General features: G+C 73.0%; 48 protein-coding genes (1 of these 48 running past the window's edge). 28 read left to right on the top strand and 20 right to left on the bottom strand.

The genetic code is table 11. From position 1 onward, the window contains the following. Positions 1-384: 384 nt before the first annotated feature. Genes NLX94_RS24555 through NLX94_RS24570 form a run of 4 tightly spaced genes read right to left on the bottom strand, consistent with a single transcriptional unit; the run spans position 385 to position 4,877 of the window. Positions 385-1,413: a LacI family DNA-binding transcriptional regulator gene (locus NLX94_RS24555; protein WP_254385203.1), complete on the bottom strand. Its 1,029-nt coding sequence runs from the start codon at positions 1,411-1,413 to the stop codon at positions 385-387. Further along, complete coding sequence (locus NLX94_RS24560) at positions 1,410-3,026, bottom strand: glycoside hydrolase family 13 protein (protein WP_254385204.1); 1,617 nt, start codon at positions 3,024-3,026, stop codon at positions 1,410-1,412. The genes NLX94_RS24555 and NLX94_RS24560 overlap by 4 nt, the downstream gene beginning before the upstream one ends. A gap of 52 nt (positions 3,027-3,078) precedes the next feature. Beyond that, positions 3,079-3,948 (bottom strand): carbohydrate ABC transporter permease, encoded by an 870-nt coding sequence (locus NLX94_RS24565; protein ID WP_254385205.1) that lies wholly within the window; start codon positions 3,946-3,948, stop codon positions 3,079-3,081. Further along, entirely contained in the window at positions 3,945-4,877 is a 933-nt protein-coding gene (locus NLX94_RS24570) for a carbohydrate ABC transporter permease (RefSeq protein ID WP_254385206.1), read from the bottom strand. Before NLX94_RS24570 ends, NLX94_RS24565 begins: the two co-directional genes overlap by 4 nt. Here NLX94_RS24570 and NLX94_RS39055 point away from each other — a divergent pair. Beyond that, positions 4,876-4,998: a hypothetical protein gene (locus NLX94_RS39055; RefSeq protein ID WP_302170432.1), complete on the top strand. Its 123-nt coding sequence runs from the start codon at positions 4,876-4,878 to the stop codon at positions 4,996-4,998. The genes NLX94_RS24570 and NLX94_RS39055 overlap by 2 nt on opposite strands. 15 nt (positions 4,999-5,013) lie before the next feature. Here NLX94_RS39055 and NLX94_RS24575 read toward each other — a convergent pair whose 3' ends face one another. Then, a complete protein-coding gene (locus NLX94_RS24575; protein ID WP_254385207.1) occupies positions 5,014-6,294 on the bottom strand; it encodes an extracellular solute-binding protein in 1,281 nt (426 codons plus the stop codon). A 220-nt stretch (positions 6,295-6,514) separates the two neighbouring features. On the opposite strand from NLX94_RS24575, the gene NLX94_RS24580 reads away from it, so the two are divergent. The 4 genes from NLX94_RS24580 (at position 6,515) to NLX94_RS24595 (ending at position 11,391) form a co-directional block, all read left to right on the top strand. Next, a complete protein-coding gene (locus NLX94_RS24580; protein ID WP_254385208.1) occupies positions 6,515-8,152 on the top strand; it encodes a glycoside hydrolase family 13 protein in 1,638 nt (545 codons plus the stop codon). 26 nt (positions 8,153-8,178) lie between these two features. Then, entirely contained in the window at positions 8,179-9,219 is a 1,041-nt protein-coding gene (locus NLX94_RS24585; protein ID WP_254385209.1) for a LacI family DNA-binding transcriptional regulator, read from the top strand. A gap of 412 nt (positions 9,220-9,631) precedes the next feature. After that, positions 9,632-10,333 carry a hypothetical protein gene (locus NLX94_RS24590; RefSeq protein ID WP_254385210.1) on the top strand — a complete coding sequence of 234 codons (702 nt, stop codon included), beginning with the start codon at positions 9,632-9,634 and terminating at the stop codon, positions 10,331-10,333. A gap of 155 nt (positions 10,334-10,488) precedes the next feature. Further along, positions 10,489-11,391, top strand: a complete 903-nt coding sequence (locus tag NLX94_RS24595; RefSeq protein WP_254385211.1) for a phosphatase PAP2 family protein — start codon at positions 10,489-10,491, stop codon at positions 11,389-11,391. Between the two features lie 23 nt (positions 11,392-11,414). Here the strand turns inward: NLX94_RS24595 and NLX94_RS24600 are convergent, their stop codons facing one another. Continuing rightward, positions 11,415-13,016, bottom strand: a complete 1,602-nt coding sequence (locus NLX94_RS24600; RefSeq protein ID WP_254385212.1) for an amidohydrolase — start codon at positions 13,014-13,016, stop codon at positions 11,415-11,417. After that, positions 12,938-14,611 (bottom strand): APC family permease, encoded by a 1,674-nt coding sequence (locus tag NLX94_RS24605; RefSeq protein WP_254385213.1) that lies wholly within the window; start codon positions 14,609-14,611, stop codon positions 12,938-12,940. Before NLX94_RS24605 ends, NLX94_RS24600 begins: the two co-directional genes overlap by 79 nt. 121 nt (positions 14,612-14,732) lie before the next feature. Here NLX94_RS24605 and NLX94_RS24610 point away from each other — a divergent pair, with 121 nt between their 5' ends. Together NLX94_RS24610 and NLX94_RS24615 are read left to right on the top strand one after the other, a co-directional pair. Continuing rightward, positions 14,733-15,371, top strand: a complete 639-nt coding sequence (locus NLX94_RS24610; protein ID WP_254385214.1) for a TetR/AcrR family transcriptional regulator C-terminal domain-containing protein — start codon at positions 14,733-14,735, stop codon at positions 15,369-15,371. Between the two features lie 27 nt (positions 15,372-15,398). Next, positions 15,399-16,139, top strand: coding sequence for a PP2C family serine/threonine-protein phosphatase (locus NLX94_RS24615; RefSeq protein ID WP_254385466.1), 741 nt, complete (start codon positions 15,399-15,401; stop codon positions 16,137-16,139). Positions 16,140-16,162: 23 nt separating this feature from the next. Here the strand turns inward: NLX94_RS24615 and NLX94_RS24620 are convergent, their stop codons facing one another. Beyond that, complete coding sequence (locus NLX94_RS24620) at positions 16,163-16,567, bottom strand: helix-turn-helix domain-containing protein (RefSeq protein WP_254385215.1); 405 nt, start codon at positions 16,565-16,567, stop codon at positions 16,163-16,165. A gap of 109 nt (positions 16,568-16,676) precedes the next feature. Between NLX94_RS24620 and NLX94_RS24625 the strand changes: the two genes are divergently transcribed. Further along, on the top strand, positions 16,677-17,558 hold the full coding sequence (locus NLX94_RS24625) for an SDR family oxidoreductase (RefSeq protein WP_254385216.1): 882 nt from the start codon (positions 16,677-16,679) through the stop codon (positions 17,556-17,558). 57 nt (positions 17,559-17,615) lie between these two features. On the opposite strand, the gene NLX94_RS24630 is transcribed toward NLX94_RS24625, so the two are convergent. Together NLX94_RS24630 and NLX94_RS24635 are read right to left on the bottom strand one after the other, a co-directional pair. Beyond that, positions 17,616-19,718: a VCBS repeat-containing protein gene (locus NLX94_RS24630; RefSeq protein ID WP_254385217.1), complete on the bottom strand. Its 2,103-nt coding sequence runs from the start codon at positions 19,716-19,718 to the stop codon at positions 17,616-17,618. Between the two features lie 110 nt (positions 19,719-19,828). Continuing rightward, the gene (locus tag NLX94_RS24635; RefSeq protein WP_254385218.1) at positions 19,829-22,816 is read right to left on the bottom strand and encodes a bifunctional [glutamine synthetase] adenylyltransferase/[glutamine synthetase]-adenylyl-L-tyrosine phosphorylase; all 2,988 of its coding nucleotides are present in this window, start codon (positions 22,814-22,816) and stop codon (positions 19,829-19,831) included. A 227-nt stretch (positions 22,817-23,043) separates the two neighbouring features. On the opposite strand from NLX94_RS24635, the gene NLX94_RS24640 reads away from it, so the two are divergent. The 4 genes from NLX94_RS24640 (at position 23,044) to NLX94_RS24655 (ending at position 28,497) form a co-directional block, all read left to right on the top strand. Beyond that, complete coding sequence (locus NLX94_RS24640; protein WP_254385219.1) at positions 23,044-25,278, top strand: PIG-L family deacetylase; 2,235 nt, start codon at positions 23,044-23,046, stop codon at positions 25,276-25,278. A gap of 250 nt (positions 25,279-25,528) precedes the next feature. Next, positions 25,529-27,628 (top strand): PIG-L family deacetylase, encoded by a 2,100-nt coding sequence (locus NLX94_RS24645; RefSeq protein WP_254385220.1) that lies wholly within the window; start codon positions 25,529-25,531, stop codon positions 27,626-27,628. Positions 27,629-27,726: 98 nt separating this feature from the next. Further along, complete coding sequence (locus NLX94_RS24650; RefSeq protein WP_254385221.1) at positions 27,727-28,128, top strand: DUF2752 domain-containing protein; 402 nt, start codon at positions 27,727-27,729, stop codon at positions 28,126-28,128. A 126-nt stretch (positions 28,129-28,254) separates the two neighbouring features. Further along, a complete protein-coding gene (locus NLX94_RS24655; protein ID WP_254385222.1) occupies positions 28,255-28,497 on the top strand; it encodes a TM2 domain-containing protein in 243 nt (80 codons plus the stop codon). A gap of 121 nt (positions 28,498-28,618) precedes the next feature. Here the strand turns inward: NLX94_RS24655 and glnA are convergent, their stop codons facing one another. Beyond that, positions 28,619-29,980: a type I glutamate--ammonia ligase gene (glnA, locus tag NLX94_RS24660; protein ID WP_254385223.1), complete on the bottom strand. Its 1,362-nt coding sequence runs from the start codon at positions 29,978-29,980 to the stop codon at positions 28,619-28,621. 172 nt (positions 29,981-30,152) lie between these two features. On the opposite strand from glnA, the gene NLX94_RS24665 reads away from it, so the two are divergent. The 4 genes from NLX94_RS24665 (at position 30,153) to NLX94_RS24680 (ending at position 32,723) form a co-directional block, all read left to right on the top strand. Further along, positions 30,153-30,554, top strand: a complete 402-nt coding sequence (locus NLX94_RS24665) for a hypothetical protein (protein WP_254385224.1) — start codon at positions 30,153-30,155, stop codon at positions 30,552-30,554. A 72-nt stretch (positions 30,555-30,626) separates the two neighbouring features. Continuing rightward, a complete protein-coding gene (locus NLX94_RS24670) occupies positions 30,627-31,280 on the top strand; it encodes a DUF3105 domain-containing protein (protein WP_254385225.1) in 654 nt (217 codons plus the stop codon). 23 nt (positions 31,281-31,303) lie between these two features. Then, positions 31,304-31,981 (top strand): DUF305 domain-containing protein, encoded by a 678-nt coding sequence (locus NLX94_RS24675; protein ID WP_254385467.1) that lies wholly within the window; start codon positions 31,304-31,306, stop codon positions 31,979-31,981. A 322-nt stretch (positions 31,982-32,303) separates the two neighbouring features. Beyond that, on the top strand, positions 32,304-32,723 hold the full coding sequence (locus tag NLX94_RS24680; RefSeq protein ID WP_254385226.1) for a CBS domain-containing protein: 420 nt from the start codon (positions 32,304-32,306) through the stop codon (positions 32,721-32,723). Here NLX94_RS24680 and NLX94_RS24685 read toward each other — a convergent pair. Both NLX94_RS24685 and NLX94_RS24690 read right to left on the bottom strand, forming a co-directional pair. Beyond that, positions 32,720-33,667 (bottom strand): alpha/beta fold hydrolase, encoded by a 948-nt coding sequence (locus NLX94_RS24685; protein ID WP_374684020.1) that lies wholly within the window; start codon positions 33,665-33,667, stop codon positions 32,720-32,722. The two genes, NLX94_RS24680 and NLX94_RS24685, sit on opposite strands and share 4 nt — an antisense overlap. Continuing rightward, on the bottom strand, positions 33,664-34,326 hold the full coding sequence (locus tag NLX94_RS24690; protein WP_254385227.1) for a DUF998 domain-containing protein: 663 nt from the start codon (positions 34,324-34,326) through the stop codon (positions 33,664-33,666). Before NLX94_RS24690 ends, NLX94_RS24685 begins: the two co-directional genes overlap by 4 nt. Before the next feature lie 150 nt (positions 34,327-34,476). On the opposite strand from NLX94_RS24690, the gene NLX94_RS24695 reads away from it, so the two are divergent. From NLX94_RS24695 to NLX94_RS24710, 4 genes are all read left to right on the top strand, one after another. Beyond that, positions 34,477-34,980: a hypothetical protein gene (locus NLX94_RS24695; RefSeq protein ID WP_254385228.1), complete on the top strand. Its 504-nt coding sequence runs from the start codon at positions 34,477-34,479 to the stop codon at positions 34,978-34,980. 90 nt (positions 34,981-35,070) lie between these two features. Further along, a complete protein-coding gene (locus tag NLX94_RS24700; RefSeq protein WP_254385229.1) occupies positions 35,071-36,702 on the top strand; it encodes a multicopper oxidase family protein in 1,632 nt (543 codons plus the stop codon). Between the two features lie 212 nt (positions 36,703-36,914). Continuing rightward, complete coding sequence (locus tag NLX94_RS24705) at positions 36,915-38,183, top strand: DUF4352 domain-containing protein (protein WP_254385230.1); 1,269 nt, start codon at positions 36,915-36,917, stop codon at positions 38,181-38,183. Positions 38,184-38,254: 71 nt separating this feature from the next. Further along, positions 38,255-40,009, top strand: coding sequence for an NAD+ synthase (locus NLX94_RS24710; RefSeq protein ID WP_254385231.1), 1,755 nt, complete (start codon positions 38,255-38,257; stop codon positions 40,007-40,009). Between the two features lie 119 nt (positions 40,010-40,128). On the opposite strand, the gene NLX94_RS24715 is transcribed toward NLX94_RS24710, so the two are convergent. Together NLX94_RS24715 and NLX94_RS24720 are read right to left on the bottom strand one after the other, a co-directional pair. Next, positions 40,129-40,989, bottom strand: coding sequence for a hypothetical protein (locus NLX94_RS24715; RefSeq protein WP_254385232.1), 861 nt, complete (start codon positions 40,987-40,989; stop codon positions 40,129-40,131). Between the two features lie 102 nt (positions 40,990-41,091). Next, a complete protein-coding gene (locus NLX94_RS24720; RefSeq protein WP_254385233.1) occupies positions 41,092-42,120 on the bottom strand; it encodes an endonuclease/exonuclease/phosphatase family protein in 1,029 nt (342 codons plus the stop codon). A 284-nt stretch (positions 42,121-42,404) separates the two neighbouring features. Here NLX94_RS24720 and panB point away from each other — a divergent pair, with 284 nt between their 5' ends. From panB to NLX94_RS24735, 3 genes are all read left to right on the top strand, one after another. After that, on the top strand, positions 42,405-43,265 hold the full coding sequence (gene panB, locus NLX94_RS24725; protein WP_254385234.1) for a 3-methyl-2-oxobutanoate hydroxymethyltransferase: 861 nt from the start codon (positions 42,405-42,407) through the stop codon (positions 43,263-43,265). Positions 43,266-43,409: 144 nt separating this feature from the next. After that, on the top strand, positions 43,410-44,441 hold the full coding sequence (locus NLX94_RS24730) for an ATP-binding cassette domain-containing protein (protein ID WP_254385469.1): 1,032 nt from the start codon (positions 43,410-43,412) through the stop codon (positions 44,439-44,441). Further along, entirely contained in the window at positions 44,438-45,289 is an 852-nt protein-coding gene (locus NLX94_RS24735; protein ID WP_254385235.1) for an ABC transporter permease, read from the top strand. Before NLX94_RS24730 ends, NLX94_RS24735 begins: the two co-directional genes overlap by 4 nt. 53 nt (positions 45,290-45,342) lie before the next feature. Here the strand turns inward: NLX94_RS24735 and NLX94_RS24740 are convergent, their stop codons facing one another. Continuing rightward, the gene (locus NLX94_RS24740) at positions 45,343-48,969 is read right to left on the bottom strand and encodes a BTAD domain-containing putative transcriptional regulator (RefSeq protein WP_302170448.1); all 3,627 of its coding nucleotides are present in this window, start codon (positions 48,967-48,969) and stop codon (positions 45,343-45,345) included. Positions 48,970-49,040: 71 nt separating this feature from the next. On the opposite strand from NLX94_RS24740, the gene NLX94_RS24745 reads away from it, so the two are divergent. Then, on the top strand, positions 49,041-49,865 hold the full coding sequence (locus NLX94_RS24745) for a site-2 protease family protein (protein ID WP_254385237.1): 825 nt from the start codon (positions 49,041-49,043) through the stop codon (positions 49,863-49,865). A 33-nt stretch (positions 49,866-49,898) separates the two neighbouring features. Here NLX94_RS24745 and NLX94_RS24750 read toward each other — a convergent pair whose 3' ends face one another. Then, positions 49,899-50,093: a hypothetical protein gene (locus NLX94_RS24750; RefSeq protein ID WP_254385238.1), complete on the bottom strand. Its 195-nt coding sequence runs from the start codon at positions 50,091-50,093 to the stop codon at positions 49,899-49,901. Positions 50,094-50,266: 173 nt separating this feature from the next. Between NLX94_RS24750 and NLX94_RS24755 the strand changes: the two genes are divergently transcribed. Then, positions 50,267-52,345, top strand: a complete 2,079-nt coding sequence (locus tag NLX94_RS24755) for a TerD family protein (RefSeq protein WP_254385239.1) — start codon at positions 50,267-50,269, stop codon at positions 52,343-52,345. 68 nt (positions 52,346-52,413) lie between these two features. On the opposite strand, the gene npdG is transcribed toward NLX94_RS24755, so the two are convergent. After that, on the bottom strand, positions 52,414-53,127 hold the full coding sequence (npdG, locus tag NLX94_RS24760; RefSeq protein WP_254385240.1) for an NADPH-dependent F420 reductase: 714 nt from the start codon (positions 53,125-53,127) through the stop codon (positions 52,414-52,416). 164 nt (positions 53,128-53,291) lie between these two features. On the opposite strand from npdG, the gene NLX94_RS24765 reads away from it, so the two are divergent. Next, complete coding sequence (locus NLX94_RS24765; RefSeq protein ID WP_254385241.1) at positions 53,292-53,897, top strand: hypothetical protein; 606 nt, start codon at positions 53,292-53,294, stop codon at positions 53,895-53,897. Between the two features lie 14 nt (positions 53,898-53,911). On the opposite strand, the gene NLX94_RS24770 is transcribed toward NLX94_RS24765, so the two are convergent. Beyond that, positions 53,912-54,154 (bottom strand): hypothetical protein, encoded by a 243-nt coding sequence (locus NLX94_RS24770; protein WP_254385242.1) that lies wholly within the window; start codon positions 54,152-54,154, stop codon positions 53,912-53,914. A gap of 59 nt (positions 54,155-54,213) precedes the next feature. On the opposite strand from NLX94_RS24770, the gene map reads away from it, so the two are divergent. Continuing rightward, a complete protein-coding gene (gene map / locus NLX94_RS24775; RefSeq protein WP_254385243.1) occupies positions 54,214-55,071 on the top strand; it encodes a type I methionyl aminopeptidase in 858 nt (285 codons plus the stop codon). Positions 55,072-55,262: 191 nt separating this feature from the next. After that, positions 55,263-55,910, top strand: a complete 648-nt coding sequence (locus NLX94_RS24780) for a heme oxygenase (biliverdin-producing) (protein ID WP_254385244.1) — start codon at positions 55,263-55,265, stop codon at positions 55,908-55,910. 103 nt (positions 55,911-56,013) lie between these two features. Here NLX94_RS24780 and NLX94_RS24785 read toward each other — a convergent pair whose 3' ends face one another. Then, a protein-coding gene (locus NLX94_RS24785; protein WP_254385245.1) for a PhzF family phenazine biosynthesis protein crosses the window boundary here: on the bottom strand, positions 56,014-56,162 show its 3' end. It continues 520 nt past the right edge of the window; only the last 149 of its 669 coding nucleotides appear in the window; the start codon falls outside the window, past its right edge; the stop codon is at positions 56,014-56,016.

Genomic DNA, 56,162 nt, shown 5'->3' on the forward strand with positions numbered 1-56,162 from the left:
GTGGGTCGGTCGGTCAAGGGTGGCCGAAGGCCATCGCGTAGCGACGCGACGAAGGAGCGCCCTTGAGGGACCGGCCCACCCCGAAAGGACACTGGACTGCCGGGACGCCCCCCGGACCATGACGCAGCCAAAGCCCCACCCGCAGCACAAGCGAACGCCCGACCCCACCAGCAGTGATCCGTGCCCGCGCCCCGGCTCCGAGGGGGGCGGGTGGGCAACCACCGTCTGAGGGTGGTGGTGAGAGGGGGGCTGAAGCCCCGCCCCCGCAGGGCCCCGTAGAACCCCCTACCCCACCAGCAGTGATCCGTGCCCGCGCCTCAGCTCCGAGGGGGACGGGTGGGCAACCACCGAAGGAGGGTGGTGGGTGGGTGGGGGATGAACCCCCTACCCCACCCCCACCCCCACCCCCACCCCCGGCCCCTGCCCCGTAGAGCCCCGGACCACCAGTTCCGGCTGGAAGACGTACTCCGTGCGCTGGACCGGCGTGCCGGCTATCGCCTCCAGGAGGGCGCCCACCGCTGCCGTGGCCATCGCGCGGACCGGCTGGCGGACCGTGGTCAGCGGGGGGTCCGTGAAGGCGATCAGCGGGGAGTCGTCGAAGCCGACCACCGAGATGTCCTCCGGGACGCGCAGGCCCCGCTCCCTCGCCGCCCGTATGACGCCGAGGGCCATCGGGTCGCTGCCGCAGACGATGCCCGTGCAGCCCCGGTCCAGGAGGGCGCCGCCCGCCGCGTGGCCGCCCTCGACCGTGAACAGGGTGCGCTGCACCAGGCCTTCGGCCGCCGCCGACGGAAGGGCGGCGGCGAAACCCGCCTCCTTCCTGGCCGACGGCACGTAGCGCGTAGGCCCGATGGCCAGCCCGATCCTGCGGTGGCCCAGGTCCTCCAGGTGGCGGACCGCCATCTCCGCGGCCGCGCGGTCGTCCGGGGAGATGAAGGGGGCCTGGACCTGCTCGTTGAAGCCGTTGATCAGCACGAACGGAACCCCCCGCGCCGCCAGCCGCTGGTAGCGCGAAGGGTCGGCCGAGGAGTCCGCGTGCAGGCCGGACAGGAACACGATCCCCGTCACCCCGCGTTCCTCCAGCTGCTCCACCAGTTCGTCCTCGGTGGCCCCGCCCGGACTCTGCGTGCACAGCACCGGCGTGTACCCGTGTCCCGCCAGCGTCTGTTCGATGACCTGCGCGAACGCCGGGAAGATCGGATTGGTGAGCTCCGGCGTCAACAGCCCCACCAGCCCGTTGCTGCGCCGCCGCAGCCGGACCGGGCGCTCGTAGCCCAGCAGGTCCATGGCGGCCAGCACCTTGTGCCGGGTGCCGGACGCCACGCCCGCCTTGCCGTTGAGCACGTGGCTGACGGTCGCCTCGCTGACCGCGGCCTGCGCGGCGATGTCCGTCAGCCGCAGCGGGGAGGTCATCCCCGCCACCACACCGCCGTGTCGGCCGGCAGCTCCGACGGGTCGGGCAGCGGCCCGCTCGCCAGCAGTACGGTGCCCGGCGCGGGCATCCGTACCGCCCCGTCCGTGGTGTTGACCGTGCAGGTGAAGTCCCCCCGGCGGAAGGCCAGGACGCCCGCCGGAGCCTCCAGCCACTGCACGCCGTCGCCGGCGCCCAGCTCCGGCTGCGAGCGCCGCAGGCGCAGCGCGGCCCGGTACAGCTCCAGCGTCGAGCCCGGGTCCCCGGTCTGCGCGGCCACGCTCAGCCCGGCCCACTCGGCCGGCTGCGGCAGCCAGCTCCCGCCGCCACCGAAGCCGTACGGGGCCTCCGTACCCGACCACGGGATCGGTACCCGGCAGCCGTCGCGCAGCCCGTCCTGCCCGTCGCCGCGCGCGAAGGCCGGGTCCTGGCGGACCGCGTCCGGGAGGTCGGTCACCTCCGGCAGTCCGAGCTCCTCGCCCTGGTAGACGTACGCCGATCCGGGCAGCGCCAGCATCAGCAGCGCGGCCGCCCGCGCCCGGGCCAGTCCCTCCTCCCCGCCCCCGTACCGCGTCACGTGGCGCACCACGTCGTGGTTGGACAGCACCCACGTCGTCGGGGCCCCCACGGGGCGCATCGCGTCGAGCGACTCGTCGATGGTGGCGCGCAGCGCGGCGGCGTCCCAGCCGGTGTTCAGGTAGTGGAAGTTGAAGGCCTGGTGCAGTTCGTCGGGCCGCAGGTACAGGGCCGTCCGGTCGGCGCTCGGCGTCCAGGCCTCGGCCACGCCGATCCGGTCGCCGGCGTACTCGTCCAGCACCTTCCGCCAGGAGCGGTAGATCTCGTGGACGCCGTCCTGGTCGAAGAAGGGCAGCACCTGGTTGCCCAGCAGCTTCAGCTGCTCTCCCCGCCCGAGGTCGGGCAGGCCGGGCGCCTTGACCAGGCCATGGGCGACATCGATGCGGAAGCCGTCGGCGCCGAGGTCGAGCCAGAACCGCAGGATCGAGCGGAACTCGTCCTGGACGGCCGGGTGTTCCCAGTTGAAGTCGGGCTGCTCGGGCGCGAAGAGGTGCAGGTACCACTCCCCGTCGGCGACCCGCGTCCACGCGGGTCCGCCGAAGATGGACTCCCAGTCGTTCGGGGGCTCGGCCCCGTCGGTGCCCCGCCCCGCCCGGAAGTGGAACCGCTCGCGCAGCGGCGTACCGGGCCCCTCGCGCAGCGCCTGCTTGAACCATTCGTGCTGGTCGGAGCAGTGATTCGGCACGAGGTCCACGATGATCCGCAGGCCCAGGTCGTGCGCTTCGCGGATCACGGCGTCGGCGTCGTGGAGGCTGCCGAACATCGGGTCGATGGCCCGGTAGTCGGCGACGTCGTAGCCCGCGTCGGCCTGCGGGGAGGCGTAGAAGGGGCTGAGCCACACGGCGTCGACGCCGAGGTCCTTGAGGTAGGGCAGTCGGCTGCGGATGCCTTCGAGGTCCCCCATGCCGTCCCCGTCGGAGTCGGCGAAACTGCGCGGATAGACCTGGTAGATCACCGCTTCTCTCCACCAGCCGGGCAGGGTGCCGGTGGAGGTGGGGAGGCCGTCCCATGAGGTTTCGGCGGCGAGGTGCTGGGTCATGTCGTCCTTGAAGAGGTCGGGCCGGGTGGTACGAGGGCGGGGCGCGGGGTGGTCAGCCCTTGGTCGCGCCCGCCGTCATGCCGGCGACGAGGTGACGCTGGGCGAAGAGGAAGAAGAACGCCGCGGGGATGGCGATGAGGATGGAAGCAGCGCTCATCGCACCCCAGTTGGAGGTGTACTGGGTGACGAAGGTCTGCAGGCCGCCGGCGAGCGTGAGGTTCTCCTCGCCGACCATGAAGGCGGAGGCGTAGGCGACCTCGCCCCAGGCGGTGATGAAGGCGTAGAAGCCGGTGACGGCGAGGCCGGGCTTGGCGAGCGGCAGGATGAGGCGCCAGAAGGTGCCGAAGGGGTTGAGCCCGTCGACGCGGCCGGATTCGTCGATCTCGACCGGGATGGTGTCGAAGAAGCCCTTCATCATCCAGGCGCAGAACGGCACGGCGATGGTGAGGTAGGTGATGACCAGGCCGATCGGCTGGTTCAGCAGCCCCAGGTCCCCCATGAGGTTGTAGAGCGGGACGATGAGGATGGCCATCGGGAACATCTGCGTGATGAGCAGGGTCCACATCAGCGGCTTCATTCCGGGGAACTTGAAGCGGCTGACGGCGTAGCCGGTGGTGGCGGCGATGAACACCCCGAGGACGGTGGTGATGCCGGCGACCAGGACGGAGTTGCCGAACCAGGTGAGGAAGGAGGTCGATTCCACCAGGTAGCGGTAGTTGTCGAGGGTGGGTTCCTTGACGAAGTCCGTGGAGATGGCGTGCTTCGCGGGCTTGAGGGAGGTCAGCAGGACCCACAGCACCGGGAAGACCGCGATCACGGCGGCGACGACGAGGGTGCCGTGCAGGCCGGCGGAGGCGAGCGGGGAGCGCTTGCCCCGGGGGCGGACGGCGGATCCCGTCGCGGAGGTGGTCGTCACGGTCACCACACCTCTCCTTGCTTCCGCAGCGAGCGCCGGTAGACCAGCGCGAAGATCATGAGCAGCAGGAGGATCAGTACGCCCCAGGTCGCCGAGACGGCGAAGTCGCGCGGGCTGGTCACGAACGCCTCGCGGAAGGCCTGGGTCACCAGGATCTCGGTGGAGTCGCCCGGGCCGCCCCGGGTGAGCAGGAAGATCACCGGGAACATGTTGAAGGTCCAGATGGTGGAGAGCAGGATCACGGTCATGCTGACCGAGCGCAGTCCCGGCAGGGTGATGTGGCGGAACCGCTGCCAGGGGCGGGCCCCGTCCATCTCGGCCGCCTCGTAGAGCTCGCCGGGGATCGACTGCATGCCGCCGAGCAGGGCGACCATCATGAAGGGGACGCCGAGCCAGACGTTGACGGCGATGACCGCGATCTTGGCCCAGGTCGGGTCGTCGAGCCACGGGACGGCGGAGATGCCGCCGCCTTCGAGGATCTTGTTGAGGATGCCGTTGTCGCGGTTGAAGAGGAACCGCCAGGCGAAGACGGAGACGAATCCGGGGACGGCCCAGGGCAGGATGAGCGCCATCCGGTAGGCGGCGCGCCCCTTGAACTCGCGGTTGAGCACGGTGGCGAGGCCGAGGCCGAGCGCGAAGGTGATCGACACGCAGGCGACGGTCCACAGGACCGTCCACACCAGCCGCTGCAGGAACACCGGGTCGGCGAGGACCTCGGCGTAGTTGTCGAGTCCGATGAACTCGTACGTCGCCTCGATGTGGTTGGCGCCGATGGTCCGGCTGACGTTGCGCTCGGTGGCGTCGGTCAGCGACAGGTAGATGCCGCGGACGAGCGGCCAGCCGATGATCACGCCGAGCACGAGCACCACGGGGGTGATCATGGCCCAGGCGTACCAGTGCGTGGCCAGGGCCCGCTTCAGCCCGGGACGGCTCATGCCGCCCCTGCCGTCCCTGTCGTTCCTGCTGTCAGTCCTGCGGCTCCGGCCGCGGGCGGCGGGACCGGCGTCAGGACCGGTCTCGCTGCCCGCGGCCTTCGCCACCGACTGGCTGGTGTGAGCAGCCATCTTTTCGTTACTTCCAGCCCTTGAGGATCTTGCGGAATTCGACGCCGGCCGCCTTGGCCGCGTCCTCCGGGCTCGAGGCCCCGGTGATCGCCTTGGTGTATTCGACCTGGAGCGGCGCGAAGAGCGAGCCGTTCTCCGGGATCCAGGCGCGCTCGACGGCCTTGTCCACGGCCGGCTTGAAGAACTGGACCATCTCGCTGGACTTGACCTCGGGCTGCTCGTAGGCGGCGGTCCGGGTCGGGAGCAGGCTCAGCTCCTTGGCGGACTGGACCTGCACCTCCTGCGAGGTCATGTAGTCGACGAAGGCGTTCGCGGCGGCGATGTTCTTGGAGCCCGCGTAGACGGCGAGGTCGTGGCCGCCCTGCGGGGCGCCCGCCTTGACGGAGCCAGCCGGGACCGGGGCGATGCCGAGGTTGGCCTTGTCCTTGAACTGGTCGCCCGCGTAGCTGTCGGCCACGGCCCAGGGGCCGTTGATCATCATCGCGGCCTCGCCCGACTTGAAGGCGGTCTGCATGTTGGTCCAGCCGTCGGTGGCGTTGGTGATCGCCGCACCCGAGGTGACCAGGTCGCGGGCGGCCTTGAATGCCTTGACGCCCGCCGCGTTGTCGACGGTGACCGTCTTGTTCTTCGCGTCGACGAGGTCGCCGCCCTCTCCGTAGATGAGGGGGAGGAACCAGTAGGAGTCGTCGCCGCGCAGGTAGAGGCCGGCCTTGCCGGTCTTGGCCTTGATGGCCGCGGCGGCGGTCTTCACCTCTTCCAGCGTCTTCGGGGGCTCGACGCCGGCGTCGGCGAGCATCTTCTTGTTGTAGAAGAGGCCCATGGTGTCGATGACCTGCGGGACCGCGTAGGTCTTGCCCTCGTACTTGCCGCTGGCCGCGGCCTGGGGCAGGAACTCGGCGTCGACCTTCTTGGCCGTGTCGGCCGGGACCTCGGCGAGGTAGCCGAGGGAGGCGAAGTCGGCGACCCAGCCCACGTCGGCGCGGATCACGTCGGGGGCCTCGGAGCCGCTGCTGAAGGCGTTCTTGACCTTGTTCTGGGCGTCGCCGTAGGGAACGTTGACGTACTTGACGGTCACCTTGGGGTGCTTGGCGGTGAACGCCTCGGCGATCTTCTGGAAGGACGCCTTCTCGGCGTCGTTCGAGGTGTCCCACCACGTGACCGTGCCGGAGAGCTCCCCGTCGGCCTTGGCGCCGCCGCTGTCGCCGCCGTCCTTGGTGTCACCGCCGCAAGCCGTCGCCGCGAGCGCCAGAGCCGCGACCAGCGCGGTGGCCGCTATGCCACGCCGCATATGAACTCCTTCGATGATCCCGGCCGCGCCTCGCGGTCCCGAGTTGCCGAGAACGTAACAAGCCTGAAAGCCGACCGAAAGACCTTGCGGGAACTTTCTGCAAGAAGGGGTGATCGTTACATCCGCGTGTCCGGACGGTTGCCGCAGCTTGCTGTTAGTTCGAATCCCCTTCGACGGTCCGGGCCCGCAACCAGGGGGTGCGTACGCGCGTTGACCCGGTATGACCCACGAGTTGACGGCCTCCCGGCTTGCAAGCGCTTCCAGCAATGCCACCGCGAACGGCGGCTGGTGGCGCGATGCCGTCATCTACCAGGTGTACGTGCGCTCCTTCGCGGACAGCGACGGCGACGGGATCGGGGACCTGCGCGGGGTCCGCGAGCACCTGCCCCACCTGGCCCGGCTCGGGGTCGACGCGGTGTGGCTGACCCCCTTCTACGTCTCCCCGCAGGCGGACGGCGGCTACGACGTCGCCGACTACCGGGCCGTCGACCCGCTCTTCGGGGACCTCTCCGACGCCGACGAGCTCATCCGCTCCGCACACGCACTGGGGCTGCGGGTGATCGTGGACGTGGTCCCGAACCACACCTCCGAGCAGCACGCCTGGTTCCGGGCGGCGCTGGCCGGGGAGCCCGGGGCCCGCGAGCGCTACCACTTCCGCCCGGGCCGGGGGCCCTGCGGGGAGCTCCCGCCCAACGACTGGGAATCGGTCTTCGGCGGTCCCGCCTGGAGCCGGACCCCGGACGGCGCCTGGTACCTGCACCTCTTCGCCCCCGAGCAGCCCGACCTGAACTGGGAGAACCCCGAGGTGGCGGAGGAGTTCTCCGCCGTCCTGCGGTTCTGGCTCGACCTCGGCGTCGACGGCTTCCGGGTGGACGTGGCCCACGGGATGGTCAAGGCCCCGGGGATGCCGGACATCGGCCGCGGCGCCCAGGCCACCCTGATCGGCACCGAGCCGCTCCCCTTCTTCGACCAGGACGGCGTCCACGAGATCCACCGCTCCTGGCGGCGGCTGCTCGATTCCTACGAGGTCCCCCGCATCGGGGTCGCCGAGGCCTGGGCGCCCAGCTCCGAGCGGCTGGCGCTGTACGTCCGCCCCGACGAGCTGCACCAGGCCTTCAACTTCCGCTTCCTGGAATGCCCCTGGGAGACCGGTGCGCTGCGGACCGTCATCGACGAGTCCCTGGCCGCCACCGGCTCGGTGGGCGCGCCGACCACCTGGGTGCTGTCCAACCACGACGTCGTGCGGCACCGCACCCGCTACGGCAGCCTGGACCGGGCGCGGGCGGCCGCGCTGCTGATGCTGGCGCTGCCCGGATCGGCGTACGTCTACCAGGGCGAGGAGCTCGGCCTGCCGGAGGTGACCGACCTCCCGGACGCGGTCCGCCAGGACCCGGCCTTCGCGCGCGGCGACGGGCAGGACGGGCTGCGCGACGGCTGCCGCGTACCGATCCCGTGGTCGGGCACCGAAGCCCCGTACGACTTCGGGCCGGGCGGGAGCTGGCTGCCGCAGCCGGCCGACTGGGCCGGGCTGAGCGTCGCCGCGCAGACCGGCGACCCCCACTCCACCCTGGAGCTCTACCGCGCCGCCCTGGAACTGCGCCGTGCGATGCCGGGGCTCGGGGCGCCGGAGGCGGGGCAGCCCGGGCCGGCTGCCGGAGCCGCCGGGATGCAGTGGCTGCCCGCGCCCGAGGGGGTGCTGCTCTTCACCCGCCCCGGCTTCGCGTGCACGCTCAACACCCGCCCGATCCCGGTCGAACTGCCCTCCCCCGGACGTCCCGTCCTGTCCAGCGCCCCGGTGGAGACGGACGGCCGCACTGTCCGGCTTCCCCCGGATTCGTGCACGTGGTGGTCATGGTGAACGTCCGACCGGTACAGTCCAATCCCGTGACCGCACGGCTAGCCGACATCGCAGCCCAGGCGGGGGTCAGCGAAGCCACAGTCAGCCGCGTGCTCAACGGCAAGCCCGGTGTGGCCGCAGGCACCCGTGAATCCGTGCTGGCCGCACTCGACGTGCTCGGCTACGAACGCCCCGTACGCCTGCGCCAGCGCAGCGCGGGACTCGTCGGCCTGATAACCCCCGAGCTCGACAACCCCATCTTCCCGGCGCTCGCCCAGGTCATCGGCCAGGCGCTGACCCGGCAGGGCTACACCCCGGTGCTGGCCACGCAGACGCCCGGCGGGTCCACCGAGGACGAGCTCGTGGAGATGCTCGTCGAACGCGGGGTCTCCGGGATCATCTTCGTCTCCGGGCTGCACGCGGACACCACGGCCGACATGGGCCGCTACGACCAACTCCGCGGACAGGGCGTCCCGTACGTCCTCATCAACGGCTTCTCCGACAAGGTGCAGGCCCCCTTCGTCTCCCCCGACGACCGGGCCGCGATGCAGCTCGCGGTGACCCATCTGACCGCGCTCGGGCACACCCGGATCGGGCTGGCCGTCGGGCCCAAGCGGTTCGTGCCGGTGCTCCGCAAGATCGAGGGCTTCCGGCTCGGCATGAAGGAGCGGCTCGGCCTCGGCGAGGAGGAGGTCGAGGAGCTGATCCAGCACTCCCTCTACACGCTGGAGGGCGGGCAGGCCGCCGCGGCCGCGCTGATCGCGCGCGGCTGCACGGCGGTGGTGTGCGCGAGCGACATGATGGCGCTCGGCGCGATCCGGGCGGCCCGGCAGCAGGGGCTGAAGGTCCCGCAGGACGTGTCGGTGGTCGGCTTCGACGATTCCCCGCTCATAGCGTTCACGGATCCGCCGCTGACCACCATCCGCCAGCCCGTGCAGGCCATGGGCCAGGCCGCGGTGCGGACCCTGCTGGAGGAGATCGGCGGCACGCCGGCACCGCACAGCGAGTTCGTCTTCCTCCCCGAGCTGGTCGTCCGCGGCTCCACCGCCTCGGGCCCCCAGCAGGGCCGCGGAACCGCCCGCGCCTGAGGGCGGGGTCCGCGGGGGCCGTACGCACAACCGGGCCATGGGGCCCGTACGCCCGTCGACTCCGGCAGGGCCGCGGGACCAAGGACCCGGTACGCCGCCTGAGCCCGCGCGCCCCATCCCGCCCCGGTCCGCCACCCCCTGACAGGCCATCCGCCCTTCCGGGCGCGACCGGCTCGCGCCCCGGCGGGGGCTTTGGTCCGCACGACCGGGACTTTCGGTGCGATTAGGCCCTAAAAGGTCATGAAACAGTGAGGCAGCGCACGGCGGGAGCGCCGCTCACATCCCCCTCCGGACAGCCGGCCATCGCTCCCGGACGGGTTCGACGCGCACCCTCCCCCTTTCCGTGCCTCCATCGCGACCGGCCGACACTCCGGCGCCCGTGCCCGCCCCCACTCCGACACGGGAGAACCACGTGCAGTACCAGCAGCAGTACCCTCCGCAACCGCCGCCGCCCCCGGCGCAGCCTCAGCCTCAGAAGAAGACCGGCCACACCCTCCACCTCATCCTCACCGTCCTGACCTGCGGGGCCTGGGGCGTGGTGTGGCTGTGCATCACCATCTGGCACAAGCTCGGCGCCGACGCGGTGGTCACGTACACCAGTGACGGTCACGCCAGGTCCCGGCGCCCCGTCACGAAGGCGCAGAAGATCTTCCTCGGGGTACTCGCCGCCCTGGTGCTCCTCGGCATGATCAGCTCCGCTCTGGGCGCCGGCAAGCAGGCGAAGGACTCGGCGTCCTCGGACGCCAAGCCGGCCGCGGCGCCGTCGGCCCCGTCGAAGGCCCCGGCGGCACAGTCTGCGACGCCCGAGGCTCCCAAGGCTCCCCCGTCGAAGGCCGACGCGCTGGCCGCGTTCGTGGACGGCGTGAACAGTCACGGCACCGTGCAGGAGAAGGACGCCGTGCAGCACGTGACCAAGATCCAGGGCGTCGAGAAGTTCAACGACATCCTGGACGCCCCCTCGGTCTACACCGATCTGAAGGGCGGGATCACGGGAGGCTCCCACGGCACGTGCAAGCTGATCGTCTCCGCCTTCGCCGACGCCTTCACCTCGAAGAACGGCCTCGTGACCGTCTACGGCGCCGACGGCGACCTGATCTGCAACGGCAAGTTCTAGCCGGTCCGTGCGCCCCCCGAGAGCCCCCGAGGGCGTCCCCCGGAGACCCTTGGGGGACGCCCGGCCCCCGCTCCTCCGAGAGGCGGAGGGACTGCGGTCAAGACCGTCCCAGGGGATGATCGGAGGGGAGTCCGCATCTGGCAGACTCTTTTCCTATGGGTGAAGCGAGCGTGAAGACACTGGATACCCGGACGGACGTCTCGTCATCCCCTGTGAACGAGAGCGACCGCCCGGAGCCGTCCGGGCGCGCCCTGCTCTCCCGGCTGCGCGCCCCGCGCCGGCCCAGGATCTGGTTCGAGGTCCTGCTGATCGCGGTCAGCTACTGGACGTACTCGCTGATCCGCAACGCCGTCCCCGAGCAGAAGGCGGCCGCGCTCGCGAACGCCGACTGGATCTGGCGGGTGGAGCAGGCGCTCGGCATCGCCGTCGAGGAGCGGATCAACCACGCCGTCGATTCGGTGACCTGGCTCGTGGTGGGCATGAACTACTACTACGCCACGCTCCACTTCGTCATGACCATCGGCGTGCTCGTCTGGATCTACCGCTTTCATCCCGGCCGCTACGCGGCGACCCGGCTCGTCCTCTTCGCCACCACCGGCGTGGCCCTGGTCGGCTACTACTTCTACCCGCTCGCGCCGCCCCGGCTGATGAACGGGCAGAACTTCATCGATACCGTGCTGGTCCACCACACCTGGGGCTCGATGGCCTCGGGCAACCTCAAGCACATGTCGAACCAGTACGCGGCCATGCCGTCCATGCACATAGGGTGGTCGCTCTGGTGCGGGCTGACGATCTTCGCGGTCGCCTCCGCCCCCTGGGCCCGGATCCTGGGCCTGCTCTACCCGGCGGCGACCCTGGTCGTGATCGTGTCCACCGCCAACCACTTCTGGCTCGACGCCGTCGGCGGCATGCTCTGCCTGGCCTTCGGCTACGCCGTCTCCCGCGCCTGGTACGGGTCCCTCCCGCACCGGCTGCCGCGCCGGCCCGAGGAGACCGGCCGCCACCCGGTGGCGGCAGCCGTCCTGAACCATCCGGCGCTGGCCCGCTTCCAGCGCTGAGCCCCGGCCCGCTCCTTCCCCCCTCACCCCTCCCTGTGGGTGATGCGGCCTCCCGACATGGTGAGCCGTACGGGCGCCCCGGCCAGCTCGTCCGCCGGGACCTCCACCGGGTCCAGGCCGAAGGCGGTCAGGTCCGCCCGGAAACCGGCCGCGATCCGCCCCGCCACCGCTTCCTCCCCCGCCGCCAGCGCGGCGTGCGAGGTCATGCCCTCCAGCGCCATCAGCCCGGTCAGGGCCGCACCCGTCCAGGCCCCCGTACCGGCCGAGGCCGCGCCCCGCGGGGAGCGGGCGGTGGCCAGCACCTGGCGGGCGTCGTAGTGGGCGATCGGCCAGTCCGAGCCCAGGGCGAGCACCGCTCCGGCCTCGCGCAGGTCGCGGCAGCGCCAGGCGCGGCCGGCCCGCTCCTCCCCCAGCCGCCTGGACCACTCGTCGCTGTGGTCGGCCCGGGTGTACGCGGTGTGCGGCGGCTGCATCGAGGCGATCACCCCCAGCTCCGCGAACCGCTTCAGCTGGCCGTCGGGGACCGTCTCGATGTGCTCGATCCGGTGCCGCAGCCGGGCCCGCGGGCCCAGTGCCTCCACGGTGTCCAGCACGTGCCGGACCGCTGCGTCGCCGATGGCGTGGGTCGCGGTGCGCACCTCGGCGGCGTCGAGGACCCGTACCGCCTCCGCGTAGGCGTGCGGGTCGGGCCAGAAGGCGTCGGTGCCCCTGCCGTGGCAGTCGGCGTGCTCCAGCCAGGCGGTGCCGCCCTCGACGGTGCCGTCCATGAAGAACTTCACCCCGCCGACCTTCCAGTGGCGGCCCGCGAGCCGCTGGAGTTCGATCAGCTCCTCCAGGTCCTCCCCAGTGGCTCCGGGCATGCACCAGGGGGCGAGGTTCAGCCGCAGCGGCAGGTCGCCCTCGTACTCGACGGTCGCGAGCAGGGCGGGTACGTCCCCGTCGCCGAGGTCCATGACGTGCGCGCCGGTCAGGCCGGTGGCGGCCATGTCGCCGAGCAGGGCGGTGAGGCGCGCCCGGCGCTCGGTGTACGTGGGCTTCGGCGCGAGCGAGCCGACCAGGGCCATGGCGGCGTGCTCGACGAGGTGGCCGGTGGGCCGCCCGTCGGGGTCGCAGACGATCTCGGAGCGCTGGGCGAAGGTGCGCGGGCCGGTGATCCCGGCGGCGGCCAGGGCCGCGCCGGAGGCGAGGGCGGAGTGGCCGTCGTAGAGGCGCAGGAAGGCGGGGGCGCCGGCGAGGGCCTCCTCGATCAGCTCCTTGTCGACGGGGCGGCCGCCGAAGGCGTTGTGGTCGAGGCCGAAGCCGGTGATCCAGCCGCCGGGGCCGCGGTCGGCGGTGCGCAGGGCGGCGCGGAGCTGGTCGAGGTCGGTGACGGCGGAGAGGTCCGTACCGGTGGCCATCTCGATGCCCCAGACGGGGTGGCTGTGCGCGTCGGTGAGGCCGGGGGTGAGGGTGGCGCCGGCGAGGTCGACGGTCTCGGTGCCGGGGCCGCGCCAGTCGCGGACGTCGGCCTCGTCGCCGACGGCGACGATCTCGCCGCCGAGGACGGCTACCGCACGGGCCTCGGGGCGGTTGGGGTCGAGGGTGCGGACGCGGGCTCCGGTGAGGACGGTGTCGGCAGCGGGCACGGCTCTGCTCCTTGGGGGGTTTCGGGCTGGTCGGGCTGTACGGGCACTGCGGGCCATGGGGACGCTACGGGCGCCGCGGACTCCCCCTGCGCCGCAGGCGCCGGGGGTCCTACGGGCGCTGGGGGCGCTGCGGGTTCTGCGGCCCCGGACGGGTCCTCCGCGAAGCGGGCGTAGACCTCGGGCCGGCGGGTCTTCAGGCGCTGGGCGAGGGCGAGCCCGGCGAGGAAGACGGCGGGGACGAGGGCCACGAGGAGGGTGTTGACGGTGGTGGAGGCCATGGTGAAGAGGGCCACCTTGGAGACGACCAGGCAGATCGCGACGGCCAGCAGCAGGGCGGCGGTGACGGGCGCGATCAGGGTCCGCCAGGGCCCCTCGTCGTGCCGGACGCGGCGGAAGTAGACGGGTACGGCGATGGCGGCGAGCAGCATCAGGGCCATGAGGCCGATCATGCCCGGGGTGTTCACCCAGAGCAGGAGCTGCTGGTACGGGTCGGCTCCGGCGAGGGCGAAGCCGAGGACGACGACGGCGCCGAGGGCGGTCTGCGCGGCGCCCGCGACGTACGGGGAGCCGTGGCGCGGGTGGATCCGGCCGAGGGCGGCGGGCAGGACGCCCTCCTCGGCGAGGGCGAGCGCGTACCGGTTGATGGCGTTGTGGAAGGCGAGGAGGGAGGCGATGACGCTGGTGACGATGAAGACATGCATCAGGTCGGCCGCCCAGGGGCCCACGTAGGTGGTGATGGCGGTGAAGAAGAGCCCGGCGGGGTCCTCGGCGGCGGCCGCGAGCACTTCGGCCGAGCCGAAGGCCTGGATGACGGTCCAGACGATGAAGGCGTAGAAGAGGCCGAGGAAGGCGACGGCGATGTAGGTGGCGCGCGGGATGGTGCGGTCGGGGTCGCGGGCCTCGCGGCGGTAGATGACGGTGGACTCGAAGCCGGTGAACGCGGCGAAGGCGAAGGCCAGGACGGCGGCGGTGCCGGGGACGAGCACCGCGCCGGGGGCGAAGGAGCCGGCCGACAGTCCGTGGGCGCCGCCCTCGGCGAGGACCCCGCCGGCGAGCAGGACGAGTATCCCGGTCTCGGCGACGAGCAGGACGCCGAGCAGCTTCGCGCCGAAGTCGATGGAGCGGAAGCCGCCGTACCAGATGAGGAGGAGGCCGGCGAGGGAGACCGGCAGCCAGGGGATGTCCAGGCCGGCGAGGGCCCGCCCGGTGTCGGCGGTGGTGGTGCCGAGAAGCCCGTAGACGCCGATCTCCATGCCGTTGTAGCCGATGAGGGCGAGCAGGGCGGCGCCGATGCCGACGCGCTTGCCGAGGCCGCGGGAGATGTACGCGTAGAAGGCGCCGCCGCTGCGGACGTGGCGGCTCATGGTGGTGAAGCCGACGGCGAAGACGGCGAGGGTGAGGCCGGCGAGGAGGTAGCCGGCGGGGGCGCCGACGCCGCCGAGGAGGATCGCGACGGGGGCGACGCCGGCCATGACGGTGAGCGGGGCGGCGGCGGAGACGACGAAGAAGGAGATGTCGGCGGTGCCGAGCGCGCCGCGGCGCAGGTCGGCACTCGTACGTGGTCTCGTTCTCGGCGGCTCGGGCGTTTCGGGCATGCGGGGGCACCCTTCTGCGAACGGCAGGCGGTGGGGAACCAAAAACCTAAAGGCTTTCGGTTTGCGGCAATGTAGCCTCCGGTTTTGGCGTACGGGAAGACCTGACGGCGGGAGAAATACGATGGCGCGGCCGCGCACCCCACTGCTCGACCGGGAGCGGATCGGCGCTGCCGCCCTGCAACTGCTGGCCGAGCAGGGAGAGTTCAGCGTTCCGCAGATCGCCCGCGCGCTCGGGGTGCAGACCGGGTCGCTGTATCACCACGTGGACGGCCGGGCCGGGGTGATCGAGCTGGTCCGCGAACGGGTCTGCGCCGCCATCGACGGCGGCACGCTGGCCGCGCCGGAGCCCTGGGACCGGGCCCTGGAGGCCTGGGCCCGCTCGTACCGGGCTGCCTTCGCCGCCTATCCGCGGGCCATCCCGCTGCTGATGACCACCCCGGTACGGGCACCCGCGGTGCTCGCGCAGTACGAACGGGCGGTGGCCCTGCTGCTGCGGGCCGGCTTCGCCGCGGAGCAGGTGATGCCGCTGCTCACCGGCCTGGAGAACCTGGTCCTGGGCTCGGCGCTGGACCTCGCGGCCCCCGACGCCATGTGGGAGCCCACCCCGGGCACCCCGCTGCTCGCCCGGGCCCTGGCCGCGCAGGGCCCGGGCCGGGCGGAGGCCGCCTTCGAGGTGGGCCTGGCGGCGTTCCTGGCGTACGCGCGGGACCTGCTCGGCGGCGGGACAATGGGGGCGGGAGACGCGTCGGCCGGCGGGTAGGGCAGGTCGGAAAGGCGGGACTTCGTGGTGGCGTACATAGCCGTGACCGCACTGAGCCATGTCGGGCTGGTCCGCGAGCACAACGAGGACAGCCTGGTCATCGGGCCGTGGACGTTGTGCGGGACCACGACGCGCAGCCCCCAGACGCTGATGTTCCCCCTCGGCAGGCCGCTCGTCGTCGCGGTCGCCGACGGGCTCGGCGGGCAGCCGGCCGGTGAGGTCGCCAGTGAGCTGGTCGTCCGGGAACTCGCCCTGCTCGGCCCCACGCTGGACGGCGCCGAGGCCGTCGAGGACGCGCTGAACCTCTGCAACCGCGCGGTGCACTCCGCCACCGACGGCCGTCCGGAGCTGACCTCGATGGGGACCACGGTCGCCGGCACCCTGGTGATGGCGGAGTCGCTGCTGTCGTTCAACGTCGGCGACAGCAAGGTGTTCCGGGTGGCCGCGGACGGGTTGCACCAGGTCAGCGTGGACGACAGCCCGCCGCCGCTGCCCGGGCACCGTACGACGTCCGCCGTCACGCAGACCCTCGGCGGAAGCCGTGCCGAGCACGTCCTCACCCCGCACGTGGCGGCCTTCCCGCTGTCCGCGGGCGACCGCTACCTGGTGTGCACCGACGGGCTGACCGACCCGGTGCCCGACGAGGCCATCGACGAGGTGCTGCGCGTGCACGACGACGGCAAGGCCGCCTTCGAGCTGTGGAGGGCCGCCATCGAGGCCGGGGGCCCCGACAACATCACGCTCGCGCTGGTGCGCATCGGCGCCTGAGGCCCGCTAGTTCGCGGCTGCTGCTAGTTCGCGGCTGCCGCCGCCTGCCGCCGCTTCGTCTCGTCGTAGGCCGCGCGGGCCTTCTCCACATCGTCCATGCGCAGGCCCGTCCAGTGGGCGAGGGCACGGACCCGTTCGGCCGCCTCGCGGCCCAGCGGGGTGAGCGAGTAGTCCACGCGGGGCGGGATGACGGGCTTGGCGTCGCGGTGCACGAAGCCGTCGCGCTCCAGTGTCTGGAGGGTCTGCGTCAGCATCTTCTCGCTGACCCTGGCCAGCGTCCCGACGTGGCGGCGCAGTTCGCTGAACCGGTACGAGCGGTCGAGCAGGGCGTCCAGTACGAGGACGCCCCAGCGGCTGGTGACGTGCTCCAGGACGAGGCGGTGCGGGCACATGGCCTCGGCCTGGATCAGCTTCTCACTTACTCCCATGTCAGTACCTTACTTCAAAGTGGGTACTGCCGTTTAGTTAGTGTCCGCCGTACGGTGAGTGCACAGCCCGGGAACGGGAAGCAAGGCACAGAGCAGGAGTGAACCCGCCATGAGCATCGTCGTCACCGGAGCCACCGGAGCCCTCGGCCGTCTCGTCATCGACGAGCTGCTCGCCCGGGGCGTCCCCGCCGGGGAGATCGCCGCCGTCGTCCGCGACGAGGAGAAGGCCGCCCCGCTCGCCGCCCGGGGCATCGAGCTGCGCATCGCCGACTACAACGCCCCCGGGACCCTCGCCGGAGCCTTCCGGTCCGGTGACCGCGTCCTGATGATCTCCGGCAGCGAGGTCGGCCGCCGGGTCCCCCAGCACTCCGCCGTGATCGACGCGGCGAAGGCGGCCGGGGTGGCGCAGTTCGCGTACACCGGCATCCTGGGCGGCCCCGACGCGGACTTCGCGCTGGCCGCCGAGCACCGGGCGACCGAGGAGCTGATCCTCGCCTCGGGCCTGCCGTACACCTTCCTGCGCAACGGCTGGTACACCGAGAACCACACCGGCAACCTGGCGCCGGTGCTCGCGCACGGGGCGGTCCTCTCCAACGCGGGCGAGGGCCGGGTGGCCTCGGCGGCGCGGGCCGACTACGCGGCGGCGGCCGCGGCCGTGGTGACCGGGGAGGGGCACCTCGACCGGGCGTACGAGCTGAGCGGCGACGCGGCCTGGTCCTTCGCGGAGTACGCGGCGGCGGTGGCCGGGGCGGCCGGGCGGGAGATCACGTACAACGCCGTGACCCCGGAGGCCCACCACGCCGTCCTGACGGGCGCGGGCGTCCCGGAGGAGTTCGCCGGGATCCTGGTCGACGTGGACCTCGCCATCGAGCGCGGCCGGCTGGCCGGCACCTCCGGCGACCTGTCCCGCCTGATCGGCCGCCCCACGACCCCGATGGCGGTGACGGTCGCGGAGGCCGTGGCGGAGGCCACCGCACGCAGCGCGGGCTGAGCCCGTCGCAGGGCGGGAGGCAAGCCGTACCGGCTCGCCTCCGGCCCCTCGCGGGCGCTAGGAGATCTTCGTGTAGTCCCAGATCTGCTCGGTGCCGAGGGCGGTCCGGTTGCCGAAGCCGCCGGTGCCGTTGCCCGCGTTCAGCCACGGCCGGCCCAGGGTGTCGCGGGAGAGGAGGTCGGCCTTGCCGTCGCCGTTCAGGTCCCCGGCGCCGACGATGTCCTTGTAGGAGCCGCCCCAGTCCTTGAAGACCAGGACGCGGCTCTTGAAGGTACCCGCGCCGGTCCCGGTCCCGGTGCCGTTGAAGCGCCACAGCTCGCCGGAGGTGTCGAGGGCGAGCAGGTCGGCCTTGCCGTCACCGGTGAGGTCACCCGCGCCGATGATCTTCTTGTACCCGTTCCAGCCCGTGCCGATCTTGACCCGGGCCGCGAAGCCGCCCGCGCCGTTGTCGGCGTAGAGGTAGAGGGTGCCGGTGGCGACGTCGCGGGCCAGCAGGTCGGTGCGGCCGTCGCCGGTGAGGTCCCCGGGAGCGGTGAAGGCGTCGTAGCCCTTCCAGTCCGAGGCGATCTTCTTGTACGCCGATCCGGGCGAGGGCAGTCCTCCGCACACCGGGGTGTACATGCGGGCCTCGCCGCCGGGCAGGCGGACGAACACGTCGTTGCAGCGGTCGCCGTTCAGGTCCCCGAAGGGCAGGACCTCGGTGGCGGGGTCCCAGCCGGGCACCGTGAACGGGGCCTTGGTGAGACCCGCTCCCGAGATGAGCTTGAGGTTGCCCGCGGTCGAGAGCCCGAGGACGTCGGCCTTGCCGTCGCCCGTGAGATCGCGCCGTACGGGAAGCTTGCGCGGGGTGGTGGTCGCGAGGTACCCCACCTCGTGGCTGGAACCGTCGGCGCGGGTCTCCCACTGAGTGAACTGCACGAGCGGCCGGCCCTGACCGTCGATGATCACGTCGCCGGAGTTACTGTTCGCCTCGGGGGGCCGGCCCACGAGCGTGGTGGGCGCCGACCAGGTACCACCGACGAACGTGGACACCTGGGGGACGCGACCCACGCTGCTCGACCGGGTCCAGGTGACGACAACGGTGCCGTCGGGGGCGAGCGCGCTGCGCAGGTGGATGAGGGCGCCTTGGGCCGTGTACGGGAAGCGCTGGCCGGTCGCCCATGTGCCCTTGGCCGCCGACCGCACGCTGTACCAGGGCCCGCGGTTCGAACTCATCAGGAGGACATCGCCGTTCGGCAGAACCATCGGTGCGTTGATGCCGGTGGCGGTCCCGGTGCCGACGAGCTCGGCGCGGCTCCAGGACGTGGTGCCGGCCGGCCGCCGCGCGTAGGACAGTGCGACGTCCGGGGACTGCGCGGTGTCCGCCCGGGCGTTCCACACCATGTGGAACCCGCCCTTGGGGTGTGCGAAGACCTGCAGGTCGTAGGGCGAGCCGGCCAGGCCGAGATCACGCGGCGCGCTCCATTGCGCCGCGCCGGCGGCCTTCTCCACGGTCTGGAACTGGCGCGCTTCCCCCACGGGCGTGTCGCCCCAGGACACCAGCGCCGTACCGTCGTTGGCGACCGCGAGGGACACGAACCTGAAGTAACGGGGCTGGGCGACGGTGGCCAGGGTGGCCGGAGCCGACCAGGCTCCCTGGGCCGTCCGCTCGGAGGCATAGACCTTGCCGTCCGTGTACCAGGCGGCGACGACGTGTCCCGAGGCACTGCCCGCGAAGCGGGCTTCGTAGTGCCCTGCGAAGGGCTGCGCTGCCGAGAACTCGGTGGCACCCGGGGCGAGCACCGCGGTCCAGGTCTGCACGCCGGTGGTCGGGCTCTCGTCCTGCCCCACCAACTGGACGGAGCCGTCGGGCAGTGCCATGAGGCCTCTGGCGCCGGGCGCCGCCTTGGTGATCCAGCCCGTCGCCCCGGCGGGACGCCGCAGCACCTTGCCGTCCGCCAGCGCCACCACGGTGCCGTTCTTGGCCATCACCATGTTGGTGATCGGCTGGTCCAGCCGAGTGGGCTTGGTCCACGGACCGAGCTGCGGGGCCGCGGCCGCGGCGGTGGACGCGTCCTGGGCGGGGCTCGGCGGCGCCGCGGAGGCGGCCGGTGCGGCGAGCCCGAGCGCGAGGACGGGAGTGAGCGCGACGCCGAGCATCGTGCGGGATCGCATGGTCATGAGAAGGAGCCCCCCCGGGCCTTGAAACGCATGAAATGCATGAGATGCATGAAAGTACGCGGAGCGTATCTCAGGCCGTGATCACGGCCGGTGGGGGTGACAGCCCGGGCCTACCCGCCGTAGAACAGCTCGTCCACCACGCCCCGCGCCCGGCGGGTGATACGGCGGTAGTCCTCCAGCATGTCCCCGACCGTGCCCTCCGCGTAGCCGAGGTAGCGGCCGACCGCCGCCAGTTCGCGGGCCTCCGAGGGGAAGGTGTCGCCGGCCCGGCCGCGGACCAGCATCACGGCGTTGCGGACCCGGGTGGCCAGCACCCAGGCCTCGTCCAGGATCTGCGCCTCCTCGGTCGGGATCAGGCCGGCCGCGTGCGCGGCGGCCAGGGCCTCGCGGGTCCGGGTCGTGCGCAGGCCCGGTTCCGCCCAGGCGTGCCGCATCTGGATCAGCTGGACGGTCCACTCGACGTCGCTGAGGCCGCCGCGGCCGAGCTTGGTGTGCAGGGTCGGGTCGGCGCCCCGGGGCAGCCGTTCGGACTCCATCCGGGCCTTCAGGCGCCGGATCTCGCGGACGGCGTCTTCGCCGAGGCCCTCCACCGGGTAGCGCAGCGGATCGATCAGCTCGATGAAGCGGCGGCCCAGGTCGGGGTCGCCGGCCACCGGTTCGGCGCGCAGCAGGGCCTGGGACTCCCAGGTAAGGGACCAGCGGCGGTAGTAGGCGGCGTAGGAGGGCAGGGTGCGCACCAGGGGGCCGGAGCGGCCTTCGGGGCGCAGGTCGGCGTCGATGAGCAGCGGCGGGTCGGCGGTGGGGATCTGCAGGAGCCTGCGCATCTCGGAGACGACCTGCTGGGCGGCCCGGGCCGCCTCCTGTTCGTCGACGCCCTCGCGCGGCTCGTGGACGAAGAGGACATCGGCGTCGGAGCCGTAGCCGAGCTCGTGACCGCCGAAGCGGCCCACGCCGATGATCGCGAAGCGGGTGGGCAGGGTGTCGCCCCAGTGGCCCTGCACGGCGGCGCGCAGGGCTCCGGCGACGGTGGCGGCGGTGAGTTCGGAGACGGCGCGGCCGACCCGGTCGACCAGGGCTCCGTGGTCCTCCTCGGCCGGGCTGTCCTCCGTACCGTAGGAGCCGATGATGTCGGCGGCGGTGGTGCGGAACAGCTCGCGGCGGCGGACCCCGCGGGCGGCGGCCACCGCGGCCTCCGGGTTCTCGGCGCGGCCGACGGCGGCGAGCACCTCCTGCTCCAGCGCCTCGTGCGTACGGGGAACCAGGCCCTCGGGGTCGCCCAGCAGGGCCACCGCTTCGGGGGCGCGCATGAGGAGGTCGGGGGCGAGCCGTCCGGCGGAGAGCACGCGGGCGAGGTTCTCCGCGGCGGCGCCCTCGTCGCGCAGGAGGCGCAGGTACCAGGGGGTCTTGCCGAGGGCGTCGGAGACCTTGCGGAAGTTCAGCAGGCCCGCGTCCGGGTCGGCGGAGTCGGCGAACCAGCCGAGGAGCACGGGCAGCAGGGTGCGCTGGATGGCGGCGGCGCGGGTGACTCCGGAGGCGAGGGCCTCCAGGTGGCGCAGGGCGGCGGCCGGATCGGCGTACCCGAGGGCTTCGAGGCGCTGGCCGGCGGCGCGCGGGGAGAGCCGGGTCTCGCCGGGGGCGAGCTGGGCGACGGCGTCGAGCAGCGGCCGGTAGAAGATCTTCTCGTGCAGGCGGCGGACCACGGAGGCGTGCCGGCGCCAGGCCTTGTTGAGCTCGGCGACGGGTTCGGTGCGCAGGCCCAGGGAGCGGCCCAGGCGCCGCAGGTCGGCCTCGTCCTCGGGGACGAGGTGGGTGCGGCGCAGCCGGTAGAGCTGGATGCGGTGCTCCATGGCCCGCAGGAAGCGGTACGCGTCGTGCAGTTGGGCCGCGTCGGCGCGCCCGACGTAGCCGCCGGCGGCGAGGGCGGTGAGCGCGTCGAGGGTGGTGCCGGAGTGCAGGGTGGCGTCGGAGCGGCCGTGCACGAGCTGGAGGAGCTGGACGGCGAACTCGACGTCGCGCAGGCCGCCGGGGCCGAGCTTCAGCTCGCGGTCCACCTGGGCGGCGGGGATGTTGTCGACGACCCGGCGGCGCATCTTCTGGACGTCGGCGACGAAGTTCTCGCGCTCGGCGGCCTGCCAGACGAGGGGAGTTATGGCGGCGATGTACTCGGCGCCGAGCGCCTCGTCGCCCGCGACGGCGCGGGCCTTCAGGAGGGCCTGGAACTCCCAGGTCTTGGCCCAGCGCTGGTAGTAGGCGAGGTGGGAGGAGAGGGTGCGGACGAGCGGACCGTTCCTGCCCTCGGGGCGGAGGTTGGCGTCGACGGGCCAGATGGTGCCTTCGACGGTGGTCTCGGAGCAGATCCGCATGAGGTGCGAGGCGAGCCGGGTGGCGGCCTGGACGGCCTTGCCCTCGTCCGCGCCGGGGGCCGCGTCGCCGACGAAGATGACGTCCACGTCGGAGACGTAGTTCAGCTCGTTGCCGCCGCACTTGCCCATGGCGATGACGGCGAGCCGGCAGACGGCCGCGTCCTCGGGGGCGGCGGCGGTCGCGATGCGCAGGGCCGCGCGGAGGGTGGCGGTGGCCAGGTCGGCGAGTTCGGCGGCGGTCTGGGCTACGTCTATGGTCCCGCACACGTCGCGGGCGGCGATGGACAGCAGGCAGCGGCGGTAGGCGACGCGCAGGTCGACGGGGTCGTGGGCGCCGGCCAGGCCCTGCTCGAACTCGGGCAGCCCGGGGTGCAGATCGGCGGCCTCGTAGGTGACCAGGGCCTGCCAGTCCCGGGGGTGGCGGGCGAGGTGGTCGCCGAGGGCCTCGGAGGCGCCGAGCACGCCGAGGAGGCGGTCGCGCAGGGGTTTGGCGCTGACCAGGGTGTCGAGGAGGACGGGCAGCTCCTCGGGTGACTGCGCCTCGGCGATCCGGACCAGCCCGAGGAGCGCGAGGTCGGGATCGGCGGTGGCCCCGAGGGCGTCGAGGAGCACCGGATCGGCGCGTACGGCGGCCAGCGCGTCGGTGTCGAGCAGCCGGGCCGCGGCCGAGGGGTCGGTGAACCCGCTGCGCAGCAGCCGGCTGAAGGTACTGCTCCTGCGTCCCGGGACTGTCATCCCGCCGCCTCCCGCGTACGTGGGGCCCTTGCCCTGGCCGGGCGGTTGCCGGGGGTGTCGCCTACGGCGGATGCCGCCGGTGGCAGCGCCCGTGCTTCCGCCCGGGGAGAGCCTAGCCGGAGCAGGCGTTCGACTCACCGAATGCCCGATGCGACGGATTGTCAGATGATGGGGAGAATTGTCGCCCTACGGGGCCCGCCCCCGCCCGACCGGCCAGGAGGAGCCAGATGCCCGACCGCGAACCCCCGGCCGAAGCCCCTCCCGGCGCCGCGACCGACGGCCCGGCCGGTGGCCCGACGGACGGCCCGGCCGGTGGCCCCGCGGGCGCGTCGCCAGGCGCCCGCGCGCGGCGGCGGGCCGTCAAGCGGCGGCGGGCCACCAGGGTGGCCGGGGTCTGTGCGGTGGCCGCCGCCGGGGGGCTGCTCCTGCTGCGGGGCAGCGAGGTGGGCGAGGCCCTCACCCGTCCCGGCACCGCCGACGGCCGGGCGGTGGCCCCCCTGTCCGCGGCCGCCGACCGGACGGCCCCCGCGGATCCCGGCCGGGTGCTGCAGATCGTGGCGCACCCCGACGACGACCTCTACTTCATGAACCCGGACCTGCGGTACTCGATAGCGGCGGGCCATCCCGTCACCTCGGTGTACCTCACCTCCGGCGAGGCCGACGGCATCAACGCCGGCGAGGCCCAGGTGGCCTCCACCCCGGCCGACAAACCCGCCTACGCCGAGGCCCGCCAGAACGGCATCCGCGCCGCCTACGCGCAGATGGCCACCGGCGACCGGGACAGCCCCTGGCACCGCACCGTGGTGCCGACCGCGGGCGGCGGCCACGCCGAGGTGGACGTCCTCACGGCGAAGCCGCAGGTCCACCTCGTCTGGCTGCAGCTGCGCGAGGCCGGCAACGTCTGGGCGGACCGGCCCGACAGCCTGCACGGCCTCTGGGACGGCCGGGTCCCCCGCCTGGAGTCGATGCTCGCCTCCGGCTCCCCGGTCGGGCAGGAGTTCACGTACACGAAGGAGCAGGTCGTCCGGACCCTCGTCGGGGTCCTGGAGCGCTACAAGCCGACCACCGTCCGCTCCCAGGACCCGACGCCGGGCCGGTTCCCCGGCAACAAGCACTACACGGACCATCAGGACCACTTCTACGGAGCCCGCTTCGTCCAGCTCGCCCTGGCCTCCTACGCGAAGGAGGTCCGGGACCGCCCGCACTTCTCCGTGCAGAACTACCTCGGCTACCTCAACGGTTCGCTCCCCGGCGCCCTCGCCCCCGACGAGGCCCGCGCCAAACTGGACGTCCTGGACACCTACGCGTGGACCGACCGGCAGAACCACTGCGGCAGCGCCGCCGGCTGCGGGGACCTGAAGGTCGCCGACCACCCGGCCGGCAACCACTGGTCCTCCACCATCAACTACGCCCGCGGCACCGCCACCTCCTGGCTGGCCTCCGACGCGAAGCGCGGCCTGTGGGCGTTCAGGGTGCTCGACGGGCAGCTCGCCGTCTGGCACCGCGACGGCCTGCTCGGCGCCTGGAGCGGCCCCCGGCTGCTCCCCGGCGCCGCCGGCACCGTGATGGACCAGGGCATCTCCACCGTGACGCTGCCCGACGGCCGGATCGCCGCCTTCGGCACCCGTACCTCCTTCGGGGCCGAGCCCGCCGGCTACACCCGCGAGGTCGTCCAGAGCGTGCAGAAGGCGCCCGGCTCCCCCGATTTCGGGGACTGGACCTCGCTCGGCACTCCGGAGACCTCCGACGAGAACTGGACCTCCGACATCAGCGCGCCCGCGGTGGCCGTCGACGGCTCCGGGCAGCTCGCGGTCTACGTGCGCGACGGCGCGTACACGCTGCGCGGGCGGGTGCAGTCCCCGACCGGCACCTGGGGCCCCTGGGAGCAGTACGGCGGCTCCGACCTGCACGGCAGCCCGGCCGTCGCGACCGACCCCGCCGGGCGCCGCATCGTCCTCGCCGCGACCACCAAGACCGTGCTGGGCTGGGCCCAGCCGAAGGCCGGCGCCCCGCTCGGCCCCGCCACCGCGACCGGGCTGCCGGCTCCGGCGCTGCCGATCACGGCGCAGGGCCGGGAGGACGGCGTACGGCTGTGGTTCCGCAAGCCGGATTCGGGCGGGGTCGGTACCGCCCTGGTCACGGGTGACGGCGGGCTGAAGGTGACCGGAGTCACGGACGTGGGAGGCCCGTCGGGCTTCGGCCCGGTGACGGTGAGCGGCCGTCTGCTGGCCGGCCGGGCCGCGGGCGGCCAACTGGGCTCGGAGCTCGGCCGCGGCGGGTCGTGGGAGCGGTCGCCGCTGGTGTTCGTCGGGGCGCCCTCCTCGACGATGAACGGCAAGGACACGGTGAACCTGGCGGTCATGGGGCTCGACGGGCGGCTGTACGTGACCTCCTCGGCGGACGGTCCGAACGCGCACCTGGCCCCCTGGCAGCCGGTGGGACCGCCGAACGGCTCGCCCTGACCACGCCGTAGGAGCTCTGAGCGGACCAATCGACGCCCCTCCGAGGGGGCGTTTTCCGGTGCGCCCGCACCCGGCCCGCAGTGACTGCGGACACGTAGGAAACACCGACGCTGCGCCCACCCGGGCCGCCCTTTCCACGAATCGGAATTGATGGGCGATCCGGGTGAACCAACTCGGCAGGAATCGGCTCTCATTGACTGACCCGTAGCTCTACCGGTTCTTCCTGCCGGAACGATCCCGAGGCCAGCCCATGCCCGTGTCCCGCCGACGTTTCCTCCTCGCCACCGTGGTCCCGATGCTGACGATCGGGGTCACCGGTGCGCTCGCCGTTGCCTCCGGCCAGCAGACCGCGGCCGAGGGCGTCCCGGGAACCGGTTCCCCCGGCGCCGTACCGGCGAGCGCCACCGCCGGATCGGTCGTCCAGATCGTCGCCCACCCGGACGACGACCTGTTCTTCATGAACCCGGACGTCAGCCGTTCCCTGATGTCCGGCACCCCGCTCACCACCCTCTACCTCACCTCCGGCGAGGCCGACGGCCGCAACCAGGCCAACGGCGGCGCGGCCAAGGACCCGGCGCAGCCCGCCGACCGCGGCCACTACGCGGAGGCCCGGCAGAACGGCATACGCTCCGCCTACGCGCAGATGGCCACCGGCGACCGCACCAGCCCGTGGCGCCGTACGGTCATCCCCACTTTGGGCGGCGGCACCGCCGAGCTCGACATCCTGGAGGCGAAGCCCCAGGTCAACCTGGTCTGGCTGCAGATGCGCGAGGCCCGCGCCCCCGGCGCGGACGCCCCGGAGAGCCTGCGCGGCCTGTGGAACGGGCGGATACCGGCGCTCACCCCGCAGCTCGCCGCCGGCACCCCGGTCACGGAGCCGCCCACCTACACCAAGGACCAGGTGATAGCGGCGATATCGGGGGTCCTGGAGCGGTACAGGCCGACGACGATACGGATGCAGGACCCGACGCCGGGCCGGTACCTCGACTCCGGCAAGCTCACCGACCATCAGGACCACATGTACGCGGCGCGGTTCGCGCAGGCCGGGGCCGCCTCGTACGCCGCGCGGGTCCCGGTCGGGCAGCGTCCCCGGTTCACCGTGCAGAGCTACCTCGGCTACCACAACGGCACCCTGCCGCACGCGCTGGACCCGCAGACGGCCGCGGCGAAGGTCGGCTTCCTGAAGACGTACGGGTGGCACGACAAGGAGAACTACTGCGGCTCGCCCTCCGGCTGCGGCGACCGCAAGGTGGCGGGCAGCCCCACCGGCCACAACTGGGCCCAGTCGCTGCGGTACGCGCGCGGCGACCACTCCTCCTGGCTGGCGCACGGCGCGGCCGGCCGGCTGTACGCCTTCGGCGTCCTCGACGGCCAGATGGCCGTCTGGACCCGCGGGGCCGGCACCGGCAGCGGCCCCGGCGCCGCCTGGCAGGGACCGGTGCTGCTGCCGGGCACCGGCATCGACCCGGGCGCGAGCACCGCCCGCCTCCCCGACGGACGCGTCGCCGTCCTCGCCACCCGCACGGTCTTCGGCGACCGGCCGCACGAGTACCGGCGCGAGATCGTCTACGCCGTCCAGTCCGTGCCCGGCGGCCCGTTCGGCGCGTGGGTCGCGCTCGGCACCCCGGAGCCCGGCGACGACCACGGCACCTCCTCGATCAGCGCGCCCTCGGCCGTCTCCGACCCGGACGGGCGGCTGACGGTGTACGTCCGCGACTCCCGGCGCTCCCTGCGCGCCCGCATCCAGGAGCCCTCGGGCGCCTTCGGTGACTGGCAGCAGCTGGGGGGCGCCGACCTCCAGTCCGACCCGGTCACGGCCACCGACTCCGCCGGGCGCCGCCACGTCTACGCCGCCACCACCCAGTCGGTGCTGGCCTGGATCCAGCCCGCCCCGGGCGCCCCGCTGGCCGGCCCCTTCCCGACCGGGCTCCCGGCCACCACCGTCCCCCTCACCGCCGCCCCGGAGGCGGCGGGGGTCCGCCTCTACTTCCGGCGCCCCGATTCCGGGGTCGTGCGCACCGCCCTGGTCACGGCGGCGGGCGGCGCCGCACAGCCGGCGGTCTCCAGCGTCACGGAGGCCGGCGGCCGGGCGGGCTACGGAGCCGTGGGCGTGGCGGGCCGCCTCATATCGGGCCGCGCCGACTCGGGCACCATCGGCACGACGGGCCTCGGCGGCCCGCCGGCGTGGTCGGAGTCCAAGATGCTCTACGCGGGCGCCCCGGCGGGCATCCAGGAACCGGGCGGCGCGACGACCCTCGCGGTCCTCGGCCTCGACGCCGAACTCCACGTCACCACGGCCACCCCCACCCCGACCCGCACCACCTGGCACCGCGCGGTCCCGCCGGCGTAGCCCGCGCGGGGCCGGGGAACGCCTCCGGGACGCCGGTGCGAGGATGGCTCCGTGGCTCGCACCCGACCGGGTGCGGGCACGTCGAGGAGGGAGCATCCATGCCGGCCGGCCTGTCGCTGCTCCGTCGCCCGGCGGTGGCGCCGCTCGGTTCGCTCGTGGTGCTGGGCGCGGGGGCCGCGTACCTGTGGGGCACCGATCCGCACGAGTCCGGCCACTGGCTTCCCCGCTGCCCCTTCAACTGGCTGACGGGGCTGCTCTGTCCGGCCTGCGGTGCCACCCGGATGTGTTACGACATCCTGCACGGCGACTTCGCCGCGGCCTTCCGCGACAACGCGGTGCTGTTCCTGCTGGGGCTGCCGCTCGCCCTCTTCCTCTACGGCCGCTGGGTCGCGCGGGGGCTGCGCGGGCGGACGTACCACCCGGTGATCGGGATCCGGGGGCAGTCGGTCATTATCGGGGTTGCCCTGACCTGGGCCGTTGTTCGAAATGCGGTCATGTGATCACAGGTTGATCACGTTGCGGGCGGCACGGCAACCATCCGCAGCCTTCGCAGGTCAGTAGTTCCGCATCGACCCATGGTCGGGGCACACGTCCCCAATGATGAGCAGTTCCCAAGGAGCTTTCCCGTGTCTCAGAACTTCGCCCCGAACGGCCAGCCGTACTCCGACAAGTCCAAGCTGGTCGCCGGTCTGCTGCAGATCTTCCTCGGCGGCCTCGGCATCGGCCGTTTCTACACCGGCCACACCGGCATGGCCATCGCGCAGCTGCTCACCTGCGGCGGCCTCGGCTTCTGGGCCCTGATCGACGGCATCCTGTTCCTGGTCAAGGACGACCGCACCGACAAGCAGGGCCGTCTGCTGCGCGCCTGACGCGCACCGTTCCGGCCGCAGGGCCGGAACCCCCAAGCCGCACGGGGCCGGTGGTCGACGACCACCGGCCCCGTGTCGTGTGCTGTGTGCCGGAAAGCTCCGACGGCGCGCCGAGCCGTGCCTACAGCACCGGCATCATCTTGCGGAGTTCGAAGGCCGTGACCTCGCTCCGGTATTCCTCCCACTCCTGCTTCTTGTTGCGCAGGAAGAAGTCGAAGACGTGCTCGCCGAGGGTTTCGGCGACCAGTTCGCTCTTCTCCATCAGGGCGATGGCCTCGCCGAGGTTCTGCGGGAGGGGCTCGATGCCCATCGCGCGGCGTTCGGCGTCGGAGAGGGCCCAGACGTCGTCGTCGGCGCCGGCCGGGAGCTCGTAGCCCTCCTCGATGCCCTTGAGGCCCGCGGCCAGCAGGACGGCGTACGTGAGGTACGGGTTGGCGCCCGAGTCGATCGAGCGGACCTCCACGCGGGAGGAGCCCGTCTTGCCCGGCTTGTACATCGGGACGCGGATCAGGGCCGAACGGTTGTTGTGGCCCCAGCAGATGTACGAGGGGGCCTCGCCGCCGGAGCCGGCGGTGCGCGAGGAGCCGCCCCAGATGCGCTTGTAGGAGTTGACCCACTGGTTGGTGACGGCGGCGGTCTCCGCGGCGTGCTTGAGCAGGCCCGCGATGAAGGAGCGGCCGACCTTGGAGAGCTGGTACTCGGCGCCCGACTCGTAGAAGGCGTTGCGGTCGCCCTCGAAGAGGGAGAGGTGGGTGTGCATGCCCGAACCGGGGTACTCCGAGAAGGGCTTCGGCATGAAGGTGGCCTGCACGCCCTGCTCCAGCGCGACCTGCTTCATGACCAGGCGGAAGGTCATGATGTTGTCGGCCGTCGAGAGGGCGTCGGCGTAGCGCAGGTCGATCTCCTGCTGGCCGGGGGCGCCCTCGTGGTGGCTGAACTCGACCGAGATGCCCATGGATTCGAGCATCGTGATCGCCTGGCGGCGGAAGTCCATGCCGACGTTCTGCGGAGTGTGGTCGAAATAGCCGGAGTTGTCGGCCGGGGTCGGCCGGGTGCCGTCCAGGGGCTTGTCCTTCAGCAGGAAGAACTCGATCTCCGGGTGGGTGTAGAAGGTGAAGCCCAGGTCGGAGGTCTTGTTCAGGATGCGCTTGAGGACGTACCGCGGGTCCGCGTAGGAGGGCGAGCCGTCCGGCATCAGGATGTCGCAGAACATCCGCGCCGTCCCGGGGGCCTCCGCGCGCCACGGCAGTATCTGGAAGGTGCCGGGGTCCGGCTTGGCGATCATGTCGGACTCGTAGACCCGCGCGAACCCCTCGATCGCCGAGCCGTCGAACCCGATGCCCTCGTCAAAGGCCTGTTCCAGCTCCGCCGGCGCGACCGCTACGGACTTCAGGAAGCCCAGTACGTCGGTGAACCACAGGCGCACGAAGCGGATGTCGCGCTCCTCGAGCGTCCGGAGGACGAATTCCTGCTGCTTGTCCATGGCTTCATCCTCGCAGTTCAGGCGGCCTGTGCACCACCGCCGCGGGGGCATGGGCACAGTCGGGCCGCCCCAGTATCGCCAGCGGTGGTTTCCGCCAGATTACGCACCCCGGATAGCCGGTGGCACCCCCGCACTGACCTTGGGCCGGTCATGAGCATTACCATCGGCGCCCATGGGGGGCCATGCGCGTGACGAGCAGGGACGTCGGAGACGTCCGCTGCTCCGGCGTGCCGTCCTCCTGATGGCCTTCGGGGTGCTGACCGGCGCGGTGTTCCTGTGCTGGCAGTCCGGGTCCGAGGCCCCCGCCCCCGCGGCGGCGGGGCCGCGGGCCGCCCACGCCGCCCACGTTTCCGGCGCCCAGCGCGCCGTCTGCGTGGCGCCGTACGACCGGCCCGGCTGCTCCCCGCTCTCGCACGTCCTGCCCGGACTGGTGCCCCCGGAGCCGCCCGCGGTGACGGTGGCCCACGGGGCGCCCGCGCCCGCCGTGCGCCCCGCGCCGGCAGCGGGGCTCCGGGCCCCTTCGGCGCTGGCGCGCGGCCCCGACCTGTACGCCCTCCAGGTGCTGAGGACCTGATCGGTCCCGGTTCCGCAGCGCTCAGGCAGCGCGTTCTCCCCTTCACCCCCCTCAGCAAAAGGATTCAGGGCCATGGCCAGCAGGAACTCCGAGACCAACGCCTCCCGCCAGGCGCGGATAGCCGAGATGCGCCGCGCCGACCAGGCGCGCGACCGGCGCAACAAGGCCATCGCGATCACCGCGTCGGCCGCCATCGTCACCGCGCTCATCGGTTTCGGCGCATGGGTGATGATCGACCAGCAGAACAAGAAGGAGGCCGAGGAGGCCGCCCGCAAGGCGCCGGTCGCCGGCGAGCAGACCTGGGACGCCAAGGCCCTCGGCAACAAGCACGTCGAGACCCCGGTCAAGTACGAGATGACCCCGCCGGTCGGCGGTGACCACCACCCCCGCTGGATGAACTGCAACGGCGACGTCTACAAGGAGCCGCTGCCCGAGGTGAACGCCGTCCACTCGATGGAGCACGGCGCCGTGTGGGTGACGTACAACGAGAAGGCCGACCCGGCCGACATCGAGAAGCTCGCCGCCAAGGTCGCCAAGACCCCGTACACCCTGATGAGCCCCGTCAAGGAGCAGGCCGGCACGATCATGCTCAGCGCGTGGGGCAAGCAGCTGACCGTGGACAAGGCGGACGACGCCCGGGTGGCGTCCTTCCTCACCAAGTACGTGCAGGGCCCCCAGACCCCCGAGCCGGGCGCGGCCTGCACGAACGGGCTGGCCGGCAAGTGACCCGTACGGCCGGCAAGGGCTCCGTGGCCCGTACGTACTGGGCTGCGGGCACGGCCGTGGGCCTGGCGCTGCTCTTCGCGGTGGGGGCCACGGTCGCCACCGCGGGGGGCGCCGATTCCGCCCCCGCGGCCTCCCGTACGCCCGGGCTCCACTCCGCCGACGCGGGCTTCGCCCGGGACATGGCGGTGCACCACCAGCAGGCGGTGGAGATGTCCTTCATCGTGCGCGACCGCACGAAGGACGATGCGGTGCGCAGCCTCGCCTACGACATCGCCAACACCCAGGCCAACCAGCGCGGCATGCTGCACGGCTGGCTGGACATGTGGGGCCTGCCCAAGACGGTGGCCGACGAGCCGCCGATGTCCTGGATGGGCACCGGGGGCGCCTCCCACGGCGCGGAGGGCCATGCCATGGGCGGGGTCGTCACGAAGCCCGGCGCGCTGATGCCCGGCATGGCCACCAAGGAGGACCTGGCGCAGCTGGGCTCCGCCGAGGGCCGCGACGCCGAGGTGCTCTACCTGCGGCTGATGACCGCCCACCACAAGGGCGGCGTCGCGATGGCCCAGGGCTGCGCCGACCAGTGCGCCAACCCGGCCGAGCGGGCCCTGGCCCAGGGCATGGTCGACGCCCAGCAGTCGGAGCTCCAGCTGATGGCCGACATGCTGAAACAACGCGGAGCGGATCCGCTGGCCGCGGAGTAACCGGTTGCCTCGTGCGGCGCCGTCGCCTGGGCTCCGCGCCTCAAACGCCGGCGGGGCTGGATTGCCCGCAGGGCAATTTCAGCCCGTCCGGCGTTTGAGGACCGGGGTCCGGGCAGAGCCCGGGGAACGGTGGAAGGGCGGGTAGGGGACAGCCCCGCAGGGCCCGCACCCACCCGCGGCGCCGCCACCACCTCGGGGTCACCCGTACGGCCCACCGTCACCCGTGTGGAGTCGCGGGGGCCGAACGGGCGAATGAGGATGAGGACGCCGAGGCGGGCGCACCCGCGCCCGGCCGCTACGGCGTGCTCAGGAGGTTTACGCGATGACCACCGCCGGAGAGATCATGCACCCCGGGGCCCAGTGGATCCCCGCCACCGAGACCCTGGACCGGGCCGCTCAGCTGATGAGCCGGCTCAATGTGGGGGCGCTGCCCATCAGCGACTCCAATGAACGCCTCTGCGGCATCCTGACCGACCGCGACATCGTCATCGGGTGTGTGGCCAAGGGGCACGACCCCTCGAAGGTCACGGCCGGCGACATGGCCCAGGGCACCCCGCGCTGGATCGACGCGGGCGCGGGCATCGACGAGGTGCTGGAGGAGATGCAGACCCACCAGATCCGCCGCCTCCCCGTCATCGAGAACAAGCGGCTGGTCGGCATGATCAGCGAGGCCGACCTGGCCGTGCACCTCTCCGAGCAGCAGATAGCCGGCTGGGCCGAGAAGGTCTACGCCCGGGGCTAGGCCCCCGGCCGGGCTCCCGGCTCCGCCGCGTACAGGACCGCCCGCGCCACTTGGTGCGGGCGGTCCAGCATGACCAGGTGCCCCGCGGGCTCCGCGACCACGAACCGGGCGCCCAGCGCGTCGGCCAGCCCCGCCTGACGGCCCAGCCAGTCCAGGTCCGGGCGGCGCGCGCCGGGGTCGTGGCCGGCCAGGACGGTGGCGGGCGCGCTGAGCGGCAGCTCCGCGCGCAGCGCCAGCACCTCGGCGGCCGCGTCGGGGTAGCGGGAGTTCTCCAGCAGGGCCCCGCGCCAGACCCGTCCGGTGCGGTAGCAGCGGCGTACGAGGTCCCGCGCGGCCGGGTCGGCGCCGCCCGTGCCGCCCGTCCCGACGACGCCGCCCGCGCCGCCCGCGCGGGAGGCCCGTACGGCGGTCCGCCGGGCCCAGGGACCCAGCGCCGCCGGCAGCCCGGCGGCGGTCACGGCCCGGCCGAGCACCCGGGCGGCGCCGGTGCGCACCCCGGCGGGCAGGGTCGTACGGGGCCGCTCCTCCACGCTGCTGTCGACCAGCACCAGGGCGGCGGTGCGCCCGGGGTGCAGCCGGGCGAAGGCCTCGGCGTGGAACCCGGCGAGGGAGTGCCCGGCCACGGTGACGGGCTCACCGCCCAGCCCCAGCACGTCGAGCAGCCCGGCGATCCGGTGCGCCTCCCCGGCCGCGGACGGCGGCCGCACGGCGGGACCGCTCAGCCCGTGCCCGGGGCGGTCGAAGCGGACGACGGTACGGCCGGCGGCGACGAGCAGTTCCGCCACCGGGTCCCAGTCGAACCAGGCCATGGCGAGCCCCGCGCTGAGGACGACCGGCGGGCCGGAGCCCTCCACTAGGGCGTGCAGCGGCACGCCGTCCGCGGCGGGGCCGGTGGTGAGGCGTACGAACGTCCCGGGAGCCGCCCCGGAGCCGGATCCGCTCACGTACGGCGTTCCCGGTGGACGGAGTACGCGAGCAGGCCCAGCCAGACGGCCACGAGCAGCACCTGGAGCCGCTGCCCGGCGCCGAGCGCCCAGGTGCCGTGCCCGGCGGTGAACAGGGCAATGGAAACCAGGGTCCAGGCGGTGGCGAGCAGTTCGAGGACGACGAGCGCGGGCCCGAACCGCGCGAGCGGGGCGAGGCGGCCGTAGCGGCGGGCGGCGAGCGTGAGGGCCACGATCCCGACGAGCGCTCCCGTCATGGCGAGGCTGCTGCTGACGGCGTGGGCCTGATGGGTGGCGGGGACCAGCCCCGCGGTCTCGCGCGCCGCGCATTCGGGGTCCACGGTCGGCCTGCAGCTCAGCGGCAGCCAGGCGTCGGCCGCGGTGGCGGCCCCGAAGAGGGTGATTCCGGACCAGCCGGCGACGGACCAGAGGCGGCGGGGTTCGACCCGGCGGGCGAGGCGGGCCAGGGCCAGGAGGCCGCCGAGGAGGACCAGGAGGCCCGCGGTGAAGTCGGTGGCCCGGAACAGCCCGCCGAGCGGCTGGTCCTGCGCCGCGAGCTCGCTGACGTACGTCTCGATGGGGTTGAGGCCCGTGGAGAGGACCACTTCGAGGACCCACGCGGTGTAGGCGGCGGCGCCGAGGCCTATGAGGAGGGCCACGGAGCGGACGCCTGCCCCAGCCGTGGCGGCAGGACCCGTCGCGGAGGAGGGGCTGTTCAGCCCGTCTTTTATGGACATAGTGTGACTAATCCTAAACGTGGCCGGGTCCGGTCATGCGATCGGATACCCACCCCGGGTAGGGTTCCGCCCATGACCCGCCCCACCCCGCGCATCCAGCGACCAGCAGTCCGGTGGCCCCGGCTCCTGCTGCTCGCCGCGCTGCTGCTGGGCATCGCGGGCATGCACACGCTGGGCCATCCGACGCCGGCCCACGCCATGGAGGACGTACCGCAGGCCCGTTCCGTTCCCCTGGCCGGCCATGCGCCGTCCGGGTCGGCGCACGGCGGGGCGCCGGACGGCGCCCCGGACGGCGCGGCTCCGGCCGATGCGAGCACGAACGCCGCCGCCGAGGCCGCCCTCGCCTCGATCTCCGTCGCCGAAGCCCCGCGCCCCCCGCACACCGGCATGGACCCCATGTCCGTGTGCCTCGCCGTGCTCGGCGCGCTCGTCCTGCTGGTCCTCGGAGCCGGGCTGGCCGGCCCGCGCCGTGCCGCGCCGCTCGGGGGCGCGGCACGCGCGCCGGGCCGGTCCGGCGGTCCGGACCCGCCACCACCCCGTGAACGCCTCTCCCTGCTGACGGTGCTGCGCGTATAGGCCGGGCTCCGTCGTCGCCCCCGCATGCCTGCGGGGCGGCGGCAGACGGTGCCCACCTGCCTGCCTCACACCATCACGAGGTGTTCCACCATGCGCTCTTCGCATTCCCCCATCTCCCCCTCACCGGTTTCCCGCCGCGCCCTCCTCGGCGCCGGCGCCGCCCTCGCCGGCACCGGGCTGCTCTCCGCCTGCTCGGGCTCCGGCATGGCCGGCATGGACCACGGCTCCGGTTCCCCGGGCAAGGCCTCCGCCTCCCCCGCGCCCGGCGGTTACGTGGACCCGGCCGGCGCCGAGGTGCGGGCCGCCGAAGCCGCCCGCAAGGCCACGGGCCCGCTCACCGAGGTCCGGGTGACGGCCACCGCCACCCCGCTCGACCTCGGCGCCGGCCGCACCGTCCGCTCGTGGGCGTACGGGGACAGGCTCCCGGGCCAGGAGGTCCGGGCGACCGCGGGCGGCACCCTCGCCCTGACCCTGGCCAACAACCTTCCCGAAGCCACCTCCCTGCACTGGCACGGCCTGGCGCTGCGCAACGACATGGACGGGGTGCCGGGGCTGACCCAGCGGGACATCGCCCCGGGCGGCTCGTTCACGTACGAGTTCGCCGTCCCGCACCCCGGGACGTACTGGTTCCACCCGCACTCCGGGGTGCAGCAGGACCGCGGCCTGTACGCGCCGCTGATCGTCGAGGACCCCAAGGAGCCCCTCTCCTACGACAAGGAGTGGGTGGTCGTGCTCGACGACTGGCTCGACGGGGTGGACGGCTCCACCCCGGACGCCGTGCTCGGCGAACTCCGCAAGGGCATGGACATGAGCAGCCCGGGCGGCGGCGGCCACGGGGGCCACGGCTCGGCCGGCTCACCCGCCCCCGCGGCTTCGGGCGGCCCGTCCCGCGTCCTGATGGGCGGCGACAGCGAGGTCCTCGGCAAGGACGCGGGCGATGTCGCGTACCCGCACTACCTGGTCAACGGCCGCACCCCGGAGGACCCGTCGGTCCTCACCGCCCGCCCGGGCGACCGGATCCGGCTCCGGATCATCAACGCGGGCGGGGACACCGCCTTCCGGATCGCCCTCGGCGGCCACGAACTGACGGTCACCCACACCGACGGCTTCCCGGTCGAGCACGCCCGGGCCCGCTCCCTGCTGCTGGGCATGGGCGAGCGGTACGACGTCCTGGTGACGGCGGGCGACGGGGTGTTCCCGCTGACCGCCCTCGCCGAGGGCAAGGGGGACGCGGCCTCGGCGCTCGCGGTGCTGCGGACCGGTGCGGGGGCGGCGCCGACCGCCGCGACCCGGCCCGCCGAGCTGTCCGGACGGCCGCTGACGGCGGACGCCCTGAAGGCGGCGGAGCCGGTGGCACTGGCCGCGCGCGAACCGGACCGCACCGTGCGGATCAAGCTGACCGGCGGGATGGCGAAGTACGACTGGGCCTTCGACGGCAAGCCCTACGCCCCGGACCAGCGGCACCCGGTGAAGGCCGGGGAACGGGTCCGGCTGGAGTTCGACAACTCCACAACGATGTGGCACCCGCTCCACCTGCACGGGCACACCTTCGCCCTCGCCGGCGGCGCCGGCGGGGCCCGCAAGGACACGGCGGTGGTCCTGCCGAACGGAAAGCTGACGGTGGACTTCGACGCCGACAACCCCGGTCTGTGGATGGTGCACTGCCACAACGTCTACCACGCGGAGGCCGGGATGATGACCGTGCTCGGCTACCTGCGCTAGCCGGAACCCGCCCCGGACCGGGCCGCCCGCGCGCCCTCCTCCGCGCGCCGGGGCCCGGCCGGAGGGGGCCGGGGGCGGCCGGAGGGGGCCGGGGCGGCCGGAGGGGCCGGAGGGGGTCTGGCGGGGCCGAAATCCCCGGTGGGGAGGTTGTATTCCATGACAGGCTGGTGATCGTCACGCGCCGATTGCGACCTGAAGGACTTCCCGCCGGTATGAGCACCCCGCCGAACCCGCCCAGCACCCCGTCCGGCCCGCCGACGGAGCCCGCGGGCACCCCCGCACCCGAGGCGGCTCCCATACCGGCGCCCGCGCAGCCCCTGTCCCTCGACAAGCCCCCGGCCCTGACGCCCTCCCAGCCCCTCACCCCGGCCCCGCCCCTGACGGACGCCACGGCGGAGCCCGCGGACGCGGCACCGGCGACCGGCCCGGCGGACCCGGCCGAGCCCACGGACGCGGCACCGGCACCGGCACCGGCGGCCGACCCGGCCGAGCCCACAGACGCAGTCCCGGCGGCCGGCGCGCCCGCCCCCGGCGCCTTCGCTCCGGTCACCCCCGTCCCGGCGGCCGCCACCGCTCCCCCGGCGGCCGCGTGGGGAGCCCCGTACGGCGCCCCCGGCGCCCCCGCCCCCGCGAACCCCTGGGCCACGCCCGCCGGCGGTTACCCCGGCGGCCCGCAGGGGCCCGGCTTCCCGCCGCCCCCGCCCGCCGCGAACGGCCTGGCCGTCGCCGCCCTGCTCCTCGGGCTGTTCGGCATCTTCGTCGGCCTCATCCCCTTCTTCTTCTGGGCCGGCGCCCTCCTCGCCCTGACCGGCGTCGGCCTCGGCATCGCGGCCGTCCTCAAGGCCCGCCGCGGCGCGCCCCGCGGCACGATGGCCGTCTTCGGCACCGTCCTCGGCATCCTCGGCCTGGGTGCTTCGGTGGGCGGCTGGTTCTTCACCACGAACGTCATCGACAGGATCGACCGGAACATCTCCGACGCGCGCTCGGGGGACGGCTACGAGTTCGACTACGACTCCGAGCTGCAGTACCCCAGCGCCCCGGCGAGCCCGACTCCCAAGCCCTCGCCCTCCGACGTCCCGGGCAAGACCTCGGCACTGGCCTGGGGCAAGCCCTACACCTACGAGGACGGGGTCCAGGTCACCGTGCAGGGCGCGGTCCCGTACAAGCCGTCCTCGACGGCCTACCCGCCCGAGGCCCGCAACGCCAACGCGGTCAAGGTCACGGTGAAGATCGTCAACAACTCGGGGGCCGCGCTCGACGTCAGCCTGGCCCTGCCGCACGCCCGCGACGACCAGGGCACCGAGGCCGAGATGGCCTTCGACGGCTCCGTGCCGAAGATGTTCAAGGGCTCGGTCATGGCGGGCGAATCGATGACCGGCACCTTCGCCTTCGTCGTGCCCAAGGGCACCAAGAGCCTGCACTTCGAGATCGCGCCCGGCACCAAGTACGACGACGCGATCTGGAGCGGCCCGATCGGCTGAACCGGCACCGGCACCGGCGACTCCGGCGACTCCCAGGACATCGCGTCAGAAAGACGATTAGACTGGGCCGCGTGCCTCAACTACGCCTCGCCCTGAATCAGATCGACTCGCAGGTCGGCAACATCGCCGCCAACGCCGACTCGGTCGTCCACTGGACCCGGCACTCCGCCGAACAGGGCGCCCACCTGGTGGCGTTTCCGGAAATGGTGCTCACCGGGTACCCCGTCGAGGACCTCGCCCTGCGCGGCTCCTTCGTCGAAGCGTCCCGCCAGGCGCTGCTGGACCTCGCGCAGCGGCTCGCCGCCGAGGGCTTCGGGGACCTCCCGGTGGTCGTCGGCTACCTCGACCGTACGGAGAAGGCCGCGCCCCGGCTCGGCCGCCCGGCGGGGTCCCCGGAGAACGCGGCCGCCGTGCTGTACGGCGGGCAGGTCGTCCTGCGGTTCGCCAAGCACCACCTCCCCAACTACGGGGTCTTCGACGAGTTCCGGTACTTCGTGCCGGGCGACACCCAGCCGGTGATCCGGGTGCGGGGCGTGGACGTGGCCCTGGCCATCTGCGAGGACCTCTGGCAGGAGGGCGGGCGCGTCCCCGCCACCCGCTCCGCCGGGGCCGGGCTGCTGATCTCGGTCAACGCGTCCCCGTACGAGCGCAACAAGGACGACCTCCGCCTCGAACTGGTGCGCAAGCGGGCCCAGGAGGCCGGCTGCACCCTCGCCTACCTGGCGATGATCGGCGGCCAGGACGAGCTGGTCTTCGACGGGGACTCGATCGTCGTCGACTCCGGCGGCGAGGTCATCGCCCGCGCCCCGCAGTTCTCCGAGGGCTGCGTCCTGGTCGACCTCGACCTGCCGGCCGCCTCGCCGACCCCCGTCGAGGGCATCGTGGACGACGGGCTGCGCATCGACCGGGTGATCCTCACCGAGGAGCCGGTGGAACCGTACGAGCCGGTCGTGACGGGCGGCTACGCCGACCGGCTGGACGACGACGAGGAGATCTACGACGCGCTGGTCGTGGGGCTGCGCGCGTACGTCCGGAAGAACGGGTTCCGCTCGGTCCTGATCGGCCTCTCCGGCGGCATCGACTCCGCGCTCGTCGCCGCCGTCGCCTGCGACGCGATCGGCGCGCAGAACGTGTACGGGGTCTCGATGCCGTCCAAGTACTCCTCGGAGCACTCCCGGGGCGACGCGGCCGATCTCGCCGAGCGGACCGGCCTGAACTTCCGGACCGTGTCGATCGAGCCGATGTTCGACGCGTACATGGGCGCGCTCGGCCTGACCGGGCTGGCCGAGGAGAACCTCCAGTCCCGGCTGCGCGGCACCCTGCTGATGGCGCTCTCCAACCAGGAGGGGCACATCGTGCTGGCGCCGGGCAACAAGTCGGAGCTGGCCGTCGGCTACTCCACCCTGTACGGGGACTCGGTGGGCGCGTACGGCCCCATCAAGGACGTCTACAAGACGGACGTGTTCCGCCTCGCCGAGTACCGCAACCGGGCGGCGGCCGAGCGCGGCGAGACCCCGCCGATCCCGGAGAACTCCATCGTCAAGCCGCCGAGCGCCGAACTGCGCCCGGGCCAGGTGGACACGGACTCGCTGCCGGACTACCCCGTGCTGGACGGGATCCTCTCCCTGTACGTGGACCGCGACCAGGGCCTGGAGGCGATCGTCGCGGCGGGCTACGACCCCGAGCTGGTCGCGAAGACCCTGCGGATGGTCGACACCGCCGAGTACAAGCGCCGGCAGTACCCGCCGGGCACGAAGATCTCCGCGAAGGGCTTCGGCAAGGACCGCCGGCTGCCCATCACCAACGGCTGGCGCGAGCGGGCGTGACGCCCGCGCGGTGACGGGGCGCCGGGGCCCGGCGCACGTACGGCCGGGGCCCGGCGTTCGTACGGCCGGGGCCCCGGCGTTCGTACGGCCGGGGCCCCGGCGTTCGTACGGCCGCCGGACTACCGGTCGGCGCGGTCCCGCCGCAGGGCGGCGACCACCAGCACGGCCCCGGCCGTCACCAGCAGCGCCAGCCCACCGATCGGTGAAGACGCCAGGTTCCGGTCCACGGCTCCGGTCAGCACCGGGTGCAGGCCCACGAAGACCGCCGTCACCACCGCCGCCTGCACGAACTGCGGCAGGGGCCGGCGCGCCAGCCGGTGCAGCACGCGCGTGCCCGTCATGGACATGAGCGGCAGCATGATGCCCAGGACGACCACGGCCGCCCCACCCAGCCACCCCCACGAGGCGGCCGTCCACCCCCAGCGGTCGTCCAGGTACTTCGACACGCCGTACCGGGGGTCCGCGAACCCGCCGAGTTCCGGTGCCGACGGCGCCCAGAGCACCTCGTACGTCTTCCCGGGGCGCGGTTCCGCGAGGGTCTCGACGTCACGGGCGGTGATCCGCGTTCCGTCCGGGGTCCGCAGGATCAGCGTCGACCGGTATCCCTTCGGCGTCTTGCGTTCGTAGCGGACCCGCACCTGCGCCACCTCGGCCACGGTCCCGGTGCCGACCACCGGACCCGCCTCCTTCACGGCGCGGACCGTGCCGTCACCGCTCGCCGTACCGATCACGGTGAGCGCCGCCGACGCCACGATCAGCACGAGCAGCGCCGCCGCCCGGCGCAGCCACACCGCGGCCGTTCCCGGGAACTCGGCCGGCTCCGGCTCCCCGGCCGCCCGGCCCGGCCCCTGCCGCAGGGCCGCCGACGTCAGCGCCCGCCCCCAGAGGGCGGCCACGCCGGTCCAGCCGAGCAGCAGCACGCCCGTGTAGGGCGGCAGTGCGCCCCGGTGCAGCCCGAGCGCCCAGACGCCGGCTGCCATGAAGGCGAGCCAGGCAAGCACCGTGAACGAACGAAACACCCAGGTCAGCACCGCGATCCCGCCCCCCATAGCTCTTCTCGGGGGAGTATCGCAGCGCCGGTGCTACGGCTTGACGGTGACCCGGGCTGCGATCGGCAGGTGGTCGCTGCCGGTGCGGGGCAGGGTCCAGGAGGCCTCGGGGGTGACCCCGCGGACCAGGATCTGGTCGATGCGGGCCATCGGGAACTGCGCGGGCCAGCTGAAGCCGAAGCCGTCGCCGGACGCGCCCTGAGTGGAGCGCAGCTGCGAGGTGACCTCGGACAGGGCCCGGTCGTTGACGGTTCCGTTGAGGTCGCCGAGCAGGATGACCCGCGGCAGCGGTTCGGCGGCGAGCGCGGCGCCGAGGGCGTCGGCGCTGTTGTCGCGCTGGTTGGCGGTGAAGCCGGCCTTGAGCTTGACGCGGACCGAGGGGAGGTGCGCCACGAAGGCGGCCACGTCCCCGTGGGGGGTGTGGACGGTGGCCCGCATGGCCCGGGTCCAGCCCATCTTGATGTCGACGGGCTTGCTGGAGATCAGCGGGTACTTGCTCCAGAGCCCGACGGTGCCCTCGACCGAGTGGTACTTGTACGTCCCCGCGAGGGCCTTCTCGTAGACAGGCACGACGCTGCCCTTGAGCTCGGTCAGGGCCAGTACGTCGGCTCCGGCCTTCGCCACCGAGGCGGCGGTGCCGGCGGGGTCGGCGTTGTCGGCGTCCACGTTGTGGGTGGCGACGGTGAGGTTGCCGCCGGCCTGCGCCTTGTCGGTGACCAGGCCTCCGAAGAGGTTCACCCAGACCGCGGCGGTCAGCAGTATCGCGATCAGTGCGGTCGCGGACTTCCGGAAGAGCGCGGCGGCGAACAGCACCGGGACGGCCAGGCCGAACCAGGGCAGGAAGGTCTCGGTAAGGCTGCCGAGGTTGCCGATGTCGTTGGGCAGCTCGGCGTGGAGGATCATGACGAGCGAGATCAGCACGGCGAGCGCGGCGAGGACGATCCCGCGGCGCCAGATGCCCGGATCCCGGCGCAGCTCGGACAGCCGGCGCCGGAGACCCGGTCGGGAGGGCTCGGGCTCCGAGCCGTCGCTCCCCGTCTCCGTCATGTACGCCTGTGCCATGCCACTGCCCTCGCTGCCGTGCTCGCGCTCCGTCCCCGCCTCTTGACCCTAGGCGATGGACGGAGGGTTCCGCGCCGATTGTGTCGGCCGTACGTCCGGGAGGACGAACGCGTCAGCGGCCCGGGTTCCGCTTGTCACCAAACGCGCACATTGCCCTTCGGGCGGCCGCTCCGGCGAAGGGCACACCGTGCCACTTCCCGCCCGGGCCCCGAGAGTGCCACCATGGTGGTGAGTCCGGGGACGCCGTAAGGGTGCCTCGAGATGAACATCAAGGAGCAGTTGCAATGACGCATGCCGTTTCGCCTGCCCGCGAAGCCTCCTCCCCCACCCTGTACGGAGGCTCGGGCACCCGGCGCATCACCGTCCGCGACCTCACCCTCGCCAAGGAACGCGGCGAGAAGTGGCCCATGCTCACCGCCTACGACGCCATGACGGCGTCGGTGTTCGACGAGGCCGGCATCCCGGTCATGCTCGTCGGCGACTCGATGGGCAACTGTCACCTCGGCTACGAGACCACCGTCCCGGTGACGATGGACGAGATGACCCTGCTCTCGGCGGCCGTCGTACGCGGCACCAGCCGGGCCCTGATCATCGGCGACCTCCCCTTCGGCTCGTACCAGGAGGGCCCCGTACAGGCCCTGCGCAGCGCCACCCGGCTCGTCAAGGAGGCCGGGGTGGGAGCGGTGAAGCTGGAGGGCGGCGAGCGCTCGCTGCGCCAGACCGAGCTGATCGTGCAGTCGGGCATCCCGGTCATGTCCCACCTGGGCCTCACCCCGCAGTCCGTGAACGCCATGGGCTACCGGGTGCAGGGCCGCGGCGACGAGGCCGCGCACCAGCTGCTGCGCGACGCGAAGGCGGCGCAGGACGCGGGCGCCTTCGCGGTGGTGCTGGAGCTGGTCCCGGCCGAGCTGGCCGCCGAGGTCACCCGGTCCCTGCACATCCCGACGGTCGGCATCGGCGCGGGCGCGGAGTGCGACGCGCAGGTGCTGGTGTGGACCGACATGATGGGGCTGACCGGCGGGAAGATGCCGAAGTTCGTCAAGCAGTACGCGAACCTCCGGGCGACCATGGGCGACGCGGCGAAGGCCTTCGCCGAGGACGTGGTCGGCGGAACGTTCCCGCAGGCGGAGCACGCCTTCCACTAGTCCGGTTCCGCTGGTCCGGCAGTCCGGTTCCACTGGTCCGACGGCCCGCCCGCACACCCCGCCGATGTCCTGTCGGTGGTCCGTGGGCGGGCCGTCGCGGCCTGTAGGCCGCTTGTAGGCGCTTTGTCAGTGGCGTCTGGTCCCATGGTGGGCATGACGCGAAACGACAAGAATCCCCTGAACGGCGCGAACGCCGTAGAGGTCCGGGGGCTGGTCAAGCACTACGGCGAGACCAAAGCCCTCGACGGTGTGGACCTCGATGTCCGCGAGGGAACCGTCCTCGGGGTCCTCGGCCCCAACGGCGCGGGCAAGACCACCCTGGTCCGCATCCTCTCCACCCTGATCACCCCCGACGCCGGCACCGCCCGGGTCGCCGGCTTCGACGTGGTCCGCCAGCCGCGGCAGCTGCGCCGCACCATAGGCCTGACCGGCCAGTACGCCTCGGTCGACGAGAAGCTCTCCGGCTGGGAGAACCTCTACATGATCGGCCGGCTGCTGGACCTGTCCCGCAAGGACTCCCGCAGCCGCGCCGACGAGCTGCTGGAGCGGTTCTCCCTCACGGACGCCGCCAAGAAGGCCGTGATGACCTACTCCGGCGGCATGCGGCGCCGGCTCGACCTGGCCGCCTCGATGATCGGCAGCCCGGCCGTGCTGTACCTGGACGAGCCGACCACCGGTCTGGACCCCCGTACCCGCAACGAGGTGTGGGACGAGGTGCAGCGGATGGTCGCCGAGGGGGCCACCGTCCTGCTGACCACCCAGTACATGGAGGAGGCCGAGCAGCTCGCCAGCGAGCTGACGGTCATCGACAAGGGCAGGGTCATCGCCAAGGGCAAGGTCGACGAGCTGAAGGCGCGCGTCGGCGGCCGGACCCTGCGGATCCGCCCCACCGACCCGGCCGACCTGCCGGGCATGGCCCGCTCCCTGGCGGAGGCCGGCCTGGACGGGGTCGCCGGCTCCCAGGCCGTCCCGGACGAGGGCGCCCTGCTGGTGCCGATCCTCGCCGACGAGCAGCTGACCGCCGTCGTGGGCCTGCTGGCCGCCCGCGGGTACGGGATCTCCGACATCAGCACCTACCTGCCCAGCCTGGACGAGGTGTTCCTGTCCATCACCGGGCAGAAGCCCGACGTCCAGGACTCCATCCCCAACCAGCAGACCGAGGAGGTCGCGGCATGAGCACCGTAACCACGACGAAGCCCAACCCCACCGCGGCCGCCCCGGCCGGCGGGCCCGTCCCGGCGGACGAGGGCCGGATCGGCCTGCGGGGCAACCTGCGCCACATCGGCGCCCTGGCCCGGCGCAACGTCCTGCAGATCAAGCAGGACCCGGAGTCGATGTTCGACGTCCTGTTCACGCCCATCGTCTTCACGCTGCTGTTCGTCTTCGTCTTCGGCGGCGCGATCTCCGGCAAGGGCAACCAGGACGAGTACGTCAACTACGTGGTCCCGGGCCTGATGGCGATGATGGGCATGAACATCGCCATGGGTGTGGGCACCGGGGTCAACGACGACTTCAAGAAGGGCGTGATGGACCGCTTCCGGTCCATGCCGATCGCCCGTTCCTCGGTGCTCATCGCCAAGATCGTGGTCGAGCTCGGCCGCATGATGGTGGCCATCGCGATCCTGCTCGGCATGGGCTTCCTGCTCGGCCTGTCGATCAAGTCCTCGGTGCTGGACCTGTTCCTGTCCATCGGGCTGTCGGCGGTCTTCGGCTCCTCGCTGATGTGGATCTTCATCCTGCTGGGTCTCAGCATGAAGACCCCCCAGGCCGTCCAGGGCGTGGCGATGCTGGTCCTGATGCCGCTGCAGTTCGGCAGCTCGATCTTCGCCCCGCCGACGACGATGCCCGGCTGGCTGCAGAGCTTCACCGACGTCAACCCGCTGTCCAACCTGGCCGACGCGGCCCGCTCCCTGATCAACGGGACCCCGCTCGGCAACTCCGTGTGGATCACGCTGGCCTGGTCGGTCGGCATCACGCTGGTGACCATGCCGCTCGCCGTGGGGAAGTTCCGCCAGAAGACCTGATCCGCGGACCGATCCGTTCCGGATCGCGTCCCGGGCGGGCTCCTGTCACGGAATCAGACGAGGGCGGTGGCCTCCTCCAGGGTGAGGCCGCCGCCTTCGGAGTACGCCGCCTCGTACGCGGCGTCGCCGAGCACGGCCCGGGCCAGGCGCTCGGCCAGTTCGACGTCCGCGCGCTCGACGGTGACCGGGAAGTGGGCGGGCGGCAGCAGTGCGCGGTAGGCGCCGATGAGCCGCGCGGCGTCGTACGCCCGGACCTGGCCGCCGAGTTGCGCGAGGGAGCGGGCTCCGGTGATCAGGTACGCGGCCGGGAGATGGGGGGCGAGCATCATGGAGATCGGGTCCCGGACGGCTTCCATCGCCTGGCGGATCCGGGCGAGGGCGTCCTCGTACCGGCCCTCCTCGTTGTCGAGCCAGGCCAGCAGGCCGAGCAGGAAGCCGTCGAACATGGCGAACGCGCCGACGGCGAACTCCTCGCGCAGGGACTGGAGCCGGGCGCGGGCCTCAGGGAGGCGGCCGGTGCGGCCGTAGATGCAGGCGAGGAACATCTGGGCGGCGGGCACGGCCTCGTTGCCGAACTGGTGGATGGTGCCGGCGAGCAGGCCGGTGAGGAGCTCCTCGGCCTCCTCCAGGTGGCCGTCCTCGGCGAGGGTGCCGGCCATCCGCACCTGCAACACCGTGACCTGGGCCTTGGCCCCGAGCCGCCGGGCGTACTCGATCGCCGCGCGGTAGTCCTGGGCGGCCGGGGCGTACTCCCCGCGCTTCTCCCGGGCCTCGGCACGGGCGGAGAGGGCTTCGGCGCAGCCCCAGTCGTCGCCGAGGGACGCGTAGAGGGCGAGGCTCTCCTCGGCGTCGCGCGATGCGTCGCCGGCCCCGTCGGCGCGGTTGGCGAGGACGTTGGCCCGGAGCTGGAGGGCGGAGGCCAGCTCCCAGCGGTAGCCGAGCGCGCGGGCCGTCTCGACGGTCTCCTCGGTGGCGCGGTGGAGCAGTTCGGCGTCCCCGGAGATCATGACGGCGTAGATCCACAGGAAGGAAGGGGCCCGGCAGGTCTGCGGCAGCCCCGGGCGGTAGGCGGCGACCACGCCCTCGGCCTGGGCGCGGACCTCCGGGGTGGACCAGGTGGCGCTGAGCTGGTCGCGCGCGACCAGACACAACAGCTGGATGCCGCGCCAGGCCTCGGTGAGCAGTTCGCCCTCGTAGGGCGGGGGCATGTCGACGATCTGCTGGTACACGGGCTGGGCGGGGACGACGGGCGCGGCGAAGGGGTCCGGGCCGAGGGCGGCGGCGGCACCGGCCCAGTGGCGGGTCTCGGCGCGCAGATCGTGCATGTGCCAGTACCAGCCGAGGGAGTGCACGAGGCAGAGCACCTCGCCCACGTCCTTGGCGGCGACGGCGCGGCGCAGGGCGGTGCGCAGGTTCTCGTACTCGGTGGCGAGCCGGTCGGCGGCGGCGCGCTGGCCGTGGCCGCGCAGCAGCGGCTCGGTGGTGCGGGCGAGTTCCCGGTAGTGGACGAGGTGGCGCCGCTCGGTCTCCGCCCGGTCCCCGCCGGCCTCCGCGAGGCGGTCGGACGCGTACTCGGCGACGGTCTCCAGGAGGCGGTAGCGCATGCCGGCGGGGCCGTCGGGGGCGGCGACGACCAGGGACTTGTCCACGAGGGATCCGAGCAGGTCGGCGACGTCCGCGCCGCCCCGCCGGTCGGGGGACCCGCCGTCCGCGCAGACGGCCTCGGCGGCGTCGAGGTCGCAGCCGCCGGCGAAGACGGACAGCCGGCGCAGGACGACCCGTTCGGGTTCGTCCAGCAGGTCCCAGGACCAGTCGACCACCGCGCGCAGGGTCTGCTGGCGGGGCAGATGGGTGCGGGCGCCGCCGGTCAGGAGCCGGAAGCGGTCGTCCAGCCGGTCGGCGATCTGCCGCGGGGTGAGCAGCCGCAGCCGGGCGGCGGCCAGCTCGATGGCGAGCGGCATCCCGTCGAGCCGTCGGCAGATCTCCACGGCGGCGGCCGGGTCCTCGTCCACGGTGAACCCGGCCCGGGCGGCTGCCCCGCGGTCGTCGAGCAGCCGGAGCGCGACGGGATCGGGCAGCGGCTCCACCGGGCGCAGGGTCTCGCCGGGCACGCCGAGCGGCTCCCGGCTGGTGGCCAGGATCTGCACGCCGGGGCAGCGGGCGAGGATCTCCTCGGCGAGGCGGGCGGCGGCGTCGACGACGTGCTCGCAGTTGTCGAGGATCAGCAGCATCCGGCGGCGTGCGCAGTGCTCCGCGAGGCGGTCGAGGGGCCGGTCCCCTCCGCGCTCGGTCAGCGCCCGCATCTCCTCGGCGGAACCGCCGCGCAGCTTGGTCTCCCGCGCCCCGAGCGCGGCGAGCGCGGCCTCCGGAACGTCCTCGGGATCGTCTACGGGAGCCAGCTCGACGAACCACACCCCGTCGGCCCAGTCGGGCACGGGGCCGCCTCCGGCGGGGTCGGCGGGGTCGGCGGGCAGGGCGTCGTCGAATCGTTCCTCCGGGGTGCCGCGGCCGGCCCGGGCGTGGGCCTCGGCGGCTTCCTGCGACAGCCGGGTCTTGCCCGCGCCGCCGGGTCCCAGCAGGGTGACGAGCCGGGACCGGCCGAGGTCGGCGCCGATGACCCGGATGTCCTCCTCCCGGCCGACGAAGGTGGTCAGCCGCATGCGCAGATTGCCCGCGCCGGGGCCGGTCGGCACGGGGACCGGTCCAGCCCCGGCCCCCTGGGCGTCCCCGGAGCCCGCTCCGGCGGGGGCGGCCTCGGGCGGGGTGGCGGGCCGGCCGTCGAGGCCTGGAGCCTGCCCGGGGGCCGGGGCCCGGGTGGCGGCCTCGGCCGGCGCGGCGGGCCGGCCGTCGTGGCCCGGGGCCTGCCCGGGCGCGCCGGAGCCCGGCGCGGTCGTTCCGGCAGGGGCACCGGTCCCGCCCGGGTCCGTCCGGCCGGCCGGCGGGGCGGTGTGCGCGGGGGGCCGGGGTGGGGCGGGAGCCGGGGCCAGCAGGGCGGTGTGCAGGGCGCGCAGGGCGGGGCCCGGGGTGGTGCCCAGGCGGTCGGCCAGGTCCCGCCGGACCTCCTCGTAGGCGGCCAGCGCCTCCGCCGGGCGCCCCGCGTCGCGCAGCGCCCGGATGCGCAGGGCCTGCAGGGATTCGTCCAGCGGAAGCCCGGCGCACAGCGGGGTCAGCTCCGGCAGGACCCGCTCGGCCTCCCCCAGCGCCAGCGCCGCGTCCAGGCGGCCCCGGCGCGCGTCCAGCCGTAGGGCCTCCCAGCGGGCGGCCTCCGGCCCCGAACCGGGCAGCGAGCTCAGCGGCTCGCCCCGCCACAGGGAGAGCGCCTCGTCGTACAGGGCGGCCGCCTCCGCCGGGGAGGCCTGCGCAGCCGCCCGCGCGAGCCGTTCGAGCCGCTCGAAGCGGTACAGGTCGATGTCGTCGCGCTCGGCGACGAGCCAGTAGCCGCCCTCACCGGACCCGACCGCCTCGCGCCCCAGCGCCCTGCGCAGCCGCCCCACCAGCGCCTGGAGCGCCGCGGAACCGTCCGCGGGCGGGTCGCCGTCCCACACCTCTTCGATGAGCGAGGCCGCCGGCACGGCCCGCCCCGGGCGCAGCGCGAGCGCGGTCAGGAGCGCGCGCAGCCGCGCTCCGCCGACGGGGACGGTGCTCCCGTCGTCGCGGATGGCCTGGGTGGTGCCGAGCATCGTGTAACGCACCGGCCCATTGTCTCCGGCCCGGGCCCCAACGGGCGCCGCCTCCGGGATAGGTTCGCCGCATGGGTTCCCAGGGCAGTCGCAACCGTAGCCACCCCCGCAGTCACGACCGCGGCGACCGGCGGATCAGTCCGGTGTTCATCGGCATCTTCGCCGTCATGGCGGTCACCGGGTGGGCTGTGTGGACGGGGTACTCGACCAGTACCGGGCTGGCCGTCTTCCTCTTCGTCACGGCGGCCTGGATCGTCTCCCTGTGCCTGCACGAGTACGCGCACGCCCGCACGGCCCTGCACAGCGGCGACCTCAGCGTGGGCGCGAAGGGCTACCTGACGCTGAATCCCCTCAAGTACACGCACGCCCTGCTGAGCATCGTCCTCCCCGTCCTCTTCGTGATCATGGGAGGCCTGGGTCTCCCCGGCGGCGCCGTGTACATCGAGCGAGACCGGATCGAGGGCCGGTGGCGGCACAGCCTCATCTCGGCGGCGGGCCCGCTGACGAACGTCGCCTTCGCGGCGGTCTGCACGGCCCCGTTCTGGCTGGACGCCCTGGACGGGGTCCCGATCCCGTTCCGCTTCGCGCTCGGCTTCCTGGCGCTGCTCCAAGTCTCGGCGGCGATCCTGAACTTCCTGCCGGTCCCGGGCCTGGACGGCTACGGCATCATCGAGCCCTGGCTCTCCCACCGGGTCCGCCGCGAGGTGGCGCCGCTGGCGCCGTTCGGCCTGCTGGCCGTCTTCGCGCTGCTGTGGATCCCGGAGATCAACGCGTTCTTCTTCGACGCGGTGTACGGAGTCCTCTCCGCCCTCGGCGTGAGCGAGCTGGAGGCCTACTGCGGCCGCGACCTGTACCAGTTCTGGCAGGAGGGCAGCGGCTTCTGCCAGGCGTCGTAGCCGGCCCGGACCGCGCGCCCCGCGGCGGCCGTCCTAGCCCGCGGCGCGGGCCGCTGCCGCAGCCTTCTCGATCTTCGCCTTGCGCACGTAGAACCAGGCCATGTTCGAGGTGATGCCCGCCATCAGCACCCACGCGATCCCGAGCAGGCTGCCCTCGACGAAGGAGACCACGGCGGCGGCCACGGCGAGGACGCAGAGAACGACGGCGAACACGGCAAGGCGGGGCATGACGGGGGCTCCTCGAAGACACTGAGCGATTCAAGCCCCTCCAGTGTCCCCCATGCCCCGCCGTGCTCCCGTCCGGCTGATTTCCGCCATCCCGTGATCTTTTCCTCCTCGCGCCGCTACGGTTCGCCCCAGACGCACCGCGCACGGGGGTGCGGAAGGACCTGGGGGAAGACATGCAGGAGATCCCGAGGGGCGCGAACGTCAGCCTGACCGCCCTCAGCGAGGATGCCGGGGCGGTCGTCGTGAGCCTCGGATGGAGCAGCGCTTCGGGGGCCGGCGACGCCGACGTCTCGGTGCTGCTGCTGGACGAGAACGGCAAGGTCCGCGACGAGAACGACTTCTACTTCTACAACAACCCGGCGGCCGCCGACGGGAGCGTGCAGCTGCTGGGCAAGGTGCCGACCGACAACGGCGACGAGGACCGCATCAGCGTGGACCTGACGGCGGTCCCGGAGGGGGTCTCACGGATCGTCGTGGCGGCCAGCCGGTACGCCGGCGCACGGTTCGGGGACCTCGACGACCTGCGGATGACGGTCGCGGACCGCTCCGGGGATCCGCTGGTCGGCTACTCCATCGAGGACGCGGGCGTGGAAACCGCCTTCATCTTCGGCGAGTTGTACCGGCGGGGCGAGGAATGGAAGTTCCGCGCGGTCGGCCAGGGGTACGAAACCGGCCTCGCGGGACTGGCCACGGACTTCGGCATCCCGGTGCTGGAGGACTCCGAGGACGCCGAGGTGGAGGCGGCGGAGGAGCTCGCCGGAAAGGGAAAGGCGGCGGACACCCTTGCCCCGGCCGAAGCCCCGCAGGGCCCCGGAACGGCTGCTGGTGGGACCGACGCCCCGGACTCCGGGTCCGTGCCCGCCGACGCGACGGCGCACGTGGCAGCCGACGCGGCAGCCCCCGTCGCCGTACCTGCGCAGACCCGCGGCCGGGGTCCCCGTACGACCAGGAAGAAGGTCACCCTGCCCAAGGTGGCCAAGAAGTCCCTCGCCGAGAACGAGTCCTGGAACCAGGCCCGCCTGTTCCCCGTCCCCTCCCTCAAGAGCGACCGTGAACGGGAGGTGCGCGCCACCTCGGTCCTGCTGTCCGTCATGGCCCAGGTGCCGGAGTTCGGCCGCCGCCTCACCGCCGGGTTCGGCGCACCCGCCGGCCGGATGCAGACCTTCACGGAGGTCTCCCTCCCCCACGGGGACGCACCGCGGCGCCCGGACGGGGTGATCCGGGTGGAGCGCGCGGGCAAGCTGTGGACGGCGCTCGTGGAGACGAAGACGAACGGCAACCCGCTCAAGGCGGAGCAGGTCCAGGCGTACATGGACATCGCCGCGCGCCGCGGCTACGAGGCCGTGATCACCCTCTCCAACGACGTGGCTCTGGAGGGCCGCCCGATGGTGGAGGTGAAGGTCGACGGCCGGCGCAAGCACAAGGTCAGTCTCTGGCACCTGTCCTGGGCCGAGGTCGCCCACCAGGCGCAGCTGCTGATCCGCCACGAGGGCGTGGGCAACGCCGCGCACGCCTGGCTCCTCCAGGAACTCCTGGAGTACCTGCGGCACGAGCAGTCCGGCTGCCACGGCTTCCAGAACATGGGCGCCGCCTGGGTGCCCGTACGCAAGGGCATCGAGGACGAGACCCTCGGCCTCGGGGACGCGCGGACCGTGGAAGTCGTGGAGAGCTGGGAGCGGCTGATCCGGCAGGTCTGCCTGCGTCTCGGCGGGGAGCTCGGGCAGAAGGCACTGCCGGTCCAGCGGGCCCGGCGGGGCAGTGATCCGCAGGCCCGGCGGGTCGCGGCGGCGGACCGGCTGTGCGCGGACGGGAAGCTCTCCGCGGAGCTGCGCGTCGACGGGACCAGCAGTGTCATCGCGGTGAGCGCCGACCTCAGGACCTCCAAGGTGCGGACGTCCGTCGACGTGCCTGCCCCGGAGGGCGCGTACCCGTTGGTCATGGTGAAGCGGCTGCTGAGGCTGCTCGCCGAGGCTCCGGCGGACCTGCACGTGGAGAGCCTCGTCGAGTCCGGGCCGGGGAGCGGGCCGCGAGGGACGCTGGAGCGGCTGCGGCCCGAGCCGGGCGATCTGCTGCCGACGGACGGCTCGGTCGTCGTCGGTTTCCGGCTGTCGCTGCTCAAGGGGATGGGCAGCACGCGGGGCAACACGGAGTCCGGGTTCATCCGCAGTGTGGACGATGCCGTGGAGCGCTTCTACCACGGTGTGGTGGCGCAGCTGGGCCCGGTCGAGGGGCGGGGCGGACGGCGCGGCTGAGCGGGCGCGGGGCCACCCGGTCCGCCGGGCCCGTGGAGGGGCGGGGCGGACGGGTGGCGCCGGGCGGGTCAGACGTCCGTGATGCGGAGGCCGGCGTGGGCCTTGTAGCGGCGGTTCGTGGAGATCAGGTTGGCGACCAGGGATTCGACCTGGTGGGCGTTGCGGAGGCGGCCCGCGAAGACGCCGCGCATGCCGGGGATGCGGGCGGCGAGGGCCTGGACGATGTCCGTGTCGGCGCGGACCTCGCCGAGGACCATCACGTCGGTGTCGATCTCGTCGATCGACTCGTCCTGGAGGAGGACCGCCGAGAGGTGGTGGAAGGCGGCCGTGACGCGGGAGTCCGGCAGGAGGGCGGCGGCCTGCTGGGCCGCGCTGCCCTCTTCGACCTGGAGGGCGTACGCGCCCTGCTTGTCGAAGCCGAGCGGGTTGACGCAGTCGATCACGAGCTTGCCGGCGAGGTCCTCGCGCAGCGATTCCAGGGTCTTGGCGTGGCCCTCCCACGGCACCGCGATGATCACGATGTCGCTGCGGCGCGCGCACTCGGCGTTGTCCGCGCCCTCGACCCCGAGGCCGAGCTCTTCGGCGGCGGCCGACGCGCGGTCGGCGGCGCGGGAGCCGATGATCACCTTCTGGCCGGCCCGGGCGAGCCGGTAGGCGAGCCCCCGCCCCTGGTCGCCGGTGCCGCCGAGGACGCCGACGACGAGGCCGGAGACGTCGGGAAGGTCCCACGGGTCCTTGGCGGGGGCCTTCGCGGGCTGCTGCGTGCTGTCTGTGGAGGTCATGGGGCCGAGGGTAACCGCGAGATCGTCAGAGTCGAATGCGCGGACGGCGTGAGATGCGGCGGGAGAGCGTGCGAGGGGTGCGACCTGCCCAAGTAGGCGGGGACCCGGGTGGGAGATGGGGGGAACGGCTCCCGTATGTCCCTTCCATGCGGCAGGATGCCGATATGGACGCCGTGAGGGTCGCGCTGCTGCGCGAAGTGCTCGCCGGTACGGAGTGGCCCGGTGCCGCGCGCCGGTTCGCCGGGACGCTGCGGCGGTCGGTCGTGCCGGCCGGGGGGAATCTGCTGCTGGTCGGGACCGAGCAGTACGAGCCCTGGCACCTCGCGGCGCACCTCGTGGACGAGGCCGCCTGGTCGGGGCTGCCGGAGCTGGCGCCCACGCTCGTACGCCACCACGTGCTGCCCGGGGACGCCCCGCACCTGTCGGTCGGCCTGGGGCGGCTGGAGGCGGCCCGGCGCGGTCACACGCTGCTGGTGGTGGCTCCGGAGCGGCCCGGGGACGGGCTGCTGGAGCGGGTGCACGACGCCCGCCGCGCGGGGGCGACCGTACTGTCCCTGGACGGCGGGGACGCGGATCTGGGGACGCTGGCGCACGAGGCGCTGTCCGTGCCGGACGGGTCCGCCGAGCTCGACCTGGACACCGTGCAGCACCTGGTCAGCGCGGCGGCCGGGGAGAACAGCCTGCCGGTGCAGCGCGGGCCGCGGCGGTTCCGGGACCGGCTGGCGCGGCTGGCCGACCAGCTGGCCGCGCCGCCGCCCAGCCGCTGGTAGCCCGGCCTACCGGATCACGAAGTGCTGCCCGTGCCTTCCTCGGCCTCGCGCGTCTTGTCGTTCCATTTGGGGTCGTTCTGCCATTCGAGATTGCGCTCCTGCGCCGTCTCCATGGCGTGGTTCGCCTCTTCGGGTGTCTCGTAAGGACCGAAGCGGTCCTTCGCCGGGCACTCCGGGCCTTCCTCGACCTTCTTGTGGACCAGGCAGTAGTACCACTCGCCCGCTTTGCCCACCTGGCGCTTCTTGAACAGGGCCATCGTCAGGCTCCTCTCTCTGTCGCCATGCTGCCCCATACCCGCTCGATACACTCGCTCGTATGTCTGGCCAGTCGCTGCTCGTACCAGGCGAGCTCACTCCCGTCCGTTCCGTTCCCGGAAACATCCGCCGGCCCGAGTACGTGGGCAAGCCCGCGCCCACTCCGTACACCGGACCGGAGGTGCAGACGGCCGAGACCATCGAGGCCATGCGCATCGCCGGCCGGATCGCCGCCCAGGCGATGGAAGAGGCCGCCAAGCTGATCGCGCCGGGGGTGACCACCGACGAGCTGGACCGGGTCGCCCACGAGTTCATGTGCGACCACGGCGCCTACCCCTCGACGCTGGGCTACCGCGGTTTCCCGAAGTCCCTGTGCTCCTCGCTCAACGAGGTCATCTGCCACGGGATCCCCGACTCGACCGTCCTGCGGGACGGCGACATCGTCAACCTCGACGTGACCGCGTACATCGGCGGGGTGCACGGCGACAACAACGCCACGTACCTGTGCGGTGACGTGGACGAGGAGTCGCGGCTGCTCGTGGAGCGGACCCGCGAGGCCCTGAACCGGGCCATCAAGGCCGTCCGGCCGGGCCGGCAGATCAACATCATCGGCCGGGTCATCGAGTCGTACGCGAAGCGCTTCGGCTACGGCGTCGTCCGGGACTTCACCGGTCACGGGATCAACTCGTCCTTCCACTCCGGCCTGATCGTCCCGCACTACGACAGCCCGCACGCCACCACCGTCATCGAGCCCGGGATGACCTTCACCATCGAGCCGATGCTGACCCTGGGCACCCACGAGTACGACATGTGGGAGGACGGCTGGACGGTGGTCACGAAGGACCGCAAGCGCACCGCGCAGTTCGAGCACACACTGGTGGTCACGGACACCGGAGCGGAGATCCTGACGCTGCCCTGATCCGGATCCGGGGAGGAGCACCCCGAGTACACCCCGAATACACCCTGAGTACTGGGTGCTCCGTGGAGGTTTTTACCGACAAGGCGTCGGGAACACATTGACTTAGGTAAGCCTAACAAGGAGGATCGGGTGTGGCGGCACGGCCGTCACGCCCGGCTCCCCCATTCCTTCCGATTCCTCGGAGGTCCGCCTTGGACGCCTTCTCCACCGTCATCCGTGTCGCCTCGCACGAGCAGCACACCGAGGCAGAGACCTCGACCTTCATGAGCGACCTGCTGGGCGGCCGTCTCGGCGTGGACGCCTACACCCGCTACACCGAGCAGCTGTGGTTCGTGTACAAGGCCCTGGAGGACGCCGCCGAGGCCCTCCGGGACGACGCCGTCGCCGGGCCGTTCATACAGCCCGAGCTGATGCGCCTCGCCGAGATCGAGCGGGACCTGGCCCACCTGCGGGGCCCCGGATGGCGCGAGACCCTGGTCGCACTGCCCGCCACCGAGGCCTACGCGGCCCGTGTGGCCGAGTGCGCGGCCACCTGGCCGGGTGGATACGTGGCCCACCACTACACCCGCTACCTGGGCGACCTCTCCGGCGGCCAGATCATCCGCGACAAGGCCGAGCGGACCTGGGGCTTCGAGCGCAAGGGCGACGGCGTCCGCTTCTACGTCTTCGCCGACATCTCCAACCCGGCCGCCTTCAAGCGGACTTACCGCGAGCTGCTGGACGCGATCGCCGCGGACGACCTGGAGAAGCAGCGCATCATCGACGAGTGCAAGCGCGCCTTCGACTTCAACGGCGCGGTCTTCCGCGAACTGGGCGAGCAGTTCCCGCTGAGCGCGTAACGCCTGCGGCGGGCTGAACGGGGAAGGGGGGTGGGCCCGATGGGCCCACCCCCCTTCCGGGCTGCGCCCTGGGCTCCCGGGGCTCCGCCCCGGACCCCGCGCCTCAAACGCCGGCGAGGCTGGAGTTCGCGAAGCGGACGCGGCCGCCGATTTCTACCGTGCCGTCCGGGGCGGGGGCCGTGAGGATTTGGGAGCCTCTGCCCTGGGTGATGTTCAGGGCGCGGTTCAGTTCGGCCGTCAGCAGGATCGCCG

The organism is Streptomyces sp. TBY4, assembly GCF_024213195.1.
Classification (GTDB): domain Bacteria; phylum Actinomycetota; class Actinomycetes; order Streptomycetales; family Streptomycetaceae; genus Streptomyces.

Bases quoted from the DNA above. Each gene is read 5' to 3' on its own strand.
- NLX94_RS24605 (WP_254385213.1), bottom strand. From the start codon at position 14,611: ATGCCCGAAACGCCCGAGCCGCCGAGAACGAGACCACGTACGAGTGCC.
- NLX94_RS24700 (WP_254385229.1), top strand. From the start codon at position 35,071: ATGCGCTCTTCGCATTCCCCCATCTCCCCCTCACCGGTTTCCCGCCGC.
- NLX94_RS24640 (WP_254385219.1), top strand. From the start codon at position 23,044: ATGCCCGACCGCGAACCCCCGGCCGAAGCCCCTCCCGGCGCCGCGACC.
- NLX94_RS24665 (WP_254385224.1), top strand. From the start codon at position 30,153: ATGGGGGGCCATGCGCGTGACGAGCAGGGACGTCGGAGACGTCCGCTG.
- NLX94_RS24735 (WP_254385235.1), top strand. From the start codon at position 44,438: ATGAGCACCGTAACCACGACGAAGCCCAACCCCACCGCGGCCGCCCCG.
- map (WP_254385243.1), top strand. From the start codon at position 54,214: ATGTCTGGCCAGTCGCTGCTCGTACCAGGCGAGCTCACTCCCGTCCGT.
- NLX94_RS24630 (WP_254385217.1), bottom strand. From the start codon at position 19,718: ATGACCATGCGATCCCGCACGATGCTCGGCGTCGCGCTCACTCCCGTC.
- NLX94_RS24705 (WP_254385230.1), top strand. From the start codon at position 36,915: ATGAGCACCCCGCCGAACCCGCCCAGCACCCCGTCCGGCCCGCCGACG.
- NLX94_RS24730 (WP_254385469.1), top strand. From the start codon at position 43,410: ATGGTGGGCATGACGCGAAACGACAAGAATCCCCTGAACGGCGCGAAC.
- NLX94_RS24740 (WP_302170448.1), bottom strand. From the start codon at position 48,969: ATGCTCGGCACCACCCAGGCCATCCGCGACGACGGGAGCACCGTCCCC.
- NLX94_RS24745 (WP_254385237.1), top strand. From the start codon at position 49,041: ATGGGTTCCCAGGGCAGTCGCAACCGTAGCCACCCCCGCAGTCACGAC.
- NLX94_RS24575 (WP_254385207.1), bottom strand. From the start codon at position 6,294: ATGCGGCGTGGCATAGCGGCCACCGCGCTGGTCGCGGCTCTGGCGCTC.
- NLX94_RS24625 (WP_254385216.1), top strand. From the start codon at position 16,677: ATGAGCATCGTCGTCACCGGAGCCACCGGAGCCCTCGGCCGTCTCGTC.
- NLX94_RS24580 (WP_254385208.1), top strand. From the start codon at position 6,515: ATGACCCACGAGTTGACGGCCTCCCGGCTTGCAAGCGCTTCCAGCAAT.
- NLX94_RS24560 (WP_254385204.1), bottom strand. From the start codon at position 3,026: ATGACCCAGCACCTCGCCGCCGAAACCTCATGGGACGGCCTCCCCACC.
- NLX94_RS24770 (WP_254385242.1), bottom strand. From the start codon at position 54,154: ATGGCCCTGTTCAAGAAGCGCCAGGTGGGCAAAGCGGGCGAGTGGTAC.
- NLX94_RS24555 (WP_254385203.1), bottom strand. From the start codon at position 1,413: ATGACCTCCCCGCTGCGGCTGACGGACATCGCCGCGCAGGCCGCGGTC.
- glnA (WP_254385223.1), bottom strand. From the start codon at position 29,980: ATGGACAAGCAGCAGGAATTCGTCCTCCGGACGCTCGAGGAGCGCGAC.
- NLX94_RS24750 (WP_254385238.1), bottom strand. From the start codon at position 50,093: ATGCCCCGCCTTGCCGTGTTCGCCGTCGTTCTCTGCGTCCTCGCCGTG.
- NLX94_RS24720 (WP_254385233.1), bottom strand. From the start codon at position 42,120: ATGGCACAGGCGTACATGACGGAGACGGGGAGCGACGGCTCGGAGCCC.
- NLX94_RS24715 (WP_254385232.1), bottom strand. From the start codon at position 40,989: ATGGCAGCCGGCGTCTGGGCGCTCGGGCTGCACCGGGGCGCACTGCCG.
- NLX94_RS24650 (WP_254385221.1), top strand. From the start codon at position 27,727: ATGCCGGCCGGCCTGTCGCTGCTCCGTCGCCCGGCGGTGGCGCCGCTC.
- NLX94_RS24570 (WP_254385206.1), bottom strand. From the start codon at position 4,877: ATGAGCCGTCCCGGGCTGAAGCGGGCCCTGGCCACGCACTGGTACGCC.
- NLX94_RS24595 (WP_254385211.1), top strand. From the start codon at position 10,489: ATGGGTGAAGCGAGCGTGAAGACACTGGATACCCGGACGGACGTCTCG.
- NLX94_RS24610 (WP_254385214.1), top strand. From the start codon at position 14,733: ATGGCGCGGCCGCGCACCCCACTGCTCGACCGGGAGCGGATCGGCGCT.
- NLX94_RS24695 (WP_254385228.1), top strand. From the start codon at position 34,477: ATGACCCGCCCCACCCCGCGCATCCAGCGACCAGCAGTCCGGTGGCCC.
- NLX94_RS24645 (WP_254385220.1), top strand. From the start codon at position 25,529: ATGCCCGTGTCCCGCCGACGTTTCCTCCTCGCCACCGTGGTCCCGATG.
- npdG (WP_254385240.1), bottom strand. From the start codon at position 53,127: ATGACCTCCACAGACAGCACGCAGCAGCCCGCGAAGGCCCCCGCCAAG.
- NLX94_RS24765 (WP_254385241.1), top strand. From the start codon at position 53,292: ATGGACGCCGTGAGGGTCGCGCTGCTGCGCGAAGTGCTCGCCGGTACG.
- NLX94_RS24635 (WP_254385218.1), bottom strand. From the start codon at position 22,816: ATGACAGTCCCGGGACGCAGGAGCAGTACCTTCAGCCGGCTGCTGCGC.
- NLX94_RS24670 (WP_254385225.1), top strand. From the start codon at position 30,627: ATGGCCAGCAGGAACTCCGAGACCAACGCCTCCCGCCAGGCGCGGATA.
- panB (WP_254385234.1), top strand. From the start codon at position 42,405: ATGACGCATGCCGTTTCGCCTGCCCGCGAAGCCTCCTCCCCCACCCTG.
- NLX94_RS39055 (WP_302170432.1), top strand. From the start codon at position 4,876: ATGCCGCCCCTGCCGTCCCTGTCGTTCCTGCTGTCAGTCCTGCGGCTC.
- NLX94_RS24755 (WP_254385239.1), top strand. From the start codon at position 50,267: ATGCAGGAGATCCCGAGGGGCGCGAACGTCAGCCTGACCGCCCTCAGC.
- NLX94_RS24680 (WP_254385226.1), top strand. From the start codon at position 32,304: ATGACCACCGCCGGAGAGATCATGCACCCCGGGGCCCAGTGGATCCCC.
- NLX94_RS24620 (WP_254385215.1), bottom strand. From the start codon at position 16,567: ATGGGAGTAAGTGAGAAGCTGATCCAGGCCGAGGCCATGTGCCCGCAC.